The sequence below is a fragment of the Yersinia artesiana genome, from assembly GCF_902726545.1.
Lineage (GTDB): Bacteria > Pseudomonadota > Gammaproteobacteria > Enterobacterales > Enterobacteriaceae > Yersinia > Yersinia artesiana.
On record NZ_CACVAD010000019.1, the window covers coordinates 1 to 57,671 of the forward strand.

Here is a 57,671-nt window from a genome sequence, read left to right on the forward strand (position 1 = left end):
TACATGTATAATATAATTATCTTTAGTGGTTGTGGCCTAATGCGATTCTCATTACAAAAAACCGTTACCGACGTCATGAGGAAAGATATATTTTCGACCAACACTATCAATGTTTTTGTGTGCTCAGAATTTGAGAATTTTATCGACTTATTAATTCAAGAAAATGAAGTTATATGTATTTTTGATGTTGATGGCATCAGCATCAAAAATCAGGAAAAGGTCTTTTCTTTAATTCGCGCGCGCTTTGGAGAATCCTCTTTAATGATATTGTGGAAAGGTTCTGAACTGAAGTTTTATCATGATTTCTTGCAGTCAAATACCGCATTCCTATTAAGTAAAACCGCAACACCCAGTGAGATTGACCACGAATTTTATCAATTAGTTAGGATGAAAAATAAAGTAAAAGAGGGTAAAGCCAACATCAGAGTTGGAAATAAAACTTCAACCCACCGTGGTTTAACGCATCGCCAACAACAAGTATTAAAATTTATTATGCTCGGCATGAATAATAAAGATATTGCCGAACATCTGGGTATTAGCGATAAAACGGTCAGCGCACACAGAAAAAGCATTTACGATAAATATAACGTGAAAAATGCAATCAGTCTTTATTATAAAGTTAATGAGTCAATGCTACATTAATACACTTACTGACTGGCGGGGTGGTCAGCGCCCTGACGATAAGACACAGTTATCTGAAATAATTTGGTTTATTGAATTTAAAGATAAAATGGCCTGAGGTAAAACAGATGGAAATCAAAACAACTGCGTTGCGATAGCATGACCAGATGAATCACGCGTTGGATATGTGAGTAAAACTTATAGCGATATTTCATCTCCCATTGATTTTCACCTTTCTTATTGTGGAAATTGGGATTAGTGGAACTAATCGATAACTTGGCAATATTATCTAATTCATTTTTTGGAAATTCAAGTCTGTTTTGTACAGCAAAAAACCAAAATAAACTGCATTTTTATCTCTTAATTCCAATTGGAATATGGCGATTAATTAACGAACCAACCAACACAAAACTGTTAAATTAAGATATCAATGATGCTGCCTTCCCTGGCAGCAACAATGAAATGTATCTTTAAATATTCAGGCTATCAGCGAGTGACCTGTTCCAGATAATCCATCACATCCTGTACCCGATACCATGTCATCCAGGTTTTATCGTCCAACGGTTGTTCTGTATATTTTTCCACTGCTGACACCAACTCCAGCATCTCCAGAGAATCGAGATGAAGATCGACAATCAGACGCGATTGCATATCCCAATTTTGGTTTGCGCCAGAGTAGGCGCGAATCTGGGTTAGTTCTGACTTAAGCCAGCACTGATGAGGGTTTTCTGTTGTCATCACTTGGCCTCTGACGGATTAATGAGTGAACCACTTTTGGTCAATTTATCTGTGCGATATTGATCTTTCTCAGTGATAGAGCGAGTCTGCGCACCTTCTTGAGTCAGTACCACATTAGCACCCTTATTATTGATCCAGGATTGTGTTGGCGCGGTGCTATTTTTCCCAAAACCAACGAATTGATTACCCTGAGCATTGACCGAAGAGGAACTTTTTTGCTGTGCGTCTCCCAGCTGGTAACGTCTTTTCCCTGCGAGATCATTAACCTGTCCACCAGAAGTCGTTATCACATCAGCACTCGTGTGTAGCTGGGATTGTACCGACCCATTTGTACCAAATGCGGTCCCCTGAGCATTAAGTTGCTTCTCAACGACGACCTGAGCGGGGATTGCACGATAAGTCTCATCTGTTGGTTGCAATGTTCCGTCGGAGTTCACTTGAAGATCTAGTGTAGAAATAAAGTTAGGGGTTTTCCCTGGGATGAGTAAATCCGCTTTATAACTCACTTGCGCCGCATCCTGGCTGGCCTGCTCAGTCTTACCTGCATCACGTAATGCTGTTGGCGCAGAACTTTGTGGCCTCATTCCTTGAAATGCAGTCCCAAATTGATTGACTGCATTGGGTTGTTTGGCCGCAACATTCTCCTGCGCATAACGTTGTTTTTCAGCGAGTTCGAAAACCTGTCCACCAGAAGTCGTTATCACATCAGCACTCGTGTGTAGCCTGGAGGGCGCTGACCCATCCGTACCCAATAAAGTCCCCTGAGCATTAAGAGATTTCCCCGTTACCAGCTTAGCCGGAGGCATCTGTTTAGTCTCATCCGCTGTTTCTGATATATCTTCTGAGTTCAAAGTATTATCCGACACAGGGATTTCTTTTGCTGCGGATAAATCCGGTGTATTGCTCACTGGCGGCGCATCTTGCTGAATCTTACCCGCACCGCGTAATGGTGCTGGCGCTGGGTTCTGCTGCCCAAATCCAACAAATTGATTACCAAAACTATTTAGCGAAGTAGACTTTTTTTGCTCCACGCCATCCTGCGCATAACTCTGTTTTTGGCTAAGATCACGAACCAGCCCATCGTTGGTCAGTGTCACCTTAGAACCCTTGTCTAACCAGGAGGGTACCGGCCCTTTGGTGCCAAATAAAGTCCCGGAAGAATTAAGAGATTTATGGGGCGCGGAAGTGTTAACCGAAGCAGCAGGCTTAAGATTATCTGTTGCGGGCCGCGCTGGCGTGCTATCAACGTCGTCGAATGGTTGAGTAGAGGAATCCACCCCAGTAGCTGTTGTTTTAGAAGCTGTCGCGTTCTGCGGTTGGTTTTTCTCAGGTTTGGTTGTCGCCTCCATAGCTGACAGATTTATGGTTGCAGTCGAAATAAAATTTTGGGTAAATGACGGCGAACCATAATAATTATTATTAGTAGTAATATTAGTAATATGATTAATAACAGGATCAGGCTTAGCCGCGTTATTGCCATTAGCCGGAGAGGGTTGCGCTACATCATGGTCGGTTGAAATGCCATCAGCCAGTGATGCCAGTGATGCTGCCGCTGCAATATCGGGCATCAACCCAGCTATTATTTGCGTTTTATGCTCCAATGCTGCGAGTAGTGAATACATTACCATCACTTTGTCGCCTTTATTGGTATATTGAGCAAATTGCGCCTTCAACGTATCAATCGTATTATTGTTGGTGGTGTTTTGCCCATCATAGAGATATTCGACGACTTCCTCGGGATTCTTCCTTAATCCTTCCAGAGTACCAGGCGACAGCTTGCCCTCCAGCTTGCAAATAATATCTGAATAGACATTTTTCTTCAGATAATCAGAACAAAACTTAGCTAAGTTGTCTGGTTTAGTGTTTTTCCCAGATAACCCCAGCTTTTCCGAAAGAGCAGAAGTCAATGTCTTTAACGCCTGATATGCAGCATCCTTTTTTGCAGTAGCTCCCGGCTGTTGGGACAACTTATCCATCGCTTTATAGAAATCTGTTGCTTTGCCTATTAGGGCCTTATCTTGCATATCCGCAGGAACAGCATTAAATAATGCCAGCGCCACTTTAGTACCCTGCTCTATGGTTGAGTTTTTCAAATCACGGTTGCAGCCATGATTCATCACTTGGGTTAACTTCTCCAAATTACCAATTTTGGCCCCATGTTCTTGCAAACTTGTGAAAAAGACCTCCAAATGTTTGGCCTTATTCACCTCACCCAATGGGTGTCCATTGGCAGAATTGGGGTCGAAACGGAGGATTCCACTATTAACGTCTCCTTCGGTGAAGGAAACCGGACGGGATTGTGAGTTACCAAATGAAACCCCTGAGAGGTTTTCCGCCAAAGAGTTTTCATTGCGGGAAGACGCTCTACCAGAATCAGCCCGTGAGGAAGTTGGACTTACAGCAGTGCGTATTGAAGGCTGCGACGCAATCATAAATAATCTACCTTATATAAACAGCTTATAAATTTTGTAATACAACAGTGCGCACCGGTTGCAAAAAAATATCCAGCACTCTGCGGTATACCGTGCTCTAAATATTTTCAGACGATCATATTATTACTGGTCTGCGTCACGCTGCCTGAATAAGTAGCAGGCCATAAACCCTGCTATTCTTTTTTTATTGCATATAACCTTGGTTATATTGATGCAAATCTTTCGTCATTTGCACCAGTAACTGGATAAAGGTTTCAAAGGTACTATTATCCTGACGAAATCTCTCCAGCAATTGCGACACACTGCTATTGACAGTATTTTTCTGGCTATCAATAGAGGCTTGCAAGCTCTGAAATGCTTGCGCATTGGTATTCCCACCCTGCCAAGATGTCTCACTATTAGCTACACTTCTATAGATATTTCTAATAGGGTCTAAATTAGGTTTAATATTAATAATGTTGTGCTCTTTATCCGTCTTAAGATCCTTCTCATGAGAATACGTTACAATAAAACCATCACCCAGCTTATTTTGCCAGAAATTTTTCGTACTCTCATCACCCTCAAAAGTATAAATAGATAATGTGGTACTATTATCAGGAGACCAGTTTTTATAAGCAGTTTTATAGTCACTACCTGTAGTATAGCTTGTATATTTTCCAAATTTTTTATCCAATGATTCTAAGAAATCCTTGGGTTTGAAATTTATTTTTCCATCACTACCGGCTGAGATAAAGTCACTTATTTGCCCCAATGCAGTATTAACATCTTTCATATACTCCGCGGCTTTCTGGTTAATATCAGCGTAAGTTTTTTGATAATTATTATGTATATTATCAATCATATCTTCCAAGGCCTTAATATGGCCTGGCGTCCCTTGATCATTATTTTTGCTGCTTAGTCCTTTTGCCTCGGCAAGTTCCATTTCTGCGGCAAACTTTTTAAACTTGGCTTGGTAGTCGTCGCTACTGATTTTTTCCATGCGGATGTTCTCCCGCGCCTGCGCTTCCATCTCTGTCGGTAACTGAGGAGACGGATGAGAGACCGGAGACGCAGAGGGTTTAAACGCTTTAGGATTGCTGTCTATCACCTGTTGTGCTTGTGTATAAGGATCGTTCTGAGGTTGATTCAGGGCAGAGAGATCCATCTCTTTCACTGACACCCCCAGAGGGCTAGTTTCAGGGGCAATAGCCCCTGAGTTATTCATAGCAACCCAAGGTTCCGGACTATGTTGAACGAATGAAATAGCTGTTGACATATTGATTCCTCTTTAACCCCGCATAACAACATTTCGGTTGGTATTTGCGGTATCGCTAATTAATCCGCTCAAAATCCCAAGAATCTCTTTCATATCCTGCAATAACTTATCAATCTGTTTGTCTTTATCATTAGCTACACCACGGGCTGCATCTGACGCGGAACTCTCCATCATTTTATCCGCTTCTGCCCGTTTGACTTCCTGCGTATTAGAAGCACTGGCCATCTGCCCCAGGTTATCTGACATACGCGTGCCCTGGTCAGTGATACCTTTTGCAGTATGGAGATCAGCATTTTTCTTATCGTATTGCTGTCGATGTAAATCGCCAGCGCTCTCTGCTTCATTCACCCTTTGCTGCTGCTGCTGCTTAAATCGCGCCTGTTCGGCTTTGCTCGGTGTCGTGGCTTGTGTCAAGGTTTTCCCATCCGCGCCAGTGTGGCTGACGGTACCCTTGGCTGGCGCACCAGTTTGATGCATATCAAGTTTGAGTTTGTTCGCATCTGCATGGTGCTGATTAGCAGGCTTAAGATGCTTATTTATAACCTGATGTTGCTTAACGGTGATCCCCGTTTGCACGGCAGAGCCTGCCAGGGTAACCCCAAAGCTGGTGCAAAAACCGATGACGGCACTACGGTAGATCTCTTTACCTTCACGGATAGTTGAATCCGCTGCCATCTGGGTCATCTCAGCATTCAGCGTGTTGAACATGGTATGAATATTACGCTCAGCGATATTCAGTTCCGCCATCACCTGACGCAGCATGCTCAGTAAAAAGGTCATCATGTCACTGGACTGGATACCGATAAATTTGAGTTGCTTTGCCGAGTCCTGAGATTCAATTTTGCTACTTCCGCCCTCCTGCCCAGTGCCGATTTTTTTGACTTCTTCCTGCAAGAAATCGGCCAGCATCGCCTGAGCAAACACCGCCAGCTGACGCTGTTGCTCAGGATCTGCTACCAGTGCATCAAATCGAATACTGTCACTCGCATTCATCTCGATTTTAGCTTTTTCTTGTTGCAGCACTGTCGTCAGTACTTGTTGCTGCCGCGAGGGTGCGAAAGAATTATCTGAACGGGTCGCTTTGACATCTGTTAGCAGTTCACCAATCTGTGCCGACATTTGGTCAGGATTTATCGCCATAGTAGGAAGCGACAACTGCGGCTTGCCACCAACACTGCCAAATTCTTTGTCTGCCATCTCAACATCGTGGAGGGCCAGCTTGCTGGTGGTATTTTGCTCTGGCCCTTGTAACTGCGGCAGCAGTTCCTGGTTAGAGTCAATTTTGCTGCTAAAATGATTAGGGGTTGCTGTGCTAATTTGCATATTCATTAATAGTTTCTCCTAAAATTAAACAAAACTGCTGCTTTTCATCATATTGGCTTTCGCCGCGCCGGACTCATTCAATGCCGTCATCATGCCCTCAAACATCTCATTGAGCTGGTCATGGCTTTTAGACATTGACTTAATTAGCGCCTTTAATAATTCATCAAGCGCCTGGATAAAAGCAGTGTTCAGCATCATGCCCGCCAGCATCTCTTTCATCTCGCGGATAAAAGAATTGGCATGTAAATTCAGCCCGCCACTGACCGCCGCATTGGTCACTCCAAGCACTATATTTGTACTGTTAAGGCCTATTTCCATTTTGCGCGCGGTCACATCGCTGACTTTAAGCGCCTTGCCGGCTTTGCCAGCCATATTAGTCAATGGCTTACTAAGGTTAGCTACCTTGCTCCCCATTTTTCCTGCGGCACTAATGAAATTACGGGGCAATGCTTTCACCGCGCTTTTCATCAAGCCAGCCACTTGTTTGCCGACATTTTTTGCGACATTGGCGACTGTTTGCCCCATATTTTTGACAAATGAAGACATCGACAATAGAGAAACCGCGAGGAAAACAACGGCTGCCAACACCATTCCTACAATGCCGCCGATCTCTTTAGCCTTTTCTTCCGGTACACCAAAGGTAATCAGCATATTGGTAATCCCTTTGGAGATTTCCGTGGACAGCATCTGCATCAGGCTGCTTTGGCCTGTCTCCTCCAGAATGATATCGGCCACCGTCATAGCAATACCAATCGCTGCGACAGCCAGCATCAGTGGCCCGGCGGTACCAAAGGAAGCAATAGTTGCCACGACAGACACTGCGAGCATGATGTAGCCAAAAATTTTACTGGCACAAGAGGCTGCTTTATTCCCTTCCTCTGCTTTGGCCTGAGCCTTTTCCGCTTCTTTTGCTTTTAGCTCTGAATCTTTACGCGTAGCTTCATTGATGGTTGCCATCACATGCTGCTGCTGACGCATATTTTTAATCGAATCGTCGTTCATCGCCTTCTTCAACTGCGCAGTCAACAGTGTCAGAAGCGCCAGCGTATTCTCCCACCGCTCACCTTCAACCTCTGGCGGCCGGGTAGCATTTTCAATAAAGTTATTGAGTTCTACTCGATAGTTGTTTGCCTTTTGCGTGACAACTTCCGACTGCATCAATGACTGCTCATAGGAATCTTGAAGCTGCGCAGTATCCGATTCGGCTTGGGTTAGCTTGGTTTCCAGTTCCGTAAGGGCATTGGACACCTGCGTGACTGTTGTTTGTAATGTGCGTTGTCCACTGCTTAGTAAGGTTATCTCAGCCGTTAGAGACTCAAACTTCGCCTGCTGGGCCGGGGTTTTCGGCGGTGTGGGAAGGCCCTTCAGTTCTGACGTTGCCTGAGTCAATTCCTGCTGAATTTTGCTTAATTTATCTTCAGCGCTAACAAGCTGTGTTTTCACGCCTTGCTGCTGCTCTTTCAGTCCCTTGACCGTCTCTTTGCTTTGTTGCCAAGCCTGATTGTTTTCTGCAGCCTTATTGGTGGCGGTTTGTAACTCATTGACCCCGTTTTCCAAGGCCAACAACAGCTTTTCTCCCTGTACGCGCAAGGCGGAGGATTCGGCGTTAATCATTTGCAGACGACCGCGCAACTCGGCCAGATTGCCACTGTTTAATATCTGGCACAGTGTTGCTATTGAGCCTATCAGCGCTGATGCAGCATTAAAGCCAGCAGTATTACTGGTCGCCGCTGAGCTAGCCCCTGCCGCACCCGCAGCACCCGCAGCGGCGGAGGCACCGGCCACTTCTTCTGTGGGTTGCTGATGAGCTGAAGCCACAGCTTTGGCCTGCGCCAATGTCATTTTAGGTGCTGCCAGTCGTGGCGCCCCCTCTTTGGCAGAACGCCGCTCCTGCTCCGTTGAAGCCAGCTCCCGGCAAGCATCCTCCAGTGCCAGAAGATTTTTGGTACTATCATCACGTATCGCATTAATATTCACACCTTGCGTAAAGGTACGAATATTATTAATTCGATCACTGCTAATGTTAACCTTGGTTATATCCGCCATATGATATATTGACCTTATTCAATTAGAATTATTCTTCTGCTGGTTCATCTTCTGTCAGATTTTTCTTTAATGCGATTAAATACACGGAGGATTTTTGTTTCAACTCCGCATCATTACTCTTATTAAAGGTACTTTCAAAACAATGCAACGCAGCGCTACTTTTTTTCAGCATTAAATTACACTGTCCGGCATGGAATAATGGGCGGTAATCATCTTTTGCTAAAACAAAAGCCAGAGAATAGAGTTCAGCCGATTTTTCATAACGTTTGGTTAGCTGATAAACTGCCGCCAACCCCATAACATAATCAGTATTATAAAAATCATAAATACTGAGAAAACGGAAAAACGTTTCGGCCTCACTCAATTTACCTTGTTGATAAAACTCATAAGCGTAAGCATAAAGTCCATCCATCGTACTTTGTGGAATACCATGAATATCTTTATAACTGGCACCATCCATTAATGCCTGGCAAAGTTCATCAAAAACAACATCCATATCTTCAGTCTGATTTTGTTCTGCATCATGTTTCTGGTTCATATACTTTTTCCTAATTAATAATATGAGAATTATGATGCAGTGCTGATGTATGCATCATATGTAGTTGGAACAATTAGTTCTTATAAAAAACGATTCAAGCTAGTTTTGCTGGCTATCGTCAATCTCTTGGGTTGACTGATTCATGGCAGCATTGGCCTCCAGTTGCGCCAGTGCAGCATCGACATCAATGCCCATACTTTCCAGCTCCACACGTATCAGCCAGTGAATGATGTGCATCACATCATCCAACCCTTGTTCATCAATAAAGCTGTCTTTACGATAATTGCGCCATATCTGCCGCGCTAAAGGAATATCCCTTATTACCGGCACCCCCTGGCTTTCAGCATAGGCAATAATGGCTTTTGCCTGTGTGCCCTTAGTTTTCATCATAATATACGGTAGTGGTGCTATTTCCGTATTGTAATAAATCGCCATCGCGATATGTGTTGGGTTTGCCATAATAAAGTTTGAGTCACGAACATCCGCTTTAACTTCTTCTGACAATAACTCCTGATGCAACCCTCTACGAGCACTTTTAATATGTGGGTCGCCATCATTATCTTTGTGTTCTTTTTTCACCTCCTGTTTTTCCATTTTCAAATCTTTCATAAACAGGAAAAATTCAGTTAGAGTGTCAATTAACAAAATTATCAATGCCACTGCCAAAAATACGATAATAAAAGTAATACACAAGTGCCCCCACTGACCGATCATTCCATTAATTGTCGTGCGGTAGAGCATAAATATCTCTTGCCGCCAGAGAATAAAGAACAGCGCCGCAGAAGCACCAAATACCAATAAATATAGAAACGCTTTCACCAACTCTTTTAATGAGCGAAGTGAAAATATTTTTTTAAATCCAGAAATCGGATTTAAATTAGAAAAATCAATTTTTATCGCTTCAGTCGCTAAACGAAAACGGCTCTGTAGCAACGAAATAATGGCACCGGGTAAAAAGCAGGCCAATAGAACCGGGACAACCGCCATTAAAAACAAGCTATACAACTTATCCAGTAATGCATCGACACCCATCGCTGAGGGTGAGAGCAAAATCCTTTGCATTAAACTGCCCAGGCCCATCAAACTGGAAAAACCTGACACCGCAAAAGCCCCGGCAACCAAGACCACTGCAGCAACCATATCCTTACTTTTAAAACTTTGCCCTTTCTTCGCCGAGTCACGAATCTTTTTGTCTGTGGGCTTCTCTGTTTTTTCAGCCATGAGATCTCTCCGCTCTTATTACTGCGCTACACCAAATATGTCGCGCAACGGGCTCAGGGAGATCATATTAACCAGCATGGACGGCACCTCATTCTGGAAATAGAGCAGGAAGACCATAAATGCAACCGCAGATTTAATCGTTAATGATAATGAAAAGGCATTGAGCTGCGGGCAAAAACGGGAATATAACCCCAGCGCTACCTCAGTAATAAACAATGTCACCAGAATAGGAGCAGCCAATATAATGCCCTGCACCACCAACTGATTAAGCCAACGCCCCAATGGCAGACTGTCAAAATGAGTGAATCCGCCCGCAAACGGCAACAGCCGGTAACTCTCGGCAAGAGTCTGTGCCAATTGGTGCATCCCCCCCTGCGTCAGAAAAATCATCACCACAATATGGCTGACCAACACCGACATCTCTGACGATTCCACACCATTGGCAGGATCGATGGTATCGCTGATGGTCGCCCCGCGCTGGTTATCGATCAATTCACCGATAATATTCGCAATCAGAAACGGCAAACTCAGAATAAATGCCAGCACCAGGCCGATCGCCAGTTCATATAGAATGATTTCGCCAAGGTTGATTTCTTCCCAGTTAAATTCTCGCGCCGAAAAAAAAGGCCACATCCCCAGAGCCAGAAAGATGGCAACACAGTTTTTAATCATGCCGCTATTAAGTAACTTGCTGCTGAGAAACGGCAGAAAAAAGAATAACGGCGCAATTCGTACCCAAGCCAACGCCAGCTTCATCAGCCCCATCTGAAATGCAGAATAGAGCGACACATAAAAAGCCAGCATATCCTGATTCATCACCCCACTCCTGCTGGCGATAATGCGATAGCCAACATTTCAGTGGCGTAATTCATTATTTTGTCCGACAACCAACCAGAGATCATAAAAAGCGTGCCAAATACTGCGAGTAGTTTGATGCCAAAGGGCAATGTCTGCTCTTGCAACTGGGTCACGGTCTGAATCAAGCCAACGAGCAGACCAACCGCCGTGGCAACCATCACTGGGATCGCCGACAATATGACAATAAGCAACATGGCTTTATTACTGGCGTAAATAATTTGTTCCATAATTTTGTTACCTGGCTAATGCTGCGCCAGCTCCATGTATTGCATAATCAACCCCTTGGAAATCAGCGTCCAACCGTCGATTGCCACGAACAAGATCAGTTTTACCGGAACAGAAATAGTCACCGGACTCATCATCATCATCCCCAATGCGAGCAAAATGCTGGAGATAATCAGATCTATCACCACAAAGGGCAGATAGATGTAAAAACCAATTTCAAACGCCGATTTAATTTCACTTAATGCATAAGCGGGCAGTAGAGAAAATAGCGTAGGTTCGCGTGTATCAGCCTCGGCCGTCGCCTCCTCTTCACTACGCCCTTGTTGCAACGACTCGAAGAAGTTGAGCAATTCCGGGTCGGAGTATTTCTTGAGGTAGGATTTGTAACTGCCAAGTCCCCCTTCAACAAAGTTATCTACCGAATCAACATTGCTAAAATCCACCTTTTCGGTGCGCATATATTGATTAACATCCTGAATCACCGGCATCATCACAAACAGTGACAACAATAGTGCGATCCCGTTAAGCGTCAGGCTGGAGGGCACCTGTTGCACCCCCATGGCGTTGCGCACCATGATCAGCACGATTGATATTTTCAGGTAACAAGTTCCCGCCGCGATGACAAAGGGCAGTAACGTCGAAAATGCGACAATCGCCAGTAAGGGGATATCCCCCGGTATCGTTGGCATAACTTATGACCCCAGGTTGCCCTGGCTCGCCAACTTTGTGACCTCCAGACCCAGTTCTTCACCATCGCCGATATAAATAAGCTCCCCTTCTGCCACCAATTGTTTATTAGCGTAAACTTTTACTTCCCGGTCTTTATCTGAGCCAAGCGAGTACACCGCTCCTGGCTGGATATGCGCCAATTCTTCGAACGGAATTTCGCTGTGGCCCAGAACAAAAGTTAGCTTCACGGTCAGCTTGGCGACATCAAAGCGGCCAGGTAAACTCTCTGGCAGCACTTCATCCAATGTGAGTTCCATCTCTTGCTCTTGCGCTTCCTGCTCATTATCAATATTTTCTTCTATCACGAACTCGCCCTCTTGCTGTTTCTGAAAGCGGGCCACCGGGCGGCCCGTTACGTTTAAGCACAATTGCAACTGCTGAATACAGAGCACATCACGCAACGCCAATGATTGTAATAATCCGGCGCTGATGTGGCTGTATCCCAACACCCAGTCAACTTGCTGAGTCACATGTTTCCATGTCTGTTGCCCTGCGGGCTGGCTCTCAAGCTGATGGAAAGGTGAGGCTAGCAGCACCGCGCCCAACACCGGCTCTTCCACGGTTAGCCAAGGCTGGTTGACTTCTTCTCCGTCGACAATCTCAAGGCTTTCCACACCAAACGCGCCGCTAAAAAAGGTGCGATTGTGGTTTTCTTGAGTAAAAATTTCGCGCAGATTTTGGTTATCCAGTACCTGCCAGGCGCAACTGTTCAATTCGGGCCAGCAAAAACGACACCAACTTTCAACTGACACCAGCGCCGAAATTTTTTCAGTGACACTGCTCAGCTCCAGCCGGAAATAACGCTCGCCTGCGCGTGGCGTGATGGCGTTTCTATTCGGTTGATAGCGCTGCTGCCAGCGCGTAACCTGAATATGGCGCGTACTGAGTCGACGGATATTGAGCATAATTATTCTTCATCCTCCTGCTCTGATTGTTGCTGCTCACGACGTTGTTCATCTTGACGTTCATCGCGGAAATGCAGCGGATTCTCTGATTCCAATAAATGGTGGTTATTCTGCAAAGCCTGTTGAACTTCCACACTGTCAGTCATGGCAGTCAGTTCGCCAGCTTGAGACAATTCAAACTTCACCATCGGGCTGTTATTCCACTGAGTAAAGGTGTAACTCAAGGTACGACGCCCTGCTGTCACGTCACTTTCGGCCTTCTCCGGCACTGCGGTCATTACTGCTTGAGGCGTGGTTTTCACCTCTTCAGGCTGAGTAACCGTAGGTGCCTGTGTCGCCAATGGCTGTGCGGCCAACTGTTGGCTGGTCAGCACCGGCGTTCGATCATTGCTTAACGAACTGTCCTTTTTTTCCGTTAGCGGCAAAGAAGGTGTTAATTCAGACTCAGGCTCAGATGAAACCACTATCGGCTGTTCAACTGCTGAACGAGACATGTCTGGCATATCCTGCGAAACCGAGGAGTAAGACTTCTCTTCGTTATGTTCCGTCCTGATAGCACCAAGGGAAGCGACGGATACCATCGGCTTCTCTGGGTTATCTTTGGTTGTTGCAACCAAACGAGGCTGCGGCTGTTCAGCGTTACTCGCCGCAAAGACATTCGGCTGAGTCAATACTTCCGTCGTTACGACGTTACCCGGCTTGCCCGCAATCGGCTTAGCCTGCAGTTGCTCTGTTGACTTATGTTCCTGTACTGAAGTCTCCGGTTTTTGTACCGATACCCGCCCAGGCTGTTGTGCAATATTCGGCAACGCTATCTGTTTACTTAATAGCAAGCTGTTTAGCGCCATCATTGGAGCTGAACCGGAGGGAGATAATTGCTCCTCGGCCTGTTTTTTGCGCTGCTTTGCCCGAGCCAACAACTCCGCCATTTTCTTTTGCACTTCCTGCTGAACTGATTTCACTGCTTGCCCATTATCACTGCGCAATTTTTCTGGCCGAGATACGGCGGCAGGTTCATCTGTTCGAATATCAGTTGAAGCGCTATGAGTTACCTGTTTTATCGCCACCATATGTGGATAGTTCCTCAATTTCGTATTGCTGTTGAAGTTCTCTATTTAAACGTCTTCTGCTACTTTCGCGCTTTAGATAAGTTCGGAATTTCTCACACCGAGCGTCGGTTTCCCGTAACTGGCGCTGCATCTGCTTTTGCTTCTTCTCAAGTGCTACCTGTTCCGACTGGATATTTTCCAGGTCATATAACTGACGAGCAATTTCCGCCAATAAAGCGGCCTTATGGCGTTGGCGTTCAAAAAAGGCCTCGCGGGTCAACTCAGCAGCCTGGTCATACAGGCTACTTTGAGCTTCCATAACCTGTATCCGGGTGCGGATATCATGCTGCTGCTGTTGCAGCGCCTGTAACGAACGCCGCAACAACTGCTGCTGTTGTTTGACTCGCTCCAGCCGCCGTTCCGTTAGGCTCAGCAGATTCTTGACCATCAGCTCGCCAACTCACTGAGCTGATTGAGTGTGGCGGAGAACTCACCGGATTCTTCCATTGCTTGTTGCAGGAAACCCTCGATAACGTCTCTGTTATCCAACGCATGATCGTTGTCGGTATTTTCACCGCGCTGGTACTCACCGAGATCGAGATAGAGCTGAATTTGCGCCAGTCGTCCGAGCATATCGCGGGTTTTTGCTGCATCCTGACGATGCTGGGCGGTAGTGACTTTGGAAAACACACGGCTGATGCTGTGCAGAATATCAATCGCTGGGTAGTGACCGCGCCCGGCGAGTTTTGCACTAAGGTAGATGTGACCGTCGATTATCGAGCGAATCTCATCGCCAATTGGATCCGATTCTTCTTCGCTCTCCAACAGCACGGTATAAAAAGCCGTAATAGAACCATGCTGCAATGCACCGGGACGTTCCAATAACAGTGGCAACTGCTCGAAAACCGATGCCGGATAACCACGCCGGGCGGGAAGTTCCCCCGCAGCCAATGCCACATCGCGCAGGGCGCGGGCATAACGCGTCATGGAATCGACAAACAGCAGCACATCTTTGCCCTGATCACGAAAATACTCCGCCATTGCCGTTGCCAGTAAGGCAGCATTGCAGCGCTCAACTGCCGGGCTGTCTGAAGTGGCATACACCAGAATGGTTTGCGCAGCACGCGGGGAGGCCTGTAATTCATGAATGAACTCGGTCACCTCGCGGCCTCGCTCACCAATGAGCGCAATGACACAAATATCCGCCACCGCATGGTTCATAATCATGCTCATTAGAGAGGTTTTGCCGCTACCTGCTGCGGCAAAAATCCCCATCCGCTGGCCCTGCCCACAGGTGAGCAGGCCGTCAATCGCCCTGACCCCGGTCACCAACGGTGTGGTAACCGGACGGCGCAAATTAACACTAACTGGCGGGCTATCAACCCGACACTGCGTGGTGAATAGCGGCTCTGACGATGCTGCTGTATTGTTGAGCACGCCCACTTCTTCTCCGGCAGCGTTGTAAATTTTACCCGCCAAATGTTCGCCCATCTCAAAGACAAAAGGCTGGCCTGTGGGGCGGATCACCACTTCACGCGTCAGCCCCTGTGCTCGCCCAATCAAACTCAGAATGGTTTGCCCTTCCCTAAACCCCACCACCTGAGCTTTAGCGATCACTTCCGGCTGACACAAATCACGTTCAATAAGACAGATTTCGCCAATAAAGACCCCATGTAACGGGGCCTCGAGCAGACAGCCATGTATACGTGACGGGTGCGCACAACTATCAAAGAGATTCATAAATCAGCCAGCTAACATAGTGGTTAATCGATGACTGCGCTCATAAAACTCATTCAGGCTGTCAGCAAATAACTCGGCATCATTCATCGCTTCTTCACGCATCACCGCAGAAAGCACCAGGCTGTTATCCATAAAACTTAATGCAGGTTGCCCGACCTGGAAATTACGCGGGGTATATTCCAGTAGTTCGCTCAACAATGTTTGCCCCAGTGCTTCAAGATGCCCCATTTGGCATTCAGACAAATTGCTCCACAAAATAATATCATCGGTTAATAGATCAACATTAATAGGTGGAGCCTCATTCAGTTCCAACTGAATAGTCGAATGACAGTCAAGCTGCGAGTTAATTAAATCTTGGCGCCCTTCGGTGGATAAAAAAGAATTCAATGCCTCAACAAAACGATATTTCATGGTAGATCTCCTTATACGGTTTTAATTACATTCACTTTCACTGTCTCAGAGATCTCATTAAATGAGAGCACCTCCAGTTCAGGAAAACGACTTTCAAGAATTTTTTTCACAAAACGACGAATATCCACAGGCACCAGCACATTCATATCTCGAATGGAGAGATAACTGTTTTCCACTGCCTGGGCAAAAGCCTGAATAATGTCATCGGTTTTTTCCGGGGCAAGACTTAGGAAGCCACCACCAGAAGCCTGACGAATCCCCTGACGAATCATGTCTTCAAATTGATCGTTAATCATCAGAACATTCAAACGGCCATCGGTCGCAAAACGGGATGAGATATAACGAGCCATGGCGCCACGCACATATTCCACCAACATCATGCTGTCTTTCTCTTTTGGTACCCACTGCACCAAGGTTTCCAAAATCAGTTTCATATTACGGATGGAAATTTTTTCCATCAGCAGACGCTGAAATACTTCGGTAATCTTTTGTACTGTCGCGTGGCGATAGCACTCTTTTAATAACTCAGGATATTTCCTTTCCAGATCGTCGAGCAGGTTTTTAGTTTCCTGAATCCCGAAGAACTCATTAATATGATGTAGTAATAAAGTACCGATACAATCGATGATTTCACTGATATCATCGCGCGCCATTAGCCCCAGTTGTTTAATCTCATTAGCATGTTTACTGGCAACCCAGGTACTAACGGCACCATGTTCATCACTAAAGCGGGTCAATTCCAGTCCCAGATATTCCAGTTCGTCGTTAACAGACAGAAGACGTAAACCACCAAAGCAAATATTATAATCACCGGCACGAACTTCATTAATCAGCACAATAATTTTGTCTTTTGGCACCACTGGCGAATAGTTAATGGCAATATCAGGAATGCGGTAACCATAGCGCACAAAAATATCTTTCTTGATGCGCGAGAGAAAACTGTTTTCTTCCAGCAATGACTTATGTGTCTGGCTCACCGAAATAATAATCGGCAGTGTTTCTGGCACATATTCATCATCCGAAACCTGACTTTCCCGTCGAGTTTCACCTTCCGCTACATCAGAACTGACTTCAGTTTCACTTTGATCGTCACCAGAGAGGCGTTTTTTCTCTTTGCGCTTCTGAAGCTTGCGATACCACAGTAGCGCGACCATTAACCCGGATAAGAACAGGAAAATGAACGTTGGAAATCCTGGTAGGAAACCGATACTAAAAACAATAAGAGCGGTGATTAAAATGGTGAAATCTTTGGCAAATAGCTCAGAGACAATATTTTCACCGAGGTTTTTATCATTACCGCCCACGCGAGTCACAATAAAGCCCGCACTGATGGAAATAAGCAGTGCTGGAATTTGCGCTACCAAACCATCACCAATGGTCAGTAGGGTGAAAGTATTCAGTGCGGTAGGCATATCCATGCCCAATTGCGCCATCCCAACGGAAATACCACCAATCAGGTTGACAAAAATAATGATGATCCCGGCAATAGCATCGCCTTTGATAAATTTCATCGCACCATCAAAAGAGCCGTACAGCTGGCTCTCATTTTCCATATCACTGCGTTTTTCTTTTACTGTTGCCTCATCAATCACCCCGGCACGCAGATCAGCATCAATGCTCATCTGTTTACCTGGCATCGCATCAAGTGAAAAACGCGCCGCAACTTCGGCAATACGTTCAGAGCCTTTGGTAATAACAATAAACTGCACGATGGTTACGATGGCAAATACCACCATACCGACCACTAAGTTGTCCTGAATAACAAATGCACCGAAGGTGGCAATAATGTCACCAGCATCCGCTTCCAGCAAAATAAGACGGCTGGTACTGATTGACAATGCCAGGCGGAATAAGGTCGTAATCAATAAAATTGATGGAAAAGACCGAAAATCCAGTGCACGGGTAATATAAAAAGATCCCATAAAAATCAGCACCGAAATCATAATATTCAGGCCAATTAACAGATCTACTAAAATCGTCGGTAACGGTATAATCAACATGGCAATGACCATCACCATGATGAGTAACACCAATAGTTCAGGACGATTGCGAATGTTTAATAATAATTCGCTAATTTTATTCATGGAATATTCTCTTCTTCGTCATGTAATACCCGTCGATCCATAGCAAACTCTTGCTTCATAAGATGGCTCATGCTTTCCCTCAAACCGTCAATAAGGTGCTCACGCTCTGCCAATGAGAGGAAAATAGTTGTCGGCAATATGGAAAAGGCAATAATTAAAATTTGCAAAAACCGCGCTCGCATATCCGTACTGAGTGAACTGAGTTGCTTCGCAAAAAAGGCAATTAAGTTGTCATTAAAATTATCTTGACCACGAATACCACTGATAAATAATTTGCTGAGCATTTTCTCACCGCTCAGACCCATAAAAGCAAAATCTGTCTGTGCAAAGCGCTGGCAAAATATGCAGTCCAAAGACTGCATCTCTCTTAATCGACTAATACGATTAAACAGAGCACCAAACTCGCTGACATTAATATTCCCCAGCGGTAATACTTGTAAATCACAGGCCAAGGCTCGTGCCAGGTAACAGATGATGCTTTCACGCTCCTGAGCCGCCATTTCGTCGACCCATTGCTCATAGAGATAAATCGCCGGACCGTCATAACTGAGAAACTCGCGATACAACATTCTCAAGTTGCCCGCCGACTGCTGCATTTTTTGTGCAAAGGCTTTGGCTACCAGAGCAATATTGATGCCCGCTTGCGCACTGCGATCGAGATCTTCCGCCTCTAACTGCTCGCGTAATGCTTCCAATTGTTCGAGCTGCTTGCGCTTTAACCGGCTGCGGTGAATCAATGCCGCTAACGCCATCAACAAATCGCTGGTATCGGTAAAGAATTGCAGCAAAAACGCACGTAACTGCTGCGGCGTCATAAACTTGGTGTTCAGCGCACTTTCAACCCGCAGAATTTTTTCATCTGCCTGTGTATCCAGAATACGCTCCGAAAAAAGCGTCCACTCTTCCTTGCTGTCGGTGGTTGGCCCGCGGCGGCGCACATGGCTGGCCGCCGACATAGACATCGAGGCATATTCGCTATTATTATCAATGACTCCCTGACCACGCGCTGCTTCGTCAGCATCATCACTGGCTTTGGCCGCTGAGCTACTTTTGTCACGCTGCCCCACTAAAAAGCGTGCGTTGCCCCCTACCGGACCTATTGCCACGGCTGGCTCGCATACTTTTTCAGGAACTCAACGGTGCCGCGCAACTTGCTATCATGTTGGGTCAAACGCTCACTATCAGAGAACTGACGACCATCCCAGGCTTCATTTTCATCCAGTAAACGAGGCTGAATCAAAAAGATACGGATCATTTTCTGCTGGTTGTGCGAACGGTACTTAAACAAATTACCCAGCAGTGGGATATCACTTAACAACGGAATTCGAGTTTCGCCTTCTTCAACCTGATCACGGGTATATCCACCAATCAGCAGGCTTTTATCGCGGCCGATACGGGCGACAGTATTGATATTGGTGCGGTTAACTTCCGGCAACCCGGCGATATCGGCAACTTTGCCCGAGTTGTCACGGTTCAACCCACCATCTTCAATATTGACTTCCATTTCGACACCGCTCCCCCCTGAGAGGCGCGGCAATACACTGATCATGGTGCCATAGGTCACCTGTTCCAGTGTCGCGACCCGATCCCCTTCCACCCGGGCATAAAAGCTGGTGTTGTTATCAAATAGCGCCGGAACATTCTCTTGCGTCAGGATGACCGGACGAGAAACGATGCGAGCGTTGCCGGTTTTACTGATAGCATCAATTTGTGCCAGAAACGTCTTACTATCGCTCAACGTACTGCGGTTAAAGGTAACTGAACCGCCAGCCACACCGATATTCCCCGCTTCCCAGCGCACCCCCAGATCGTCCACTTTGCTTTGCGTTACATCGATAATCCACAGTGATAGTTCCACCTGGCTACGGCTATTATCCAGGGTATGAACTAACTGACGGACATAACGAATTTGTTCCGCGCTACCTTTTACCACTAGACTATTGCTGTCGGGATAGGCGACTAATGAAAACGGGCTGCTGGTTTTAGCCGCTGTGGCCAGCTTGACTGCACTATTGCCACCATCAAGGGATGGCGGTACCGGAAAACCGGCCTCTACCTTTGGTTCGCCCTCTTTCGGCTGTATTTTCAGAGTGCTTTCCGCCGTACCATTGTTGTCTTTAAACAGCGCATTAAGTGCCGTTAACATCCCTGGAATGGTAATGTTCTGCCCGCGTTGGCTATAGGTACGATCGGTGACCGATGAGTGTTTTAACGGGATCACCGCCACTTCACCGCCACTGGCCAAATCTTCCTGCTTAACGCGCTCATCAAGATACGCAGCAGCGGCGCTGATCAATTCCACATACAGCGGCGGCCCTGAGACAAACAGTAAACGGTTATCGCCTTGGGTACGCACCGGAAAACGTTTATCGTAAATCCCGGTTTGCTGAATATAGTTAAGCACCTGTCCACTGCCAGCAGCCTGAGTGTGAACAATGACACTGCGCATTTCGCTGTTGTCATAAACATAGATCCCCACACCATCGTCATACCACACCAGCGCCATACGTCGGGACAGTGATTTAAACATCTCATCCGCATTCGCCAGATTAAAGTTCCCGGTCACACGCTTTTGTGCCGCCAACTTACTGAGAATAATCGGCTTCTCCAGTCGCTCAGCGACGGCATCAAACAGCTTGCCGACCATGACATTATTCGCGACAAAGGAGTCATTCACTTTTTCTTGCCCAACGGGCAAGGCGGTAACTACCTCAGCGTTGACATGGCTCATATTGCCCGCCAACAACAAGAGTGAAAAATAGATCACTCCTTTGTATTTAACTTTCATATAAAATAGACTCCAAACGTCTTATTTCTGAGGGTGTTAGCCCCAACTCTTTTTTGAGATCATTGGTAAAATGCGAGGCCGAGCAATATCCGGCATCGAGGCCCACATCCAGGATTGAACCTTCACTTTCTATAAGCTGTAATACGGCGGAGGCCATACGCACACTCATCATTTTCTTCTTGGCCGTCGCCTTAAAGCTCTCTCGATATAATTGCCTGAAGTAGGCAGCAGAGACGCCATAGCGCTGGCTTAAATAATTAATACTGACATTATCTTTCTGTTCCGAAGCTGATAATAAGAAGCTCATCATTCCGTAGGCTTCATATTTCCTTAATAGATCGCACCAAGTATTGAATTCCATTTGGTTACGCATTATTAAATCAATCACGGTGTTATTGACTGACATTGGGGTCGTACCATTAGTCGTATCGATGGCAATCACTTCTGACCACGGTTGTGCCGCGACAGATGATTTTTCTCCAGAATCCAAAAATGATTTACCCAATGCAGAATCAATCGTTGCGAGGATCTCGGTAAAACTGGCTAACGTGATACTGTGCAAAAACCAGTGAGTCTTATCTCCCTCAATCTCGTCGAGGTTATTGCAAATAAACAGTGAGGGCTGAGTAATTAAGACGCCGTTACCCGAATATACAGAGCGAAACGTCAATGTCAGCGCCTGCTCATCAGGTACAGCCAACACCAGGCTATCCTCCAGGGATAAACAATGGGCCGATGGTGTTACCGGCTTAATGTCATTATTTATTGCTGTCATCGTTCTTCGTCTCCAGCTCGTTATTTGAGTTGCAACACAATGAACGATGACGTCGATTTATTAAACGGAATCACTCGGAATAGCCATTACTCGCATTAGAAATCCCCCCAGTAAGAAATAGTCCGGTCAATTCCGCTGACAAAAAATTCGTACTCGGCTTTACTTAGCGCCAATTTGGTTCAACGAGAAAATATTATGGGAGACACAGACAACCGCGTCTTGATAATGAGGATTGCCAGTGGGCCTCTAAGCGGTAATGAATTAATGCTCAAAGCGGGCAACCACCGGATAGTTATTGGCCCTGAGCAAAGTTATGCAACAGAAACAGATAACGATGGTTTCACCACCTATTATGTACCTGGTGAGCAAGGCAATTATGAATTAGCCCTTGTCTGTGACGATGACGCAATTTCAGCGCCTGAAGCAGAGAACATGGGGCAGTGGTATCTCACCCTAAGTGGTGATTGCCCTGATATTAAACAGCCGGTGGTATTTCAGGAAGTGATGCTGGCCGAACAGTTTCCGGTAGTGATCAAAATGCTGAACACTCCGTGGAATAGTGAAGAGAGTTCGGCTCTTAACCTGCAAACAGCCGATGTGGAAAGTGCAGTCAGTGATGTCCGCCTCAGTTCATCAGTAGAGCGTAAGTTTAATCCGGTTTATGTGGCCGGAATTATGCTGGCCGTACTCGCTACTGTCATTGGTTGGAAGTTGGTTAACTACAACAGTGAAGCACGCCAGGTCAAGACACTGGAGACGTTGTTGCAGGGCAGCAGCTCACCGTTGACAGTCACCACCACTGGCAATGGTCAGAGCCTGGTGCTGGTCAGAACACAGCGTGATTTGGACTGGAGCACCCAGCGTTTACTGCGGGAACATTATCAAGAACCGGTGATATTGAAAAAAATCACCGAGCTGGAAGAAGAGATAGAAACTGAGCTGGGCAAGAAATTACCGGGTCTGTTGAAAGTGGATTTAACCCTTCCTTGTCAGCCGGTAATTCGCTGGTTGAAGGGCGATTATCCCGCACCCGATAATAAGCTGGTTAAGCAGACATTGACTGGTTTTCTCGGTTGCCCAGTAAAAAGTCAGTTAGAGAGTTACACCGCAACCGAATTGATGCACAAAGCGGAACAAGGTCTGACAGAAAGTAATGTGCCCTGGCGGATAAATAATAAAAGCGGAACCTCTGTTTTTATTATTAATGCCAGCCTTAACGATAAGCAGGCGCTGTCGGCAATAGATTTTTCCAAACATTTCACAAAGAGATATGGAGTCCGTCATATACAGTTCTCTATCTCTTTGAGTACGAATCATCTGGCAGGAAAGTCGCTCGTTAATAATCCGAACGGCTATGTTCTGCTGGATAATAACCACTGGTACTTTAATCCAGTGACATTTTAAAACCAACACTAAATAACGAGGATATATATTATGCCCGCAATTGAAGGGATTTTGTCTACCGGTAGCTGGGAAGCCAGTGCATATGAAATACCTGGTACCAATTCAAAATGGGGAATGGCATACCGGGTCGGTGGTTTAATGAATGGTACAATTAAGTCAATAGCTGACGAACTGAAAACAACTCTTGAGACTACTGCGGAACTGGATAACCCTCTGACATTGGCGAAAGTCGCTGCTCTTAATGGAAATTACAACGCTTCGCGCCAACTACAATCTAACCTAGGAAAATCGACTAGAGATACTGCTATGGCGATTATTCGTAACGTGTAATATTATTATTCCGTAATACCACTCACAGTGATATTACGGAATTATTAAGGATAGTTTATGTCAATGTTTATTAATATCTCTCCGGCTGTTCAGCCGATGGTAGAACAAAATATTCCGGCAATAGCGCCGAGTGGTTCGGTAGAAGATCGAGTTAGAAATATGTTTGCCAACTACAGCGTTAATGCCAGCCAGGAGAAAGCCGCTATTACCAATAAAGCAAACACTGTTGATGTAAGTAACCCCGATGAGTTATTACAATTACAACATCGGATAGGTAATTATAGTCTTAGCATCAATTTGATCAGTACGCTAACCCATAAGGGTGCCTCTGCCATCGACTCTGTCTTAAAAGCGCAGTAAATCATGAATAAGCTGACAAAACTTCTGCTGATAAGTACTTTCTGTCTGCTGTCTGGTTGTGATAATCAGGTGCTGCTCACCGAACTTAGCCAGCGCCAGAGCAATGAAGTTCTGGCTGTTCTACAGGAAAATGGCGTGGAAGGTACACGCAGGGAAAATGGCAAACTGGGTAATTCCATTAAGGTCGCGCGCAGTGATTTTGTTACCGCAGTGGATTTGCTACGTCTGTACAACCTGCCTTCTAAAGAGTCAGTGGAAATTATTCAGGCGTTCCCAGGAGATTCATTGGTGGCATCACCGCAGGCGGAACGCTCTCGTCTACTCTCCTTAATTGAACAACGGCTGGAACAATCGCTACTGACCATTCCTGGCGTAGTAAATGCCAGAGTCCATGTCAGTTATCCTTTAAATGGTAATAATCGAGTCAAAGAGCCACAGCAGGTTTCGAGCCTGGTAACTTATTCCGGCAATGAAGACCCTAAGCTGATGATGAGCAAAATTAAGTTATTTCTCACCAACAGTTTTGCCGAGGCCAGCTTTGACAATGTTTCGGTAGTGGTAGTTGAGCGCCCACCATTACAGCGTCAGGTCAAAAATGAGCCAGAGTTCCCAGTCCCACCGGTGTTATTGATTGGCATTGCTGCCGCTCTGATGACCGCTGCCGGTGCCATGTTATTACTTTGGCGTCGCAGGCAACAAAGCAGTAAGAAAGAAACACCGTCGGACAGCACGGAGCTGAAACCATGACAGCCCATCCCGGTAGGTTGAGTTTCGCTTGCCAGCATCAAATCTTGCTGGCACCGGGTGGTTACTTTCACGCGGAGCACAGCGGTATTGATTATCCCGCCCTACCTCAGGTGTTGCAGCAAGCCCATAATCAGCGCTTGCTGACGCAATATCAACTGCCGATGCCTGATCGAAATACGCTGCCGTTGCCCGATTTTATTGTTGAGCATTGGTCGCAATTACCCAAGGTTGCCTGGGCGCTGGGGGTGCTGTTGCACCCAGCGCCACTGCCGTGGTGGGTGGAAACATCTCAATATGCGCAGCTGCATCAACGCGTGAATGTTAATTTCCGCCAACCGCAGGAAATCCCCTTATCGCCGCAAACTTTGCTGGCGACAGGTGCGGCCCAATTACTGACAGGTCTGGCCCCCTTTGGTCGCGTCTATACCATCCGCGCCAGTTATATGTTCAGTGCCATAACCCGACAATTAATGGAAGCGCCAGTGAAAAATGCCCTTCCGTGGAATGTGATAGAAGGAGCCTGCCGCTATGTCACAACAATCTGAGCCGGATATCCGGCAAACCGCAGTTGAAAAGGTGCTGATTAAGCATCAAGCCATGAAAGCGAGCCGCTATCAAAAAATAGTGACAGCACAGGCCAGAAAACAGGCCACGGAATACTGTCAGCAGGCTCAACAAGAAGCAGAGGAAATACAGCGTATTGCTTACCAGCAAGGTTATCAGGATGGGCTGCAAAAACTGCTAGCCGACCTCTTACTTGGGTTGGAATCTAGCCAGCGCCAATATCAACAGGCAGTAGCGAGCAGTGAAGCCCGCTTGCAGACTCAGTTGGAGGAGATGTTTGGTGACCCACGGATGTATGAAATTATCAGTGAACACTTTATTCGGCAACATTCTGAATCCACACAAATTCAGATGCACCTGCCCCCTTCACTGTTGAAAAAGTTAAAACCTGCGCTGGCGAAAATTCAGCATATCAGTGTGGTTGGTGGCACGGAGGAGAGTATTGCGCTGGAGGTCAATAATGAAATCCTCCATTTCTCGCCACAGAGTGCGGCACAACGAACGTTGCCGCATATCTTCTCCCTGCCAGCGCGCTGCTCTATTTTGCAGTCCAAAAAGGCGTTGTATCAAAAATTTTCCGAACAATTCAGTCAATCAGGAGAAACACATGACAATTTCGATGATTCAATCTGCGCTGAAAATGACAGCAGCAATCACGGACACTAAATCAGTTCCTAACACTGTACAGCAGCGAGTGGCACAAGCATGGCAGGCCAGCCCAGGTGGAACCTCCCCCGCTACAGAGAAAAAGGAACCAGGGCTACAACTTTCAACCAAGGAGCAAGCGGCAATTGATGAATTTATCGAAAAGATGCGCACCACGGACATGCAAAATAAGGAAGAAAAGAAGGCGCTGTTCGGCATGCTCAATAGAAAGCTAATCAGTTTGTCGTCAACAGAACGTGAAAGATTCCTTATTGGACTGAACGAAACCATCAAGCAATCCGAAGTACCGGGAGATGAAACTTTACTGAAAGAAAAGTTTAATCCGACTTATGCGATGTATATTGGCAATGGCATGCTCTTAAACCAAATGAAAGAAGAAGTCTTCTCCAAAATGGGCAAAGCCCCTGATGAAGATGACGCAGAGTCAGACGAAATTTAAAAGTATATCCCTATGAAAACTGTTATTTATTATTTATCAATTATGCTGCTTCTCACTCCTGTTGCAGCCCAAGCCTCGTGTTTATCGAATGCGGCGATACGCTGGGATGTGCCAGAAATTATTCTCGAAGCGATTATTCTTCATGAATCGGGTGGCCAACCGGACGCCCGTAATACGAACAAAAATGGCAGCCATGATTATGGCCTGATGCAGATTAATACCGTTAATATTGATCCGCTAAAATCCCAAGGGATCATCAAAGATAAACAGGCGTTAATGCACCCCTGCACCAATATTGAGGCAGGGGCCTATTTGCTGAGCCAGAAGTTTAAGAAACATGGCTATAGCTGGCGTGCTGTAGGTGCGTATCATTCAGAAACTGCCCATTATAGGGATAAGTACGCCAGTAAAATTATGAAAATCGTCAGTTCCGGCCCTGATTTTGCCCAAAGGAACGCGTCACTATTAAGATCTTCCTCCACATTTTAATATTTATCGCCAAAAAGAAGCAAAATCCCCAAACACACAGAGAGCACTCTCCAAACGCATGGAGAGTATTCTTTAATATACCCATATTAGCCTTTCCGCCGTTGAGAACCGTTTAAGGAGAAGGTATAAAACACGCCTTGAACTTAGTTAATCTTTTACGAAGGCGAAAATATTATGACCAATACCAATAATGACCTGACCCCAGCCAACATTATTTTAAGTGAAGGTGTTATTTTTAATTCCTGGAAGAGAACCTTGACCCAACAAGAAACTGTCGTGGTACTTTCAGAAAGTGAGTCATGTCTGTTGAAAATGCTGCTGGATAAAACCTGTAGCAAAAGAGAAGTCATGTACGCAATTTGGGAAAAGCGCGGCGTTATTGTGACTGAGAGCAGTTATTATAAGCTGGTGAGACAATTACGCTGTTCATTTAAGAAAGCTAATCTGGATGAAACCCTGATAGCCACCTTACCAAGAATTGGTATTTCATATACAGGAACTATACAAGCGGTTGCCGCAGAGCCTGCATCGGTAGCCCCGGTGCAGAATAAAGTTGTGCACCAGAAGGGCATCATTGATGCCGTCATTACAACCTGTACGCTGGCTGTTGCCGCGACCTGTTCTTATTTTTATATTTTTGCCGCAGGATAATACGATGAAATCTATTTTTAATACTTGCATAAAAAGTTATTCTTATTGTTTAATTTTACTTCTGTCGCTGGTTTTATCCGGCTGTACTCTCCCAGCCGATAATAGTCGTAATTATAATGGGGACTACATTCTAGGAAATATTCGTAGTACTAATAAGATTATACCTGAAAATGTTAAAATTACGCTCTCATTTTCCCAGAATAAGGCCTCTGGAGAGAAGGAGTTTACGCTTCATGAGTATAGTTTTGTGACTCAAACAAAAAGTCTTACAATTCCATTTCGCTTGCAACTGCCGAATGAGTTATCATTCTCTTCGCAGCCTCTTAATATCAGTGTAAGGGTAGAGAAAGAGGGTGAATTGATTATGATGAGTGATAAACTCACGCCGCTCCTACGTCAATCAGGTGAAAAGTTATTACTGACAGTGAATGACAGTTAGCACTTGCCTCACTTGACCGAGGCCTTTATGACGCAAACGAAAACGCTAAATATAGCAATGATCGAAGACGAACCCTTCAGCCGCCTTGCATTGATGGAGATCTTAAAGAAATATCCTTATCATCACAAAGAACCAGAACTCCAGCTTATTTACAGTGACTTTTCCCTACAGGTCGTCGGTTGTGTCAGCAATACAACCGAGCTCATTACGCTACTAGAAAGCAACCCAGAGATTGAAGTACTGTTACTGGATTATTCACTCGCAACGGGTGATATAGACGAGAACGAGGATGCATCACTATCCCAGGATGGCGCAGGGCTCATCAAGCGCCTTCTTCAGTTGCGCCCCGCATTAAAAATCATTGTGCATACCGCCCATAAAAGTCTGGCGGTAGCACGTCTCGCCTGGAAAGCAGGAGCGTGGGGATTTGTGCAAAAGAGCAGCGATATTCAGGAGCTGTTTTTTGCTATCTCGTATGTCGCCCGAGGTAAAAAATTCTTTCCGATTGAGCTGGCAGCACTGTCTCAACCCACAGAGCAAAATACACACCATACTTTAACCGGGCGTGAAACCGAAGTGCTGCGGATGCTACTCAATGGTCTGAAGCAGAAAGAAATCAGTGTGCGCCTTAATATCAGTTTTAAAACGGTATCCAACACGAAAACGCGTGCTTTCAAAAAACTGGGGCTGACTTCAAACACTGATTTCTTTAAATATGCTCATGAAATTTCTCTCTAAATTATATCTGGCATTGGTCGTTACCCTGCTGTCGTCAATTGCAGTTTATGCCGCCGATACCATCAATTTTTCACCACAAGAGTTGGATTATATTAAAACTCACCCAGTGGTGAACTACGGTATTTTTCCAAACTCTTATCCAATTGAAACCTTTAATAGTAACGGTGAGCATATTGGATTAACGCGGGATTATATTGACTTAATTGCCGCAGCCACCGGTATACACTTTAAGCCGGTGCTAACTAGCGACGACGATGAATCTATTGCAAATCTGGAACGCGGTAAGATCTCATTACTCACCAGCACTTCCAGCGCCTTTGCCAAGGCCAATAACCTGACCAGTAGCGTGCCTATTTTTTCCACCTGGCCGGTGACTGTCACCCGCAAAGCCACGCGTCATATCGTTACCCCGGACGACGTTACGGAAGGGTATGTTGCCATCATCGATTACTTATCGCTGATTGAGTGGTTTACCAAGCAATTTCCTGGTGTCCATTACAAAATCGTTTATTCTCCCGAAGAGACAATTGGTGAGGTGATAAACCGGCAGGCTGAAGCCGCAGTCGTCCTTTCGCCCACTGCTCTCTACTATATGAATGTCAAATATCCAGGGCAGTTAAAAGTATCACGCCCTCACTCTAACAAAATCTCCCTGGTAATGAGTGCGCGGCCCGAAGATCAGATCCTGATAGACATTATTAACAAAGTCATCGCGTCCATTCCCGCTAAACAGCAAACGGAACTCACAACAAAATGGATTATTAGCGACAACAATATTCCGCTGCCGAGCGATAACACGCTGGCTTTCTATGTCGGGGGATTGGCTACCGCCTTATTGGGCTTGTTGTTATTCGTTTTTTATCGTTATCGGCGATTAAAAATGGAACTTGTCCAACTGGGTTCGAAAAACAATCTGGAATTGTCAGTCATTGCGCACGAATTACGCACACCGCTAATTGGTATTCTGACCGCCTGCGAAGGACTGGTAGGTAAAATAGCCTCGACCAGCCAGCGGGAAAGGCTTGCTAACGTTATTCATGTCACGCGGGAATTACTGGATAATCTTGACCTGTCACTGGATAACGCCAAAATCAATGCTGGTTCAGTAACACAAAACCCACAACCACATTTACTGGCTGAATTGTGCGATACCACAGTCAAACTGTTTACCAGTTTTGCCGAAACACACGGCACTACACTTCAGGTTCGCTACCTGTCAAAGCAGTTTTTTTTACCCCATCTAATTGATGGCACCCTGCTCTCTCAGGCACTAAATAATATTGTCAGCAATGCTATCAAACACACCCATGGCGGTATGGTATTGATCGAGTGTTCGTTGCCGCAAATGGACGGCAAGAATATGTTCAGCATTGAGGTGATCGATACCGGCACCGGGATCCCCAGCAAGGTACTGGCACGCCTTTCAGAACCCTTTTATCAAGGTAAGCTCTCTCGCACGGATAGCGACACTCCTCAACCCAAGGGCACCGGGCTGGGATTATTTGTCGCCAAGAAAAATATGCATCTTATTGGTGGGCATCTGGCCATTGCCAGTCAACCGGGAATTGGCTCGCGGGTGACTATTGCCCTACCTGCTATTGCTGCTCATTATGCGATTGAAAATCCGCTGCCCGAAGGGCTGCATATCATTATTCCCACAGAGATAACGTCCTCACTCAGCGGTGAAATTACTCAGATCCTGGATGGCTACGAGCTGCCCTATTACTCTGCCGTTGATTCGCTGTCCGCCACCGCCCGTGGGCCAGAGATTGAACTGCATCTGGATTTGGCGCAAAACCACTGGCAACTGTTCAATAAGCAAGGGGATTCAGTGATTGTCCCACGCCCGGTGTACGCCTCAGCACTCTATCTTGCCATTACCGACTTATGTAATGAGGATCAAGCGCTGGATAATAGTCGTGAAAATCCCGAGGTACACTCACCCGCCACCATTACAGAATCACAGCGTCTGTTAGTCGTGGAGGATGAGCCACTGCTGCTGGAAGTTCAGTATGAACTGTTTAGCAGCATGGGATTTCAAGTAGATGCGGTAGCAAACACGCAGCAAGCGTATCAGAGCTGGTTACAACACCACCATACCATTATTGTCACAGATTGCCGGCTCGATGAGAGCGATGGCTTTGAACTGGTTCGTCATCTGCGAAAACTGATGCAGAAGACACCGGAGCCGGTATTAGTTATCGGTCAGTCAGCTTCACTGAAAGCTGAGGATGCACAGCGCGCCCGCGAAGTCGGCATGGATTACCTGCTACAAAAACCGGTTGCACGCGAACAATGGCTGCAATTGATACATGACTATTTTGCTTCTAAGGAAAATGAGCATGACTGATGCCACTTTCAGCGCACGATTTTACGCCAGTATTCGTGATTATCTTAGCCGTATTGAAGAGTTGATCAAAGAGGGTGATCTGGAGGCCGCGCAGCAGGTCGGCCATAAAATGCTAGGATTGTGTCAGATGTTTGGCACCCCTGAGCAGGTAGCCTTATGCGAGGCACTGGAATATGCCGAGAGCTTGCCCCATCTGCAACAAACGCTCTCTCAGTTTTATGCATTGCTAGATAACAGCTAAATAAGTACCCCCTGCGACTAGCCGGGGGGATAAAAATGAAAGTGCTGTTTATGAATAAATGCCACACTCAGGGTATGTAGCATCTTCAAAACAAACATTTGTATTGAAAATTAGCCAAGAATTCACAAGTTTTCCAAACTAGTCGCAAGCCTAATCAACGCAAATCAGTTTGACAAAATACGATATTAGTATTTTATCACCTCCTAGCGAATCAATATCAATCTAGTCATTTATTGAACGATTTTAATTATAGGATAACTCCCACAAGCATTAGAGAGTTCACCTAATTCAATTTTAAAACAAACTTGTTTAAACTGTGTTTGAAATACGGCAGAGCCAATAAGAATTGAATAACACCCTCTAACATTATTCATTTATAGCCTGCACAACTAAATATAATTTAGTTAATTCGTATATCTGTAGTTAACGCCTTGTTTGCCGCTTGTATAGCGGCATTTTTTAAATCGGAAATGACAATGAAAAAAAAGTATTCTTGGCAGCAAGTGATTTTACACTGGGTTTCTGCATTGGTTATCATTTGGGCCACAATTTCCGGTTTTTATGTCGGGTTATTTGATGTGTCCCCTGAGTTGAAGACACTAACTGGATTTATTAATGTTTCGCTGACAACCTTGTTGATCCCTGTGTTCATCATTAGGATTTATTTCTACCTGGTATCAGAAAAACCTGAGGATATTAACCCCAATGGATTTACCCGATTTATTGCTCATGCCGTGCATTTCATTCTTTATCTAAATATTTCCGTGGTGCTGGTAACGGGAGTTCTGATGATGGAAAGAGATATCAACGTTTTTAATCTCTTTATCATTCCACAGCCTATTCATGACCTTGCTGTGACCAAACTATTCAACACTATTCACATTCTTTCCTGCGCCACACTCGCTACATTAGTGCTACTGCACATAGCTGCTGTCATTAAACATGAGCTGAGTGGTAAAAAAGTGCTTAAGAGAATGTCACTCTAGTGAAAACAGAAAAATATTAAATTGAATACACGGGTCAAGGATATAACAGCATGTTAGATAGGGAAGAATGCATCCAATTACTTAGCGATGAAACTCTCACTTATAAAGATATATTTACATTACAGTGTTCAATCAATAAGTTGGTCATCCATGCCAGCCAACAGACTATCGCCTTAAGTGAGGGACAAAAAAGGCTGCTGGTTGCCTTACTTAAAGAGATTAATTGTAAGCGAAAGATCATTAATTTGGTTTGGTATGAAAATCATCAACGAATCAGTGATAACAACTATCATCAACTGATATTCCAGTTACGTGCATTATTACAGCGCTATAACATCACTGGAGATCTGATTGTCACGGTACCGCATTATGGCCTTAAATTAAATGAGGGATTAGTGAGTGTAAAAAATCCACAATCTGAAACCACAGTGGAACAATACGAACAAAAGACAAGTGATATCGAACCCAAACGCAATGTCAATTTGGCCATTACGCGGATTGTCAATTTTGGGCGTTCATTATTTATATTTTCATAACTGGTCATAACTTGATTATACGAAATTATTTACTCTCATTTGGCCTGGAAAAATATTGCAATGCTGCGACAAGAAATATTGTTGCGGCATTACTGCTGGTCATTTTGATTTTACTGCGTATTGAGCATCATCCGCTGCCACTTTGGTTATCTACCGCAGCCGATAATTCAGAAACATATGTACCAGAAAAAAATAAAAATAACATTAAAGGGCATCAGACTGCTGAACTCAAAAGGCTACATTTGTTTTCAGCGGAAACAACAGATGCTGCAGATAACCCCTATCGAGTGGGTTATTTAGCGGCAGATGACCCGTTATTGTTTCATGCTCCACGCAGCAGCCTGACTGCCCGTGTGGTGGGTGTACTGACCAGTAGCATACATGAGAAGAGCATTGCCATTATTGAGCAAAACAAGCGTCAAAGCTCATATAGCCAGGGTGAAAAACTGCCAGAGAATCATGCTGTGGTGATAAAAATATTTGACGATCGCGTCATCCTTAATCACCAAGGTTATTACGAATCCCTGTTGTTAGATTAAGCGTTAATTAATTGAAATAACCTTAACTAACTGCAGAACTTACCTCATTATTAGATTAAAGATGAAAAAATGATATTTAATCGCGATGTAACATTAAATTATTATCAGAATATCAACACATTAAGTCAGCGGATTGTATCCTTTGGCGTCATTATGCTATTGCTGATGACTGCGCTATATCAACCACGGGCCAGTGCTGAAACTTTTTCTGTTAACTTCAAAAATACTGATATTAATGAGTTTATCAATACCGTCAGTAAAAACCTGAATAAAACTGCCATTATCGACCCGGCAGTAAAAGGCAATATCAGCGTGCGCAGCTATCAGGAGCTGGAACCTGAACGCTACTATCCTTTCTTCCTGAGTGTCCTGGAAGTTTATGGCTTTACCGTGGTCAATATGCCCGGTGATGTGATCAAAATTATTCCAGCCAAAAATGCCAAAGGTTCTGCCATCCCTTTAATTGAAGGCGAAAACCCGGCAGAGGGCGACGAAGTAGTCATGCGTGTAGTTTCATTACATAACGTTGCCGCCAAAGAGCTGGCTCCCCTGCTACGCCAACTGAATGATGCCGCCTTTGGTACTGTTGTTCATTATGACCCGTCAAATGTCCTGTTGTTAACCGGGCGCGCGGCAGTAGTCAATCAGTTAGTCGCCATTATCAAAAATGTCGATAAAGCAGGCGACCAAACGGTTGAAACCATCAAATTACAGTTTGCCTCGGCCACCGAGGTGGCCCGTATTGCGGAATCACTGCATAAAAGTAGTGGAAAGAATACCAGTGGCAGAATGTCTGCCACCATTGTAGCCGACGAACGCACCAACTCAGTATTGATCGGTGGTGAAGAACAAGTACGCAAGCGCATGATCGACACCGTGCAAGAATTGGATAGACAAGGTGATATCCACGGCAATACCAAAGTTATTTATCTCAAATTTGCCAAGGCAGAAAGCCTGTTAGACGTACTGAATGGTGTCAGTACCAACCAGCAAGGCGGTAAAGGCCAGGCTACCCCCGCCGTTGCGATGATGAAAAACGTAGTTATTAAGGCTGATGCACAAACCAATTCCCTGATTATCAATGCTGCACCTGATCTGCTACGAGATCTCGAACAAGTGATTAATCAATTAGATATTCGCCGGGCGCAAGTTCTGGTCGAAGCCATCATTGTTGAAGTTCAGGACAGTGATGCGCTGAATCTGGGAGTGCAATGGTTTAATCGCAATGGCGGCGGCAGCAATTTCCCGGAAAACGGCGCATCTGCCAGCTCCATCACCTCTAATGATATGGGCAGTTCACTTAAAGGCATCACCGGTCTGGCCACTGGTTTTTACCGTGGTAACTGGAGCGGCCTGTTTACTGCGCTACGTACCAATAGCCAGAACGATATTTTGGCGACCCCTAGTATTGTGACGCTCGATAATATGGAAGCGGAATTCAGTGTCGGTCAGGAAGTTCCTGTTTTGAGCGGTTCGCAAACCACCACCGGAGATAATATTTTCCGCACGGTAGACCGTAAAAGTGTCGGTATCAAGCTGAAAGTTAAACCACAAATCAATAAAGGCGACTCGGTGTTGCTTGAGATTGAACAGGAAGTTTCCAGTGTGGCTGAGAAAGCGCCAGGAGGAACCGGTGATCTGGGTGCCACCTTCAATACACGCATGGTCAAAAATGCGGTGATGGTTGGCAGCAACAACATTGTGGTGGTTGGCGGGTTGCTGGATAGCACCAACCATGATGTCACCAGTAAAGTTCCCCTGCTGGGCGATATTCCGGGCATTGGTTTTCTGTTCCGTTCAACATCTCAGAAAATGGTGAAACGTAACCTGATGCTGTTTATCCGTCCGACAATTATTCGTGAACAAGGCGACTATGTTGATGCCAGTAAACAAAAACTCGATAAATTTCAACAAGAGCAAGACATTGAACGCACCACCAACGGGCAACGTATCAATGAAAATCTGAACAAAACACTGTCTGCCGGCCATTCCCTAAACGCATTACAAAATGATATCAGTGCCTTTTATACCATGGGGGCACGATGAGCCAGACAGCAACACTACAGCCACAGTTGCCTTTTGCCTGGGTACAACAATACGGGGTGCTGCATCAGCACCACCCTGTGTACGGTGAACAACTGTTATTTCGACAGTCTGCCAGTCCGGAAGCTTTGCTGGAAGCCAGGCGTATGCTGCCGTTGGGTCAGCTGCAATTTGTCAGTGACGAGGTTTTCGAGTCCAGCATGGTTGAGCATTACCAGCAAGACTCAGATCAAGCACGCCAAATGATGGAGAATCTGGGTAACGAAATCGATTTTTGCCAATTGGCTGATGCACTACCACAAAGCGACGACTTGCTCGACAGCGATGACGGTGCGCCTATTATTCGCCTGATTAACGCCATCCTGGGTGAGGCTATCAAAGAAGGCGCATCAGATATTCACGTCGAACCTTTTGAGCGCCAATTAGCGATTCGTTTTCGTATTGATGGCGAATTACGTCAAATCCTCTCGCCGCCACGTCAATTAGCTGCATTGTTGGTATCGCGTATCAAAGTGATGGCCAAGCTGGATATTGCCGAAAAACGCTTGCCTCAGGATGGGCGTATTTCTCTGCGTATTGCTGGTCGGGCGATTGATATCCGTGTTTCCACCCTGCCCTCCAACCACGGTGAACGTGTAGTTATGCGTTTGTTGGATAAAAACAATATGCGCCTCGACCTGTCTCATTCAGGCATGGCCGCTGATAAACAGGAACTATTCAGTGAGATTCTGAAACAGCCTCACGGGATTATTCTGGTCACTGGCCCCACCGGGTCAGGCAAAAGTACCACGCTGTACGCTGCACTTCAGCAAATCAACAGCCAGTCGCTCAACATTATGACGGTCGAAGATCCGATCGAGTACGATCTCGATGATATTGGTCAGACTCAGGTCAATGCCAAAGTGGACATGACCTTCGCCCGAGGTCTGCGTGCGATCCTGCGCCAAGATCCTGATGTGGTGATGATAGGTGAGATACGCGATACCGAAACGGCACAAATTGCTGTGCAAGCTTCACTCACCGGACATCTGGTGCTCTCGACTCTGCACACCAATAGTGCCAGCGGCGCTGTCGGGCGCTTGCGCGATATGGGCGTAGAACCCTTTTTGCTCGGCAGCTCCCTTATCGGTGTGCTGGCTCAACGGCTGGTGCGCACACTCTGCCAGCACTGTAAAAAGCAGGAACAGGTCAGCGCCGACGTATTACAACGCTTTGGCTTTACCCCAGTTGATAACGGAATACACAGCCTTTACCACCCTGGCAGCTGCGAACAGTGTAATTTCACCGGCTATCGCGGCCGTACCGGCATACACGAGCTGATGCATGTCACGGATTCGTTGCGCGAAGCCATTTCTCAGGGATGTAGCGAAGTCGAATTGGAAAAAAAACTCCATCAGCAAACCCAAAGCATTCGCCATGACGGTTTCGAGAAAGTCCTCGCCGGGGTCACCAGCCTTGAAGAGGTTTTACGTGTCACCAGAGCCAGTGAACCATGATCCAGTACCAATATTTGGCCGTTAACGATAAAGGCAAAAAATGTCGTGGCACACTGAGCGCCGAATCCCCTCGAGCGGCACGGGCGCAATTGCTTGGGCAACAACTGACACCGATCAGCCTAACGCCAGAAAGCAACTCATCGCGTGGATTTTCACTCTCGCTTGGGCGCTCTCAGGACAATATTGGTGGCAATGATCTGGTGTTACTGACGCGCCAATTGTCGACGCTGGTTGCCGCCGCGTTACCACTGGAAGAAGCTTTGCTGGCTCTGGCGCAACAGAGTGAAAAACCACGCCATCGCGCAGTGTTGGAGCAAGTGCGTAATAAAATATTGGAAGGTCTGCCGCTGGCTGATGCGCTCGCCAGCTTCCCTAAAACCTTTACCTCGCTATTTCGCACCATGGTCGCTGCCGGTGAAGCGTCGGGCCACCTTGATAAAGTGCTGTTGCGGCTGGCAGATAATGCCGAACAGAGCCAAAAGCTAAAAAGCAAAATGCTGCAGGCCATGATCTACCCGCTGGTGCTCACGGTGGTAGCTATTGCAGTAGTGGCAATTCTACTCACCGCAGTGGTACCTAAAGTGATCGAGCAATTTATCCATATGCAACAGGCTCTCCCGCTTTCCACTCGCCTGCTTATTTCGCTCAGTGATGCATTGCGCGACTTTGGCCTGTGGGCATTGTTGGCGTTGCTGCTGATGGCATTAGGGGTACGGCAATGGCTAAAACCTGCTGACAACCTGATGTGGTGGCATAAAAAAATGCTGCATTTGCCGTCGATCGGCCGGGTGGTGCTGGATCTCAATCTCGCCCGTTATGCCCGCACCCTGAGCATTCTCAACGCCAGTGCTGTGCCGCTCCTGGAAGCCATGCATATCAGTGCCTCAGTTCTGGCTAACAACTATGCACGCCAACAATTAGTTGAAGCCAGCGAAAAAGTCCGCGAGGGCGGCCGTCTGGCATCAGCGCTGGAACATACCGGCCTCTTGTCGCCAATGATGCGCCACATGATCACCTCAGGAGAAAACAGTGGCGAGTTGGACAGCATGCTGGAACGGGCCGCCGACATTCAGGAAAACGCCTTCGTCAGCCGGATGACCATCGCACTGGCACTGTTTGAGCCACTACTGGTGGTCACCATGGCCACCGTGGTGCTGTTTATTATTCTCGCCATTCTACAACCCATCTTGCAGCTCAACAGCATGATGGGATAACCCCGAATTATCGACGATTTAAGGAATATTGACTGATGAAAACTCAACCAACCCAATTAACGCGCAAACACCGTCAAGGCGGCTTTACCTTACTGGAAATTATGGTGGTCATTGTCATTCTTGGCGTCCTCGCCAGCCTCACCATTCCCAGCCTGATGGGTAACAAAGACCGGGCAGATAACCAAAAAGCGGTCAGCGATCTGGTTACGCTGGAAAACGCCCTGGATATGTACAAGCTAGATAATAGCCGCTACCCCACCACCGCTCAGGGTCTGAGTGCACTGGTGACGAAACCGACTCTGGCTCCCGTACCGAGAAGCTACCGGGCCGAAGGCTATATTCGCCGCCTGCCAGCAGATCCGTGGGGCAGCCCTTATCAACTGACCAGCCCTGGTGAGCATGGTGCAGTTGATATCTATTCCGTCGGTCCCGACGGGTTGCCACAGACTGAAGATGACATAAACAACTGGGATATCGGCGCTAACGGTGAGGAGACCCCCTAATGCAGTCGCTGAAAGCTACAACTGCCAGCCGTGGCTTTACCTTAATGGAAATCATGCTGGTACTGGTGCTATTGGGCTGCATGGCCAAGCTGGTGCTGGGCACTTTTCCGTCATCTGACAAGATAAATCAGGAAAGCGACCGGTTGGCCGTGGCACTGCAATGGGCGGCACATCAAGCTGAACTGGATGGCAAAGTGTACGGGCTGTCTGTTTCCCATGATAAATGGCAGTTGATGACACTCAATAACCAATCCCATAACAAAGGGGAAAGTTACCTGTGGCCACACCATTACTGGCACCCAATCAATGATGCGAAATTAAAACAGCAGCGCCAGCTACCTGACGGTCTGACTCTTGAACTGACCTTACAAGATCAACCGATCCCACTGAGCGGTATGCGTGATGACGGCTTGATTAATGAGCCAAAAGTTATTTTTTTCCCCGGCGGAGAGAGTTCGCTCTTCGAGCTAACGTTAAGCGGGAAAGAGGGCCAGACGCGGCGCATCACTGCACAAGGCGTGCAGTCTGATACCGAGTCATCACGCCCCATGACATTTTCGTATAACAAAACGCAGGGGAATTAATCCTGATGAATTGCCGTGGCATGACGTTATTGGAAGTGTTGGTCGCCCTCGCGGTGCTGGCGCTGGCGGGTTTGGCCATCATTAAAAGTACCGGTGAACAGGTCAGAAATCTCAGCCATCTTGAAAAGAAGCAATTTGCCGCCTGGGTCGCTGAAAACCAATTGGTCAGCCTGCGACTGCAAAATGTCTGGCCGACAGAGCGTTGGCATGAGGGTAAAAGTACCATGGCTGATAGCACCTGGCACTGGCGTTGGCGCGGTGTCGCGACATCGGATGCCAAAGTCCGTGCACTGGAAATTGAAGTCAGTCAAGACGAGCGCTATAGCGCCTCGTTAGCCGAGCTACGCAGTTATCAGGTAAAACCATGAGTCAGGTTAAATTATGTCAGGCCAAACAGCAGGGGTTCACCCTGATAGAAATGATGCTGGCCATCGCTCTGTTTTCCATCCTTAGCATGGCCGGTTATCAATTGCTGCAAGCGGTGCTGCGTAACAGCGAATTAACGCAGCAACATGCCACCAGACTGGCTGACATTCAACGTGCCTTTACCTTAATGGAACGCGATATTTCCCATGCCCGGATTCGACCAATAGCACCTTCCTCATTATCCACCGCTAATGATTTCCATCTGTCGCGATCCGGCAAAAATCACAACCTGACGTTAGTCCATGATAACTGGCGTAATCCTGCCGCCTTACTACAGCGATCCAGCCTGGAGAAAGTGACCTGGCATATTCAGCAGGGAAAGCTAGAGCGGTTGAGTCATCACCAACCTGATAGCCAGCAAGCGCGGCCTAAACTGAGTGTCACACTGGACGATATTAAGGCTTTCAAATTGCGTTTTTGGTCACAGGGCCGTTGGCAAGATAGCTGGAGTAATAGCCGAACCTTGCCTGAAGGGGTTGAAGTTACGCTAGAAACTGGCGACTTCGGTAACTTACAGCGAGTTTTCTTTCTAACGGTGAACCATGAAAAATAATCACCAGCGCGGAATGGCCCTGCTAGTGGTTCTGATGATCACCGCCATGATGACCATTACCGCCGTCAGTATGAATGACCACTGGTTACGTGCGTTTAATCGCGCCGCCAGCAGCCAATTTTATCAGCAAAGTAAATGGTTGCTGCTCAGCATGGAATCCGTGGTTCAGCACCAGCAATTATCACCCTTACCCGCAGATAAAATTCACCTGGGCCAGCCTTGGGCGCGCGCGACTCAACAAATCTCGCTGGATGGAAATCAGGTCAGTTTCAGCCTGCGGGATCGCCAAACCTGTTTTAATCTCAATGGCATCGGCCAGGGCGGTGTTACTGGCAAAAAAACAGAACCAGAAACAGAAGAAAAGAAAAAAGAAAGGGAGAAGGCAGCGGAAGCCGAAGAACCATTAGCACCCTATTCCCAACAGGTCTTTCAACATCTGTTGCTGGCACAGGGGTTAAATGCAACTGAGGCACAAAAAATCACTTTTGCACTGGCTGACTGGTTAGATAAGGACGATATATCCCGTATCACGGCCGGAAGTGAGGCTACTCTGTATCAGCAACATCGCCCAATATTGGTTCCGACTAACCGCCCGATGCTCAATATTAGCGAGTTCAGAGTGCTGCCCGGTGTCAGTCAGGCCCTATTCCAGCGCTTAAAACCGCTGATCTGCACGCTACCCAATCAAAATTTACGTATTAATATTAATACGTTAACTACCGATCAGGCACCGCTTCTGGCCGCACTTTTTCTGGGAGAAATGTCGCTAGAGGAAGCGCAGCAACTAATAGAGCGCCGCCCAACCAACGGTTGGAACAACGTCAACGATATTAAATCCTTTATTGCAGACAACGATGCCTCGTTTGCCAAGGCAAAAACTGCCATTACGCTAACCAGCAACTACTTTGAGTTGTTGTTATGGCTGGATGACAATCAGCAAAACAACAGCATGCGCAGCCTATTCCAGCGAGATGGAAAGGTTATTAAGGTTCTTTCCCGTCAATACGGTCTTAGTGATTGAAATGAAATCTATGTTATTAAAGAAAAATAAAACATCTGGCGACAAATTATTTATCTCGCTTGCTGAAAGTACGGGGCAGCCTGTTCATTGGTATCACCAGCCCAGCCATGGGGATGTGCAGCAAGGGGAATTGGCGGATGAAACCGTATTGCATGAACTGCTACCTCTGGCGGCCACCAGCCAGATTACGTTATTGATTCCTGCAAGAAATATGCTGTTCAAACCGGTGACATTCAACGGTAAATATCGCCAACAACACCTGGCGGCACTGGCCTGGCAACTGGAGTCATTTTGCCCAGGTGATGTGGAACAATTACATCTCACCGTGCTGCAACGCCACGGAACGCAGTTCTCTGTCGCGGCAATAGATAAAAGCCAATTACAACAGTGGCTAGGCTGGTTACGTAGCGCGGGCCTGACAGCCTCAAGAGCATTACCTGATGTACTGGCACTACCGGTGCCAACCGCTGGCTGGACTGCCGCTCGTTTTAAAAATAGCTGGCTAATACGCCAATCGGCTGATCAAGGGTTCAGTGCTGCTGATGATGAAGAACTGGGTTTTATTCTCGGCCGTTATCCCACTATTCCCGCTATTTTAAGTTATAGCCAACGTCCAGAAACTGAGCCGACATGGTTGCAAAAAAGCGATCAACCTATCTGGCCACTGTTGGTTCAAGGTGCGCAGAAAAATAACATCAACTTGCTGCATGGTGATTTCACCCCACACCGCACAACCAAAACGCGAGGGAATAAATTGCTGGCCATTTTAGCAGCATGTTATCTGCTGACCTTTATCACTGAGCCAGCGTTAAATGGCTATCTCACCCAGCAACATGCCGAGCAAATACAACAAAAAACACATCAGTTATATCAGCAAAATTTCCCTGGTAGCACGCCCCCCAAACAGTGGGTGCAGGGGATCGCCCAGCAAATCCATCAATTGGAAAACGGTATCACGCCCCCCGGCCTGTTGAGTCAACTGAAAATGGCAATGCCCACGTTACAGCCGTTGAAAGGGGTCAAAACGCAAGCCATGGAATGGCAGAGTGAAACGCTAGCCTTAACATTTAATCTCGCTGAACCAGAACTTCTGGCACGTATTCAGCGTCAAAACTCGAACAAACTCAACTTAACGACCCAACCAATGGATCAGCAGCACAGTCTGCTAACCGTCAAAGGAACTAACAATAATGACAAAGATTAAACAGCGCTGGCAGAACTACAGTAAACGTGAGCAATTGATTTTTTCCCTCGGCGGCCTGGTATTGCTCGGGCTAATAGTTAGCCAAGGTATTGTTGCTCCACTCGAAAATTATCAGCGCCAAAGCACACAAAACCTACACAACGCCCAGCGTGATTTCGCCACATTGCTGCAACAACAGGATCGAATCAGCAGTTTGCAGGCGCAGCAGCCACCGCAATACACACTATCGGCAGATCGGGCGCTACATGAAAGTGCACATCAAAAAAATATCACGATAACTTTGCTGGAAGCCAATGCGAACCGGGTCGTTGTGGCTCCTCTGACTCTCCCTTTTTCTCAGTTATTGAGTTGGTTGGAACAGTTGGAGGCGCAATATGGTTTACAGGCTAGCCAGCTAAAATTGGTTGCTGATGCCGACAATCCCAAGCGGGTTCATATCATTACCCTAGTATTGCAACGCGTCGAGACCACAACAATATGATGGACATATTCTATGCTCTCCAAACGACCGGGCCGCTGTGGTGGTGTAGTCTGGCCTTGCTTGGCCTGTGTGTTGGCAGTTTTCTCAATGTGGTCATCTATCGACTACCGCTGATGTTAACCGATACGCAACCGGACGGCTTCAACCTCTGCTTACCTCACTCCCACTGTCCTCAGTGCCAAACCCCATTGAAATGGCGAGATAACATTCCGCTATTCAGTTGGTTATGGTTACAGGGGCTATGCCGCTACTGCCGGATTTCAATCCCGATGCGCTACCCATTGGTCGAAGTGATAACCATGTTGGTGACATTATTCATTGCCGCCGTCATTCCATTTGGTAGCCCATTACTGGCTGCATTGTTACTCAGTTGGACGTTGATAGCACTTACCCTGATCGATATTGATCACTTTTTGCTGCCGGATAACCTGACATTGCCGCTGCTATGGAGCGGATTGTTATTCCATCTGTTCGATGACACATTACTTTTAAGTGATGCCGTGATTGGTGCCGTAAGTGGATATTTGATTTTATGGTGTCTTTACTGGGCATTTTGGTGGGTCACCCGACGGGAAGTTCTCGGTTATGGGGATTTTAAACTATTGGCTGCATTAGGGGCATGGTTGGGATGGATGGCACTGCCTTCTTTATTGCTCACAGCTTCGCTGACCGGTATCGCTTTCGCGCTGGTTTTCCGCTTGCTTAGGCAGCGGCCACTAAGTACGGCACTCCCATTCGGGCCGTTTCTCGCATTTAGTGGCTGGCTTTTATTCTTACAACAGTACACCCAATAAATTTCACAATACTATGAGGCGCTAACGTGGCGCACCAGTGTTTAGGTTGCGCTGCGCCTCATCCACAAAATCAACCATCAATAAATCAAGCTCAGTACACAACGACTTTTCAGCACTATTTTCTTTCACCAACGCCAGATAACGCTCTTGGCTATGCTCACCAAGTAATTTATACGCCGGAGCACGGGTATCCCAGTGACGAGCAGTCGCCAGTTTTAGCGCCGTTTTTACCAACACCGCCTTATCGGGAACATCGGTGCGCTGACAATCCTTCTGTAGATAATGCGCGCCAGCCACCAAAGCCGACAATTGTTTAATTTGCTGCTGGGCCGTCGGTTGAGCCACTTTACTGATCGGCTGTTGACAACCCGTCAGCAGGACTAACGGTAACAACCAAGATAATTTACGAATAGCGAATAACATTTTTTAACTCGTCAATAATAAGGAATTAATAATTTTAAACTAGCCGATAAATCCAGAACACCATTACTTCCTTATTACCCAGAAATAAGCCTTTTCTAATTTTGGAATAGGTTAATTCCATATTAGTAAGATAAAAGAAAACATCTGACCATATCGCACAACCATCGCACCACCATCATGATTTTACTGGAAAAATTCATTAAAATTCATTCCAAAAAATTCAATTATTATTATTTACTTTTTATAATGACAAAAAGTTTCAATATCCTCTGTAATTCATCTATGTTTTGTTCTGTCGACAACATCATTTGATAACAACGTATCTGTTAGCAGAAAGAATTGTCTTCAACCCCAAAAGAATACGACTCCGATGAAATCATTCAATGGAAGTTATTTATATAATAGGAAAGGAATAAAACATGAAATTGAATAAAATTATGTTAGCGATGGTAGTTATGTCGATTAGCGGTGGCGCAATGGCACATGGCTTCATTGAGAACCCACCATCACGTAACTTCCTGTGCCACGTAGATGGCAAAAACATGAATAAAGATTGTGGTGGGGTACAGTATGAACCACAAAGCTCCGGCGAAACTGCCGATGGTTTCCCAGAGAAAGGTCCTGAAGACGGTAAACTGGCCAGTGGAGACAACTGGGTGAGTGTCAATTTGAACCAGCAAACTGCAACTCGTTGGCATAAAGTCAAAATGCAAGCTGGCCCTCAGGAATTTAAGTGGAAGTTCACTGCCGCACACCCTATTAGTGACTTCAAGTATTACATGACCAAACAGGATTGGAATCCTAACCAACCACTGACACGTGACTCATTCGATCTGACTCCATTCTGCGTGATCCCAGGTGGCCCGGCGTCAACAACCGGTTCCACCACTCATGAATGTGATATCCCTGAGCGAACTGGTTACCAGGTTATTTACGGCGCATGGGATGTTTCCGATACCCCTGGTACCTTCTATCAAATGATCGATGCAGAATTCGATAATGCATCCGGCGAAGTGGTCATTTCCGAATGGGCTACTAAAGTCGGCAGCATCGAACCGCATAACGATTTGAGCGTCGGTGACAGCGTGAAATTGCGTATGTTCGACAAGCAAGGTGAGCGTAACGATCTGGCTGTGGCAGTCACCATTGCCGATGAGAAAGAAGGCAAGAAAAACAACTGGGCTTACGCACTGGCCACCAAAGTCAACAATACTCACAAGGATCTGCGTGCGGGTAATAAAGATGCTTCCGGTAAGGTCGCGGCTACCCATGGCACCAATGCGGTTTATATCAATAGCAACAGCGAAGTGGTGCGGGTTGAAACCCAGATCGAAAAAGCTCAGGTTGATGCCGGTACACAAGTGCAGGCCAGCTTCTCTGCCAGCGGTATGAAAAAAGAGTATCAAATGGCCGCAGGTGCTTTGACCATTCATTTCGATCTGAAAGCCACCGGCAAGATGGATCTGACCGCTGAAGTTATCGCACCTGATAACGAACGTAAAGGTTATGAAGATATCACTCTGGAAGATAGCGCCAAGCATATGTCTATGGCGATGACTGATCTGAAAGCAGGCAAACATACACTGGTTATCATTGGTACCGATGCACAGGGTAAAGCTCAGCAGCAAAGTATCGACTTTATGGTTAAAGGCGCAATTGAAACCGCCAAACCAGAAGTTAAACCTGAAGCTAAACCAGAAGTAGACGGCGCTAACAAGCAATGTTCCGCACCAGCCTGGAGCAATAAATCAACTTACAATGCCAAAGATACCGTCACGCATAATGGCCGCATCTATATGAGCAAATGGTGGGCTGATAAGAGTTCCGTACCTGGCGATGCAGCAGTAACAGATGCCACAGGTAATGGTTCTGGCTGGGGTAAAGTTTGGGAAGATAAAGGCGCGTGCTAATTAAGAAAATTAATACTGCATGATGACAAGAGGCAGGGGAAACCCTGCCTCACCCGTTTTAAGGATAAATAAAAGACGGGTTATTAACATTATTAACGCTACCGGAAACTTTATGAGTTTAATTGCCACCTCAAGCCGCGCCGCATGGCTAGCTCTGGTCACACGTTTACACTTTTATATTGGCCTTTTTATTGCGCCATTTATCTTTTTTGCCGCATTAAGTGGTACCTGGTATGTCATTGCCCCCAACATCGAAAAAAACCTGTATGCAGAACAGCTTTACCCTGGCAGTGAAGGTAAGGCTTATCCCTTGATGCAGCAAATTACTGCTGCACAAGATACCGTGGGGAAAAGTGCGCAGATTATTGCTGTTCGCCCAGCGCCGGCCAGTGGTGAAAGTACTCGCGTCATGTTCGCAGCATCAGGGCTTAATACCGGTGAAAGCCGGGCGATATTTATCGATCCTGTCACCCTGAGTGTATTGGGTGATATGCCGGTTTATGGTTCCAGCGGCTCCTTGCCTTTGCGAACCTGGCTGGATAAGTTACACAGTGGCGCATTGTTTGGCAGTCTGGGAAGAAATTACAGTGAATTGGCCGCATCATGGATGTGGGTAGCGGCATTAGGTGGTGTAATGATGTGGGCGGCGCAACGACGCAAGAAAAAGTCTACCGCCACAACAAAAAAAACCAATCGTCACCGCCATATGATCATCGGCCTGACGTTATTACCTCTGCTACTGTTTATTTCAGTGACGGGTCTTACCTGGTCAAAATGGGCAGGGGATAATATCTCGGTATTGCGCACCACACTGGCGTGGAAAACGCCATCATTGAACACCGCATTAACGTCAAAAATGCCTGGCGCCGATGACACTCACGCCCCGCACTGTGCTGCCCACGCCCCCGGTATGGCAATGCCATCCTACCAACTTTGGCGTTATGACGCCGTATTAGAACAGGCTCGATTGGCAGGCATTGACGCCGCCAAGGTCGAGATTCGGCCAGGTAGCAGCGATAATCATGCCTGGACGGTGACAGAAGTCGATCGTAGCTGGCCAACTCAGGTTGACGCGCGAGCCTTTAATATCAAAACCATGCAGGTAGTGGATCAGTTGAATTTTGACCAATTCCCGCTAGTTGCAAAATTAATTCGCTGGGGTATTGATGCTCATATGGGCATCCTGTTTGGTGCTGCCAACCAACTTGTACTGATATTTTTTGGTATTGGATTGTGCAGCACTATTATCATGGGCTATTGCATGTGGTGGCGACGTCGGCCCAAACACCAGCGTTTCCCAATACAAGGTTCGCTGATGTCCTCACTGGGGCGCTTATCACTGATCAGTAAAATCCTCTGCCTTATTCTCACCTTATTGCTGGCATTTAGCCTGCCACTAATGGGAATCAGCTTGACTGCATTCTTGATCCTCGATGGTTTGTGTTGGCTTAAAGCCCGCAAGGTAAAGATGCTGACTTGAAAACGGGCGAACAGGGAACCTGACTGAAAATAATGCTCTGAAGCAATTTCAGAGCGTTTTAATGACAATGGAAATAAGCAAATTAAGAACATTGGAGAAAAAATAATAACTTTTTAATAAAAATAGTATTCAGACCTAAGCAGATATCCGCATAATTCCGTTTGCTGGTAGCCACACCGTGGATATCATTATTCCCATCACTCCTCAATGCTACTGTCGGAATTATGATAGAAACGAAAACGCTAAATATAGCAATGATCGAAGACGAACCCTTCAGCCGCCTTGCGCTAATGGAGATCTTAAAAAAGTATCCTTATCATTATAAAAATCCGGAACGTCAACTAATTTCCAGCACCTTTTCGCTTCAGGTTACCGGTTGCGTCAGCAATGTACCCGAGCTAATTCAATTACTCAGAAATAATCCTGAGATAGAAGTGCTGTTGCTGGATTATTCACTCGCAAGCTACGAAACAGGGGTAAACATATCACTGTCTCAAGATGGTGCAGGGCTTATCAGGCGCCTTCTTCAGTTTCGTCCCGCATTGAAAATTATTGTCCATACCGCCCATAAAAGTCTGATGGTGGCGCGTCTTGCCTGGCAAGCAGGAGCGTGGGGATTTGTACGCAAGAGTGATGATATTCAGGAGCTATTTTTTGCGATTTCGTATATCGCCCGCGGTAAGAAATTCTTCCCTATTGAACTGGCCGCGCTACCTTTCTCGACGACGCAAAATACGCAGCATGCTTTAACTGAGCGTCAAACTGAAGTCCTGAGAATGTTGCTCAATGGCGTGAAGCAGAAAGAGATCAGTACACGTCTGAATATCAGTTTTAAAACAGTATCCAACACAAAAACACGCGCTTTCAAAAAACTGGGGCTGACTTCAAACACCGACTTTTTCCAATATGCCCATGAAATCTCTTTATAAAACTTATCTGATATCGGCGTTTACTCTACTTTCATCGACGAGTGGTTATACCGCCACCATCAATTTTTCACCGGAGGAACTGCGTTATATAGAGGAACACCCGGTGGTAAAATATGGTATTTCCCCACATTTTTATCCTATTGAAAACTTTAATAGCACCGGGGAGCATATTGGGTTGACTCGGGATTATATCGATATAATTGCAACCGCTACCGGGATAAAATTTCAACCCGTATTCAGTAACAATAGCATTAGACCTTTTGTAAATCTGCAAAGCGGTCATGTTTCACTACTCACCAGTACATCCAGCGCATTTGCACAGGCTAAAGGGCTGGCAAGCAGCATTCCAATGTTTTCGACCTGGCCGGTCACCGTCACGCGTAAGGCCACACGCCATATCGAGACACCAGATGACCTTCAAGAGGGTTATGTTTCCATCACCGACTATCTATCGCTGATTGAATGGTTTACTGAACAATTTCCCAGTATTAATTACAAAATATCGCGTTCGCCCGAAGAGGCAATAAGTGAAGTGATACACGGGCGGGCGAAAGCTGCTGTCGTCCTCTCACCCACCGCCCTTTATTATATGAACGTCGTTCACCCTGGGCAGTTAAAAATGTCACATCCTCATAAAGTCAAAATCCCCAGAGTCATGAGCGCACGTCCCGAAGATAAAATTCTGATCGATATTATTAATAAAGTCATCGCGTCCATTTCCGCCAAACAGCAATCCGACCTCATGACAAAATGGATGCTCAGCGATACTTTTCCTCAACCGGATAATACCCAACCAAGTTGGTACTGCTATAGTCTGGCCACTACTTTGTTATGCCTGCTGTTATTTGTTTTTTATCGTAACCAGCAGTTAAAAATAGCGTTCATCCAATTGGGATCCAAAAACAATCTGGAACTGTCAGTTATTGCACACGAATTACGCACACCACTGATTGGTATTTTGACCGCCTGCGAGGGACTGATAGACAGAGTAGCCTCAACCAGCCAGCGGGAAAGACTTGCTAACGTTATTCATGTCACGCGGGAATTACTGGATAATCTTGACCTGTCACTAGATAACGCCAAAATTGATGCCGGTTCGGTCACTCAAAATCCGCAACCACAGTTACTGGCTGAATTATGTGATACCACAGTAAAACTGTTTCTCAGTTTTGCCGAAACACACGGCACTACACTCCAGGTTCGCTATCTGTCAAAACAGTTTTTTTTACCTCACCTGATCGATTGCACCTTGCTTTCTCAGGCACTGAATAACATTGTCAGCAATGCCATTAAACACACTCATCGCGGTATGGTATTGATTGAATGTTCATTACCGCAAGTGAACGGCAAAAATATGTTCAGTATTGAGGTGATTGATACCGGCACTGGGATCCCTCACAAGGTATTGGCACGACTTTCAGAACCCTTTTATCAAGGAAAACTTTCTCGCTCGGACAGCGGAGCCCCTCACCCTAAAGGTACCGGACTGGGATTATTCGTTGCCAAGAAAAACATGCATCTCAGCGGAGGGCACCTGGCCATTGCCAGTCAGCCGGGAGTTGGTTCGCGGGTGACTATAGCCCTACCCGCTATTGCTGCCCATTATGCTATTGAAAAACCGCTACCTGAAGGGCTGCATATCATCATACCCACACAACTCCCCTCCTCGTTCGGCGGTGAGATCACCCAGATTCTGGATAGCTACGAGCTACCCTATTACTTTGCCGCTGAACCACTCCCCACAACGACATGCGGATTGGCAATTGAACTGCATCTGGATCTGGTGCAAAACCACTGGCAACTGCGTAATCAGCAGGGAACATCGATATTCGTTCCCCGTCCGCTGTACGCCTCAGCACTCTATCTTGCCATCACTGACTTATGTAATGAGGAGCAAACTCTGGAAAGTCGTCGTGAAAAACCCGAGATCCTCTCGCCCTGCGCTATTACAGAATCACGGCGTCTATTGGTAGTAGAAGATGAGCCACTGTTGCTGGAGGTTCAGTATGACCTGTTTAGCAGTATGGGGTTTCAGGTAGATGCAGTAGCAAACGCACAGCAGGCGTATCAGAGTTGGCTACAACACCGCCATGCTATTATTGTGACAGACTGCCGACTCGATGAAAGCGATGGCTTTGAACTAGTTCGTCATCTGCGAAAACTGATGCAGAAAACACCAAAACCGGTATTAGTTATCGGTCAGTCAGCTTCGCTGAAAGCAGAAGATGCACAACGCGCCCGTGAAGTTGGCATGGATTATCTGCTACAAAAGCCGGTTGCACGCGAGCAATGGCAACAATTAATAAGTGATTATTTTTCCTCGGAAAAATAACCAACAACCAGCCAAACATAGTAATGCTGGCCTCGGAAAATGAAAGAATCCATTGTGATTGAATGACAGAGTATTGCTTTATATAATTCAATGAGACCACACCATGTCAATTAATTTTTTTACATCAGCAAAAAGTGTTAGTAAATACTTAAACCAGAAAAACCCCACTTTAGATAACGTAACTAAAGCAGAAGTTCTACTTAAAAGCAAAATTGCCAGTGTACTCAGTGATATTAAACATTATGAGCAAGCATATAAAGACACGCCATTATTTATCGGTTCCAAAAAATCAAACGATACTAATTATGAGCATGAGCAATTACTTGTAAATAAGCTAATTCAGGTTGTCAGTAATGATACTACAGCCAAGAACCCTGTTTCAGAAAAAAACATCTCTAAGTTGTCCAAACAATTGGCTAAATATAGATCTCAAGATCTACAACTTAAAAACTGCAAAGATATTATCGAGAATCAAAAACCAGGAAGTGCAGAAAATATATTAATCGCCCAACAGCAGTGCGCCCTTAATGGTATGACTCTGCTTAGTAATTACATTAAGACTAACCCCGACCATTATAAGGCAGTAGGCGTATTTAGAAAAGCGGGCACCTTATCTGAGGTAAGAGAAATCATCAAGAAGATAAATCAAAACACTACACAAGAAGAAATAAACACAATTACTGAAGAAAGAACCCCACACACTTTATTCAGTGCAATTAAAAAACTATACCATGCAGCATGTAGTGATTCAGACAGCGCGAAATTGATTGAGTTGTCAAAACAATATAATATAACAAAACAACTCCCATCAACAACTGAATTACCATCACCATTACAGCAATTGCTTCCTCTATTAGCCACTGTTAATCAATATGAAGATGATAACAGCATGAATGCACAGGCCCTGGCTACTTGTTTTAATTTTGATTATTTTTCTGCTGATAATCAAAGCCTAACGTTAGAAAATATTAACGTAAAGTTACATCTACCTTCAGAAAATAGTATTACTTCTCTTGTAATAGCGTTGATTCAGGATGAGAAGCTGAAACTATTTCCCTCTGAGATTAATCCGGTTGAAAATGTACCGAATTCCCAGCCAATATATATAAATGCGGGATTTGTAGAAACGCCAGAACCTATATACGCGGAAATTGGTGAAAGTACAGTGACTACGAATGAGAACGTTAAAAGCAATACAGGGTATACATATGCGAAAATTGAAAAAAATATAAACCCTGTATATGATACGATTAGCGGAACCCCAAGACCTGTTGAAGGAAATAAGAATAACGAGTCTAAGCCTAGCTTTCCGCCTAAGCCTCAATATAATACCACTCCCCTGGGCCAAAACGTAGAGCGCAAAAAAAGCGTGAAGGAAATGGCAAAAGAATACGATAACAAAACACGACCTAACTCTGTGTAATACTCTGAGATCTAATGTTCGCCTTCTTCGTGGCAGACCACTGGGCCACGAATAAGGCGAACATCGCCACTCAGCATATCAACGGTAATAAACCGCGATATGCTGATCTTGCACTTTTTCTATTCTGATTTTTATATCAAAAATTTCTTCGAGGATATCCGGCTGCATTATTTCTTCGGGTGCGCCGCGATAGATAACCGCACCGTCTTTCATGGCAATAATATGGTCTGAATAGGCAGAAGCAAAATTGATATCATGAATAACCAAAATGATTGTTTTCTTCAATTCATCCGCCGCACGCCGCAATTGTTTCATCATCGCGACACAATGCTTCATGTCCAGATTATTTAATGGTTCATCCAGCAGGATATATTTCGTATCCTGACACAGCACCATCGCCACATAAGCACGTTGCCGTTGCCCGCCCGACAACTCATCAAGATAGCGCTCTTTCAGTGGCATCAGATTGAGGAATTCCATCGCCGCATCAATATATTGGCGATCATTTTCATTGAGCCGCCCTTTCGAATAAGGGTAACGGCCAAATCCCACCAAATCTGAAACTGTCAGCCGGCTGGTAAAGTGGTTCTCTTGCCGCAGGACTGAAAGGATAGTCGCCAATTTATCCCCGGAGGTTTTGGCAACATCCAGCCCATTAAACTGAACACGCCCGAGATCTGGCGTCAGTAAACGGCTCATAATCGACAATAATGTCGACTTACCCGCACCATTTGGCCCGATGATTGACGTTATTCCGCCAGAAGGAATGCTCTCATTTATATTACTGAGTACCGTTGTATTCTGGTATTTTTTATTAATATCCGTTATTTCAATCACACCGGAGCCTTTTTTATTAAAAGATAAATAAACAGCGCGCCACCTACAAACTCAATGACCACGGAGAGCGTTCCCGACATGTTCAGCAAACGTTCGAGGATCAATTGCCCACCGACCAGCGTAATGATCCCTAGCAGAAAGACCCCTGGCAACAAATATTGATGCCGGAATGACCCTACCAGCGGATAAGCCAGATTAGCGATAAGCAGACCTAAAAAGGTTAACGGCCCGACCAGTGCCGTCGAGATAGCGACCAGCAATGAGACCAACAGTAAGATAGTGGTGATTTTTTTCTGGTAGGCAACGCCCAGATTAATCGCAGTATTTCTGCCCAACGCGATAATATCGAGGCAATGGCGCATACGCCAAATAGTTATCGCCACGATAATAATTATCCCAGTAGAAAGCGCAATAATCTCCGGTGCGGCGCGGGTAAAGGTGGCAAAGACCCTACCCTGCAAAACAGCAAACTCTCCGGGGGAGAGCAGGCGCTGCATCAAGCTGGATAAACTACGGAACAAAGTGCCACACACCAACCCGACCAATAACACCTTGTGCAGATTAATTCCTACTCCGGTCAGTAACCAACGATAAAGAAATACCGAGAACAGCAGCAGCAAAGCCGATTCACAAAGAAACTTTCCTGTTATTCCGAGCACCCTGAACCCATTGGCATCGACAAAAAAGATCAACATGGTTTGGATCAGGATAAACAGTGCCTCAAGCCCCATCACTGATGGCGTCAAAATCCGGTTATTAGTGACAGTTTGGAATAATACGGTGGCAATACCGGCGGCAAAAGCAACCAATACCATGGTGGCTAAAATAAGACCGCGATGCACCAGAACATATTGGATATTGCCTTTAAGATTAATTGTCATGAAAATACCCATTGCGACAAGGGCAATAATACTCAATAACAATAATCGTTTTGCCGGTGAGCTTAAGCTTTTATTTTTCTCTTGGGATAGAGAGCTTGGGGAAGAATACTCATTAGCCTGCATGACGTTTTGTCCTAACAATTAATAATAGGAAAACGAGTGCGCCAATCGCGCCCAGAATAACGCTGGCAGGTATTTCAAACGGATAACTGACTAACCGACCAATAATGTCGCATAACACCACCAGACCACCGCCACACAACACCACCCAGGGGATGGTTCGGCGTAGGTTATCCCCCATCGCCATGCTGACAATATTGGGTACAATTAATCCGAGGAAGGGCAGCACACCGATTACCACCACCACCACACCACTGATGATGGCAATAATAGACATCCCCATGAGCATAACCCGCTGATAATTCAGGCCGACATTAACCGAGAAATCCCGCCCCATGCCCGCGACAGTAAAGCGGTCAGCGATCAAACAAGCAATCAATGTCAATGCACCCACTATCCACAACAATTCATAGCGGCCTTGCAATACACCTGAAAAATCACCCGATTCCCAACTGCCCAATGATTGCAGCAGATCAAACTCCATTGCCAGGAAAGTGGTGACTGCGCTAAATACCGCACCCAGCATAATGCCGGTCAGCGGCACCATTAGCGCCGATTTCATTCTCATTCGTGCCAGTAGCAGCATAAAAAGTGCGGTACCGCCCATAGCAAATAGGGTCGCTACTAACATCTTAACCATTACCGGTGCGGCGGGGCTAAATACCATAACCAGCAATAAACCGAGGCTGGCCGACTGGGTGGTGCCAGCAATCGAGGGTTCGACAAACCGGTTCTGAGTGAGCATCTGCATAATAAGGCCAGCAACACTCATGGCACTGCCAGCCAGAACCAAGGCTAATGTTCGCGGCACACGGCTTATTAAAAAGATGTCGCGCATGTCGGGATCTGACCAGACCTCGGACCATGTGACATTCCCGGCACCAATAAATAGGCTACATGCCATAAGGCCCAGTAAAATAACCAGGCCAGCTATAAAGCTAAGGTTTTTCATTAGTGAGAACTACTGCGCAGCAGCTTGTTTATCCAGCACTGAGCTGATTTTATCCATCAGTTGCATATAACTCTGCACACCACCGGCAATATAGAGCGAGGCAGAATCGAGATAAATCACATGACCGTTTTGCCATGCCTTGGTCTTACGAATCAGTGGGTTATCCAGAATCTGTTGTGCAGACTGATTTTCAGTGCGGCCGATGGCATTATCGCGGTCAAGGACGAACAGCCATTCAGGGTTGGCATTAAGGATAAACTCGGAAGTCACCACGTTGCCATGATTACCGGCTTCAGTGAAACTGGCCGCAGGAGTGAAGCCTAACTCGTCAAAAATAAAGCCAAAACGCGAACCCGGTGTGTAGGCCGACATTTTTCCGCCACTGACCATCACCACCATGGCAGAGCCAGCATTAGCTGATTTCTGCTTGATAGCATCTATCTGAGCAGTAAATTTACCCAGCAGGGTTTTCGCCTCTTCTTCTTTACCGAAGATAGATGCCAATTGCTCTGTGCGCTGAGCCAGGCTTTGGGTAAAGTGCTTGGGATCGATATCCAGTGCGATAGTCGGGGCAATGGCGCTCAGTTTGTCATAGGCATCTTGGGCACGGCCCCCGGCGATAATCAGGTCTGGTTTAGCCTGACTCAGTGTTTCATAGTCCGGCTCAAATAAGGTGCCCGCATTCAGATATTCTGCACCAGCGTATTTGGATAGAAATTCCGGAAGATGCGTACTGGTTTGGGGAACACCGGCCACTTTGATATTCAGGGCGTCGGCCGTATCCAATACAGAGGGGTTCAGTATGATAACTTTTTGCGGATTAAGTGGAACCTGAGTGGTGCCTTGCGCATGTTCGATACTGATTTTCGATGTTTCTTCAGGGGTTGCCGATGAATTATCACACCCGGTAAGCACAGCAGTCAGTGCCAATAATGATGAAAATAAAGCTAAACGTAATCGCATTTTCTCTCCTGAAAGTGGGGATGTAGATATCCTTGACTGGGAACGACAATGATTTGCATTACTAATATCAGGATAATACCGATATATGCCTGTTATTAATAGTTTAGGTCGCCGGATCTGCAGATAAATCTTCACTTGAGCGAGAATCAAACCCGCCATTCAGGTTTCTCAGATGAGAAAATTAACTATAATTAATTGTTTTTATTAAATATAAAATCCAGCATTATGCTTACTGCGCCATGATTTCGCATCGCGCAGGGTTAGTGATTGGCCACTCTGATGATTGGGATAGTTCTGGCGCGAAAGTTCTAGCGCGAAACCGCCTCCACTATCGACAGAAAACCATCCGTTTCTATAATTCGGTTTATTCGCAAGCCCGCATCAGCGAGCAATTCTTGCAATTCAGCTTCGGTGCGTTCTCTCCCACCATCGAGGCATGCCAACATCATGATATCCATGCTCTTGCCATAATGGGGCTGGTTATCTTCCTGAATAAGGGCATCAATAATCAGCACTTTGCCATTGGGCCGCATCGCCTTACGACAATTTTGCAGTATGACGACTGCCTTTTCATCGGGCCAGTCGTGAATAATATTTTTCAGTAAATAGATATCGGCCACTGGACATGACATGAAGAAATTGCCGGATTGGAGTCTCCAACGGGAATCATCACCCAGCTCACTCAGGCAATTGTTGACCAGCACCGGCTCTTGATCGAATAAAATACCGTGCAGGCTGGGGTTTGCCTGTAATACTCGCAGTAGTAATCCCCCTATTCCTCCTGCTATATCTGCCACGGTAATATCTTTTGGGAAGTTATAACTACGCACCAACCCAGGATTCTCCACAGCAGATAAAGAAGACATACCGCTGTGGAAATCATAGTCGGAGGCCTGATTCTCTGGCTTTGACCAATACTCAAAAAAAGAAGTACCAAAAACCTGATTAAAAGCACAATGACCACGCACACTGTCAGCCACTAAACTCAGCGGGAGCCAGAAGGTTTCATCGGTGATCATCAGTACCGCTTCGCGCAATGAGTGAGGAGAAGATTGACATAAAAATTCCGCCGCTGGCGTCAGTTCAAATCGCTGCCCGGCAATTTCTTTAAAAATATTCCTAGTCGCCAATAATCGCAGTACACGATGTAAAGGTAACGCTTCAACACCTATTTTATCTGCCAATTCCTTCGCTGTTTTTGGCCCGTTTAAAAGATGATCAGCAATACCTAACGCGGCAACGGCTCGCAATGACGCCTGATAGGAAAACCCCGCCACTTGTTCCAAAAGATAAAATGCATTTTTTTCATTTTCAGGTGTAAGTGTTTTATTCATTTCCATGATTGTCATACCCCTTAATAAAGCGTGGACAAACAACATAAATAAACAAGTCACGAGCAAGCGCTCAACAAATTAACCAGAAGTGAAAAGCCCGCAAATAATATGCGGGCAGAAAGAAAATTGAGTCTGATACAGGAGAATTTATACCCTAAATAATTCGAGTTGCAGGAAAGCAACCAACGCACAGGCAGCTGGAACGAGAAGGGGTATAAGAATCTCAATATTTAACGAGCAACGGCCTCGACTATCGAGATATAACTACCCGTGTCTATAATGCGATTTAATTTAAGATCGGCTTTGGCAAGCAACTCTTTTAACTCGCTTTCCGTACGTTCTCTACCGCCGTCAAAACTCCCCATCAAGAGAATATCCATATATTTGCCGAAATGTGGGGCATTGCTTTCAGGAATAACGGTCTCCATGATCAGCACTTTCCCATTAGGAAGCATTGCTTTGCGGCAATTGTGGAGAATCTCCGCGGTTTTTTCATCGGGCCAGTCGTGCGTGATGTATTTCAGTAAATAAATATCTGCCGCAGGACAGGA

At 46.0% G+C, this 57,671-nt stretch carries 59 protein-coding genes (1 of these 59 running past the window's edge); 33 read left to right on the top strand and 26 right to left on the bottom strand.

Features of this window, described 5'->3' with window-relative positions; genetic code table 11:
- Positions 1-642 (top strand): helix-turn-helix transcriptional regulator (locus HU019_RS08045; RefSeq protein ID WP_328824032.1); only part of this gene is annotated, 642 nt, incomplete at its 5' end.
- 465 nt (positions 643-1,107) lie between these two features.
- Here the strand turns inward: HU019_RS08045 and HU019_RS08050 are convergent.
- The 19 genes from HU019_RS08050 to HU019_RS08140 all read right to left on the bottom strand — a co-directional run bounded on the left by HU019_RS08050 (position 1,108) and on the right by HU019_RS08140 (position 21,738).
- Positions 1,108-1,359, bottom strand: a complete 252-nt coding sequence (locus HU019_RS08050; protein ID WP_174847848.1) for an acyl carrier protein — start codon at positions 1,357-1,359, stop codon at positions 1,108-1,110.
- Complete coding sequence (locus HU019_RS08055) at positions 1,359-3,791, bottom strand: hypothetical protein (RefSeq protein ID WP_174847849.1); 2,433 nt, start codon at positions 3,789-3,791, stop codon at positions 1,359-1,361. The genes HU019_RS08050 and HU019_RS08055 overlap by 1 nt, the downstream gene beginning before the upstream one ends.
- A 184-nt stretch (positions 3,792-3,975) precedes the next feature.
- Positions 3,976-5,046 (bottom strand): hypothetical protein, encoded by a 1,071-nt coding sequence (locus HU019_RS08060; protein WP_174847850.1) that lies wholly within the window; start codon positions 5,044-5,046, stop codon positions 3,976-3,978.
- 12 nt (positions 5,047-5,058) lie between these two features.
- Positions 5,059-6,375: an IpaC/SipC family type III secretion system effector gene (locus HU019_RS08065; protein ID WP_174847851.1), complete on the bottom strand. Its 1,317-nt coding sequence runs from the start codon at positions 6,373-6,375 to the stop codon at positions 5,059-5,061.
- 18 nt (positions 6,376-6,393) lie between these two features.
- Positions 6,394-8,415, bottom strand: a complete 2,022-nt coding sequence (gene sctE, locus HU019_RS08070; RefSeq protein WP_174847852.1) for a type III secretion system translocon subunit SctE — start codon at positions 8,413-8,415, stop codon at positions 6,394-6,396.
- A 28-nt stretch (positions 8,416-8,443) separates the two neighbouring features.
- Positions 8,444-8,953 carry a type III secretion system translocator chaperone SicA gene (gene sicA / locus HU019_RS08075; RefSeq protein WP_407083978.1) on the bottom strand — a complete coding sequence of 170 codons (510 nt, stop codon included), beginning with the start codon at positions 8,951-8,953 and terminating at the stop codon, positions 8,444-8,446.
- Between the two features lie 99 nt (positions 8,954-9,052).
- Positions 9,053-10,174, bottom strand: coding sequence for an EscU/YscU/HrcU family type III secretion system export apparatus switch protein (locus tag HU019_RS08080; RefSeq protein ID WP_174847853.1), 1,122 nt, complete (start codon positions 10,172-10,174; stop codon positions 9,053-9,055).
- 18 nt (positions 10,175-10,192) lie between these two features.
- On the bottom strand, positions 10,193-10,990 hold the full coding sequence (gene sctT, locus HU019_RS08085; RefSeq protein WP_174847854.1) for a type III secretion system export apparatus subunit SctT: 798 nt from the start codon (positions 10,988-10,990) through the stop codon (positions 10,193-10,195).
- The gene (sctS, locus tag HU019_RS08090) at positions 10,990-11,259 is read right to left on the bottom strand and encodes a type III secretion system export apparatus subunit SctS (RefSeq protein ID WP_174847855.1); all 270 of its coding nucleotides are present in this window, start codon (positions 11,257-11,259) and stop codon (positions 10,990-10,992) included. Before sctS ends, sctT begins: the two co-directional genes overlap by 1 nt.
- 15 nt (positions 11,260-11,274) lie before the next feature.
- On the bottom strand, positions 11,275-11,937 hold the full coding sequence (locus HU019_RS08095) for an EscR/YscR/HrcR family type III secretion system export apparatus protein (protein ID WP_174847903.1): 663 nt from the start codon (positions 11,935-11,937) through the stop codon (positions 11,275-11,277).
- Between the two features lie 12 nt (positions 11,938-11,949).
- Positions 11,950-12,891: a FliM/FliN family flagellar motor switch protein gene (locus HU019_RS08100; protein ID WP_174847856.1), complete on the bottom strand. Its 942-nt coding sequence runs from the start codon at positions 12,889-12,891 to the stop codon at positions 11,950-11,952.
- Positions 12,892-12,893: 2 nt separating this feature from the next.
- The gene (locus HU019_RS08105) at positions 12,894-13,961 is read right to left on the bottom strand and encodes a SpaN/EivJ family type III secretion system needle length determinant (protein WP_174847857.1); all 1,068 of its coding nucleotides are present in this window, start codon (positions 13,959-13,961) and stop codon (positions 12,894-12,896) included.
- Positions 13,933-14,388: a hypothetical protein gene (locus HU019_RS08110; protein ID WP_174847858.1), complete on the bottom strand. Its 456-nt coding sequence runs from the start codon at positions 14,386-14,388 to the stop codon at positions 13,933-13,935. The genes HU019_RS08105 and HU019_RS08110 overlap by 29 nt, the downstream gene beginning before the upstream one ends.
- A complete protein-coding gene (gene sctN / locus HU019_RS08115; protein WP_174847859.1) occupies positions 14,388-15,680 on the bottom strand; it encodes a type III secretion system ATPase SctN in 1,293 nt (430 codons plus the stop codon). The genes HU019_RS08110 and sctN overlap by 1 nt, the downstream gene beginning before the upstream one ends.
- A gap of 3 nt (positions 15,681-15,683) precedes the next feature.
- Positions 15,684-16,091: an InvB/SpaK family type III secretion system chaperone gene (locus HU019_RS08120; RefSeq protein WP_174847860.1), complete on the bottom strand. Its 408-nt coding sequence runs from the start codon at positions 16,089-16,091 to the stop codon at positions 15,684-15,686.
- An 11-nt stretch (positions 16,092-16,102) separates the two neighbouring features.
- Positions 16,103-18,175, bottom strand: a complete 2,073-nt coding sequence (locus HU019_RS08125; protein ID WP_174847861.1) for an EscV/YscV/HrcV family type III secretion system export apparatus protein — start codon at positions 18,173-18,175, stop codon at positions 16,103-16,105.
- Positions 18,172-19,281, bottom strand: coding sequence for a type III secretion system gatekeeper subunit SctW (gene sctW, locus HU019_RS08130; RefSeq protein ID WP_174847862.1), 1,110 nt, complete (start codon positions 19,279-19,281; stop codon positions 18,172-18,174). The genes HU019_RS08125 and sctW overlap by 4 nt, the downstream gene beginning before the upstream one ends.
- Positions 19,272-20,963 (bottom strand): type III secretion system outer membrane ring subunit SctC, encoded by a 1,692-nt coding sequence (sctC, locus tag HU019_RS08135; protein ID WP_174847863.1) that lies wholly within the window; start codon positions 20,961-20,963, stop codon positions 19,272-19,274. Before sctC ends, sctW begins: the two co-directional genes overlap by 10 nt.
- Positions 20,953-21,738 carry a helix-turn-helix domain-containing protein gene (locus tag HU019_RS08140; protein WP_174847864.1) on the bottom strand — a complete coding sequence of 262 codons (786 nt, stop codon included), beginning with the start codon at positions 21,736-21,738 and terminating at the stop codon, positions 20,953-20,955. The genes sctC and HU019_RS08140 overlap by 11 nt, the downstream gene beginning before the upstream one ends.
- A 195-nt stretch (positions 21,739-21,933) precedes the next feature.
- Between HU019_RS08140 and HU019_RS08145 the strand changes: the two genes are divergently transcribed.
- The 27 genes from HU019_RS08145 to HU019_RS08275 all read left to right on the top strand — a co-directional run bounded on the left by HU019_RS08145 (position 21,934) and on the right by HU019_RS08275 (position 43,536).
- A complete protein-coding gene (locus tag HU019_RS08145) occupies positions 21,934-23,142 on the top strand; it encodes a PrgH/EprH family type III secretion apparatus protein (RefSeq protein WP_227739363.1) in 1,209 nt (402 codons plus the stop codon).
- A gap of 30 nt (positions 23,143-23,172) precedes the next feature.
- Positions 23,173-23,472, top strand: a complete 300-nt coding sequence (locus tag HU019_RS08150; RefSeq protein ID WP_174847865.1) for a type III secretion apparatus needle protein — start codon at positions 23,173-23,175, stop codon at positions 23,470-23,472.
- Positions 23,473-23,529: 57 nt separating this feature from the next.
- Positions 23,530-23,832, top strand: coding sequence for a type III secretion system inner rod subunit SctI (gene sctI, locus HU019_RS08155; protein ID WP_227739361.1), 303 nt, complete (start codon positions 23,530-23,532; stop codon positions 23,830-23,832).
- 3 nt (positions 23,833-23,835) lie between these two features.
- Positions 23,836-24,579, top strand: coding sequence for a type III secretion system inner membrane ring lipoprotein SctJ (sctJ, locus tag HU019_RS08160; protein WP_174847866.1), 744 nt, complete (start codon positions 23,836-23,838; stop codon positions 24,577-24,579).
- Positions 24,576-25,124, top strand: coding sequence for a hypothetical protein (locus HU019_RS08165; RefSeq protein ID WP_174847867.1), 549 nt, complete (start codon positions 24,576-24,578; stop codon positions 25,122-25,124). Before sctJ ends, HU019_RS08165 begins: the two co-directional genes overlap by 4 nt.
- Positions 25,108-25,809 carry an HrpE/YscL family type III secretion apparatus protein gene (locus HU019_RS08170; RefSeq protein WP_174847868.1) on the top strand — a complete coding sequence of 234 codons (702 nt, stop codon included), beginning with the start codon at positions 25,108-25,110 and terminating at the stop codon, positions 25,807-25,809. The genes HU019_RS08165 and HU019_RS08170 overlap by 17 nt, the downstream gene beginning before the upstream one ends.
- Complete coding sequence (locus HU019_RS08175) at positions 25,751-26,248, top strand: hypothetical protein (RefSeq protein ID WP_227739359.1); 498 nt, start codon at positions 25,751-25,753, stop codon at positions 26,246-26,248. The genes HU019_RS08170 and HU019_RS08175 overlap by 59 nt, the downstream gene beginning before the upstream one ends.
- A gap of 12 nt (positions 26,249-26,260) precedes the next feature.
- Positions 26,261-26,737 carry a lytic transglycosylase domain-containing protein gene (locus HU019_RS08180; protein ID WP_174847869.1) on the top strand — a complete coding sequence of 159 codons (477 nt, stop codon included), beginning with the start codon at positions 26,261-26,263 and terminating at the stop codon, positions 26,735-26,737.
- A gap of 174 nt (positions 26,738-26,911) precedes the next feature.
- Positions 26,912-27,388, top strand: a complete 477-nt coding sequence (locus HU019_RS08185) for a winged helix-turn-helix domain-containing protein (protein ID WP_174847870.1) — start codon at positions 26,912-26,914, stop codon at positions 27,386-27,388.
- Positions 27,389-27,392: 4 nt separating this feature from the next.
- Positions 27,393-27,827, top strand: coding sequence for a hypothetical protein (locus HU019_RS08190; RefSeq protein WP_174847871.1), 435 nt, complete (start codon positions 27,393-27,395; stop codon positions 27,825-27,827).
- A gap of 27 nt (positions 27,828-27,854) precedes the next feature.
- Complete coding sequence (locus HU019_RS08195) at positions 27,855-28,565, top strand: response regulator transcription factor (protein WP_174847872.1); 711 nt, start codon at positions 27,855-27,857, stop codon at positions 28,563-28,565.
- Positions 28,549-30,915: an ATP-binding protein gene (locus tag HU019_RS08200; protein ID WP_174847907.1), complete on the top strand. Its 2,367-nt coding sequence runs from the start codon at positions 28,549-28,551 to the stop codon at positions 30,913-30,915. The genes HU019_RS08195 and HU019_RS08200 overlap by 17 nt, the downstream gene beginning before the upstream one ends.
- Positions 30,908-31,156 carry an Hpt domain-containing protein gene (locus HU019_RS08205; protein WP_174847873.1) on the top strand — a complete coding sequence of 83 codons (249 nt, stop codon included), beginning with the start codon at positions 30,908-30,910 and terminating at the stop codon, positions 31,154-31,156. The genes HU019_RS08200 and HU019_RS08205 overlap by 8 nt, the downstream gene beginning before the upstream one ends.
- A 476-nt stretch (positions 31,157-31,632) precedes the next feature.
- The gene (locus HU019_RS08210) at positions 31,633-32,142 is read left to right on the top strand and encodes a cytochrome b (RefSeq protein ID WP_174847874.1); all 510 of its coding nucleotides are present in this window, start codon (positions 31,633-31,635) and stop codon (positions 32,140-32,142) included.
- Between the two features lie 50 nt (positions 32,143-32,192).
- Positions 32,193-32,678, top strand: a complete 486-nt coding sequence (locus tag HU019_RS08215; protein WP_174847875.1) for a winged helix-turn-helix domain-containing protein — start codon at positions 32,193-32,195, stop codon at positions 32,676-32,678.
- An 11-nt stretch (positions 32,679-32,689) separates the two neighbouring features.
- Complete coding sequence (locus HU019_RS08220; RefSeq protein WP_227739358.1) at positions 32,690-33,217, top strand: type II secretion system protein N; 528 nt, start codon at positions 32,690-32,692, stop codon at positions 33,215-33,217.
- A 153-nt stretch (positions 33,218-33,370) separates the two neighbouring features.
- On the top strand, positions 33,371-35,263 hold the full coding sequence (gspD, locus tag HU019_RS08225; RefSeq protein ID WP_227739365.1) for a type II secretion system secretin GspD: 1,893 nt from the start codon (positions 33,371-33,373) through the stop codon (positions 35,261-35,263).
- Complete coding sequence (gspE, locus tag HU019_RS08230; protein WP_174847877.1) at positions 35,260-36,756, top strand: type II secretion system ATPase GspE; 1,497 nt, start codon at positions 35,260-35,262, stop codon at positions 36,754-36,756. The genes gspD and gspE overlap by 4 nt, the downstream gene beginning before the upstream one ends.
- Complete coding sequence (gene gspF, locus HU019_RS08235) at positions 36,753-37,970, top strand: type II secretion system inner membrane protein GspF (RefSeq protein ID WP_174847878.1); 1,218 nt, start codon at positions 36,753-36,755, stop codon at positions 37,968-37,970. Before gspE ends, gspF begins: the two co-directional genes overlap by 4 nt.
- Before the next feature lie 35 nt (positions 37,971-38,005).
- Positions 38,006-38,473, top strand: coding sequence for a type II secretion system major pseudopilin GspG (gspG, locus tag HU019_RS08240; RefSeq protein WP_174847879.1), 468 nt, complete (start codon positions 38,006-38,008; stop codon positions 38,471-38,473).
- Positions 38,473-39,057 carry a type II secretion system minor pseudopilin GspH gene (gene gspH / locus HU019_RS08245; RefSeq protein WP_174847880.1) on the top strand — a complete coding sequence of 195 codons (585 nt, stop codon included), beginning with the start codon at positions 38,473-38,475 and terminating at the stop codon, positions 39,055-39,057. The genes gspG and gspH overlap by 1 nt, the downstream gene beginning before the upstream one ends.
- Before the next feature lie 5 nt (positions 39,058-39,062).
- Entirely contained in the window at positions 39,063-39,425 is a 363-nt protein-coding gene (gspI, locus tag HU019_RS08250) for a type II secretion system minor pseudopilin GspI (protein ID WP_174847881.1), read from the top strand.
- Complete coding sequence (gspJ, locus tag HU019_RS08255; protein WP_174847882.1) at positions 39,422-40,036, top strand: type II secretion system minor pseudopilin GspJ; 615 nt, start codon at positions 39,422-39,424, stop codon at positions 40,034-40,036. The genes gspI and gspJ overlap by 4 nt, the downstream gene beginning before the upstream one ends.
- Positions 40,026-41,057: a type II secretion system minor pseudopilin GspK gene (gene gspK / locus HU019_RS08260; RefSeq protein ID WP_174847883.1), complete on the top strand. Its 1,032-nt coding sequence runs from the start codon at positions 40,026-40,028 to the stop codon at positions 41,055-41,057. The genes gspJ and gspK overlap by 11 nt, the downstream gene beginning before the upstream one ends.
- A 10-nt stretch (positions 41,058-41,067) precedes the next feature.
- Complete coding sequence (gene gspL, locus HU019_RS08265; protein ID WP_227739356.1) at positions 41,068-42,261, top strand: type II secretion system protein GspL; 1,194 nt, start codon at positions 41,068-41,070, stop codon at positions 42,259-42,261.
- Entirely contained in the window at positions 42,248-42,742 is a 495-nt protein-coding gene (gene gspM / locus HU019_RS08270) for a type II secretion system protein GspM (RefSeq protein WP_174847885.1), read from the top strand. The genes gspL and gspM overlap by 14 nt, the downstream gene beginning before the upstream one ends.
- Positions 42,739-43,536 carry a prepilin peptidase gene (locus HU019_RS08275; RefSeq protein ID WP_174847886.1) on the top strand — a complete coding sequence of 266 codons (798 nt, stop codon included), beginning with the start codon at positions 42,739-42,741 and terminating at the stop codon, positions 43,534-43,536. Before gspM ends, HU019_RS08275 begins: the two co-directional genes overlap by 4 nt.
- Before the next feature lie 21 nt (positions 43,537-43,557).
- Here the strand turns inward: HU019_RS08275 and gspS are convergent, their stop codons facing one another.
- Complete coding sequence (gspS, locus tag HU019_RS08280) at positions 43,558-43,959, bottom strand: type II secretion system pilot lipoprotein GspS (RefSeq protein ID WP_174847887.1); 402 nt, start codon at positions 43,957-43,959, stop codon at positions 43,558-43,560.
- Positions 43,960-44,378: 419 nt separating this feature from the next.
- Here gspS and gbpA point away from each other — a divergent pair, with 419 nt between their 5' ends.
- The 5 genes from gbpA (at position 44,379) to HU019_RS08305 (ending at position 52,033) form a co-directional block, all read left to right on the top strand.
- A complete protein-coding gene (gene gbpA / locus HU019_RS08285) occupies positions 44,379-45,869 on the top strand; it encodes an N-acetylglucosamine-binding protein GbpA (protein ID WP_174847888.1) in 1,491 nt (496 codons plus the stop codon).
- A gap of 112 nt (positions 45,870-45,981) precedes the next feature.
- Complete coding sequence (locus HU019_RS08290; protein ID WP_174847889.1) at positions 45,982-47,349, top strand: PepSY-associated TM helix domain-containing protein; 1,368 nt, start codon at positions 45,982-45,984, stop codon at positions 47,347-47,349.
- A gap of 224 nt (positions 47,350-47,573) precedes the next feature.
- Positions 47,574-48,278, top strand: a complete 705-nt coding sequence (locus tag HU019_RS08295) for a response regulator transcription factor (RefSeq protein ID WP_174850481.1) — start codon at positions 47,574-47,576, stop codon at positions 48,276-48,278.
- A complete protein-coding gene (locus tag HU019_RS08300; RefSeq protein WP_174847891.1) occupies positions 48,262-50,610 on the top strand; it encodes an ATP-binding protein in 2,349 nt (782 codons plus the stop codon). The genes HU019_RS08295 and HU019_RS08300 overlap by 17 nt, the downstream gene beginning before the upstream one ends.
- A 103-nt stretch (positions 50,611-50,713) precedes the next feature.
- A complete protein-coding gene (locus HU019_RS08305) occupies positions 50,714-52,033 on the top strand; it encodes a RhoGAP domain-containing protein (RefSeq protein WP_174847892.1) in 1,320 nt (439 codons plus the stop codon).
- Positions 52,034-52,111: 78 nt separating this feature from the next.
- Here HU019_RS08305 and HU019_RS08310 read toward each other — a convergent pair whose 3' ends face one another.
- From HU019_RS08310 to HU019_RS08335, 6 genes are all read right to left on the bottom strand, one after another.
- Positions 52,112-52,870: an iron ABC transporter ATP-binding protein gene (locus tag HU019_RS08310; RefSeq protein ID WP_174847893.1), complete on the bottom strand. Its 759-nt coding sequence runs from the start codon at positions 52,868-52,870 to the stop codon at positions 52,112-52,114.
- The gene (locus HU019_RS08315) at positions 52,867-53,874 is read right to left on the bottom strand and encodes an iron chelate uptake ABC transporter family permease subunit (protein WP_174847894.1); all 1,008 of its coding nucleotides are present in this window, start codon (positions 53,872-53,874) and stop codon (positions 52,867-52,869) included. Before HU019_RS08315 ends, HU019_RS08310 begins: the two co-directional genes overlap by 4 nt.
- Positions 53,864-54,823 (bottom strand): ABC transporter permease, encoded by a 960-nt coding sequence (locus tag HU019_RS08320; protein WP_174847895.1) that lies wholly within the window; start codon positions 54,821-54,823, stop codon positions 53,864-53,866. Before HU019_RS08320 ends, HU019_RS08315 begins: the two co-directional genes overlap by 11 nt.
- A gap of 9 nt (positions 54,824-54,832) precedes the next feature.
- Positions 54,833-55,786 carry a siderophore ABC transporter substrate-binding protein gene (locus HU019_RS08325; protein ID WP_174847896.1) on the bottom strand — a complete coding sequence of 318 codons (954 nt, stop codon included), beginning with the start codon at positions 55,784-55,786 and terminating at the stop codon, positions 54,833-54,835.
- 308 nt (positions 55,787-56,094) lie between these two features.
- On the bottom strand, positions 56,095-57,126 hold the full coding sequence (locus tag HU019_RS08330) for a methyltransferase (RefSeq protein ID WP_174847897.1): 1,032 nt from the start codon (positions 57,124-57,126) through the stop codon (positions 56,095-56,097).
- A gap of 224 nt (positions 57,127-57,350) precedes the next feature.
- A protein-coding gene (locus HU019_RS08335; RefSeq protein ID WP_174847898.1) for a methyltransferase crosses the window boundary here: on the bottom strand, positions 57,351-57,671 show its final stretch. 711 nt of this gene lie beyond the right edge of the window; only the last 321 of its 1,032 coding nucleotides appear in the window; the start codon falls outside the window, past its right edge; its stop codon occupies positions 57,351-57,353.

Coding starts and splice junctions, on each gene's coding strand:
- HU019_RS08305 (WP_174847892.1), top strand. CDS start 50,714: ATGTCAATTAATTTTTTTACATCAGCAAAAAGTGTTAGTAAATACTTA.
- HU019_RS08180 (WP_174847869.1), top strand. CDS start 26,261: ATGAAAACTGTTATTTATTATTTATCAATTATGCTGCTTCTCACTCCT.
- gspH (WP_174847880.1), top strand. CDS start 38,473: ATGCAGTCGCTGAAAGCTACAACTGCCAGCCGTGGCTTTACCTTAATG.
- HU019_RS08330 (WP_174847897.1), bottom strand. CDS start 57,126: ATGGAAATGAATAAAACACTTACACCTGAAAATGAAAAAAATGCATTT.
- HU019_RS08290 (WP_174847889.1), top strand. CDS start 45,982: ATGAGTTTAATTGCCACCTCAAGCCGCGCCGCATGGCTAGCTCTGGTC.
- sctC (WP_174847863.1), bottom strand. CDS start 20,963: ATGAAAGTTAAATACAAAGGAGTGATCTATTTTTCACTCTTGTTGTTG.
- HU019_RS08215 (WP_174847875.1), top strand. CDS start 32,193: ATGTTAGATAGGGAAGAATGCATCCAATTACTTAGCGATGAAACTCTC.
- HU019_RS08110 (WP_174847858.1), bottom strand. CDS start 14,388: ATGGTCAAGAATCTGCTGAGCCTAACGGAACGGCGGCTGGAGCGAGTC.
- gspG (WP_174847879.1), top strand. CDS start 38,006: ATGAAAACTCAACCAACCCAATTAACGCGCAAACACCGTCAAGGCGGC.
- sctT (WP_174847854.1), bottom strand. CDS start 10,990: ATGAATCAGGATATGCTGGCTTTTTATGTGTCGCTCTATTCTGCATTT.
- sctI (WP_227739361.1), top strand. CDS start 23,530: ATGTCAATGTTTATTAATATCTCTCCGGCTGTTCAGCCGATGGTAGAA.
- sicA (WP_407083978.1), bottom strand. CDS start 8,953: ATGAACCAGAAACATGATGCAGAACAAAATCAGACTGAAGATATGGAT.
- HU019_RS08125 (WP_174847861.1), bottom strand. CDS start 18,175: ATGAATAAAATTAGCGAATTATTATTAAACATTCGCAATCGTCCTGAA.
- gspE (WP_174847877.1), top strand. CDS start 35,260: ATGAGCCAGACAGCAACACTACAGCCACAGTTGCCTTTTGCCTGGGTA.
- gspK (WP_174847883.1), top strand. CDS start 40,026: ATGAAAAATAATCACCAGCGCGGAATGGCCCTGCTAGTGGTTCTGATG.
- HU019_RS08210 (WP_174847874.1), top strand. CDS start 31,633: ATGAAAAAAAAGTATTCTTGGCAGCAAGTGATTTTACACTGGGTTTCT.
- HU019_RS08055 (WP_174847849.1), bottom strand. CDS start 3,791: ATGATTGCGTCGCAGCCTTCAATACGCACTGCTGTAAGTCCAACTTCC.
- HU019_RS08295 (WP_174850481.1), top strand. CDS start 47,574: ATGATAGAAACGAAAACGCTAAATATAGCAATGATCGAAGACGAACCC.
- HU019_RS08185 (WP_174847870.1), top strand. CDS start 26,912: ATGACCAATACCAATAATGACCTGACCCCAGCCAACATTATTTTAAGT.
- gbpA (WP_174847888.1), top strand. CDS start 44,379: ATGAAATTGAATAAAATTATGTTAGCGATGGTAGTTATGTCGATTAGC.
- HU019_RS08165 (WP_174847867.1), top strand. CDS start 24,576: ATGACAGCCCATCCCGGTAGGTTGAGTTTCGCTTGCCAGCATCAAATC.
- HU019_RS08315 (WP_174847894.1), bottom strand. CDS start 53,874: ATGCAGGCTAATGAGTATTCTTCCCCAAGCTCTCTATCCCAAGAGAAA.
- HU019_RS08195 (WP_174847872.1), top strand. CDS start 27,855: ATGACGCAAACGAAAACGCTAAATATAGCAATGATCGAAGACGAACCC.
- HU019_RS08120 (WP_174847860.1), bottom strand. CDS start 16,091: ATGAAATATCGTTTTGTTGAGGCATTGAATTCTTTTTTATCCACCGAA.
- HU019_RS08190 (WP_174847871.1), top strand. CDS start 27,393: ATGAAATCTATTTTTAATACTTGCATAAAAAGTTATTCTTATTGTTTA.
- gspJ (WP_174847882.1), top strand. CDS start 39,422: ATGAGTCAGGTTAAATTATGTCAGGCCAAACAGCAGGGGTTCACCCTG.
- HU019_RS08065 (WP_174847851.1), bottom strand. CDS start 6,375: ATGAATATGCAAATTAGCACAGCAACCCCTAATCATTTTAGCAGCAAA.
- HU019_RS08170 (WP_174847868.1), top strand. CDS start 25,108: ATGTCACAACAATCTGAGCCGGATATCCGGCAAACCGCAGTTGAAAAG.
- HU019_RS08325 (WP_174847896.1), bottom strand. CDS start 55,786: ATGCGATTACGTTTAGCTTTATTTTCATCATTATTGGCACTGACTGCT.
- gspI (WP_174847881.1), top strand. CDS start 39,063: ATGAATTGCCGTGGCATGACGTTATTGGAAGTGTTGGTCGCCCTCGCG.
- HU019_RS08150 (WP_174847865.1), top strand. CDS start 23,173: ATGCCCGCAATTGAAGGGATTTTGTCTACCGGTAGCTGGGAAGCCAGT.
- HU019_RS08100 (WP_174847856.1), bottom strand. CDS start 12,891: ATGCTCAATATCCGTCGACTCAGTACGCGCCATATTCAGGTTACGCGC.
- HU019_RS08050 (WP_174847848.1), bottom strand. CDS start 1,359: ATGACAACAGAAAACCCTCATCAGTGCTGGCTTAAGTCAGAACTAACC.
- sctN (WP_174847859.1), bottom strand. CDS start 15,680: ATGAATCTCTTTGATAGTTGTGCGCACCCGTCACGTATACATGGCTGT.
- HU019_RS08140 (WP_174847864.1), bottom strand. CDS start 21,738: ATGACAGCAATAAATAATGACATTAAGCCGGTAACACCATCGGCCCAT.
- gspS (WP_174847887.1), bottom strand. CDS start 43,959: ATGTTATTCGCTATTCGTAAATTATCTTGGTTGTTACCGTTAGTCCTG.
- HU019_RS08175 (WP_227739359.1), top strand. CDS start 25,751: ATGACAATTTCGATGATTCAATCTGCGCTGAAAATGACAGCAGCAATC.
- sctE (WP_174847852.1), bottom strand. CDS start 8,415: ATGGCGGATATAACCAAGGTTAACATTAGCAGTGATCGAATTAATAAT.
- sctJ (WP_174847866.1), top strand. CDS start 23,836: ATGAATAAGCTGACAAAACTTCTGCTGATAAGTACTTTCTGTCTGCTG.
- gspL (WP_227739356.1), top strand. CDS start 41,068: ATGTTATTAAAGAAAAATAAAACATCTGGCGACAAATTATTTATCTCG.
- HU019_RS08205 (WP_174847873.1), top strand. CDS start 30,908: ATGACTGATGCCACTTTCAGCGCACGATTTTACGCCAGTATTCGTGAT.
- HU019_RS08080 (WP_174847853.1), bottom strand. CDS start 10,174: ATGGCTGAAAAAACAGAGAAGCCCACAGACAAAAAGATTCGTGACTCG.
- gspD (WP_227739365.1), top strand. CDS start 33,371: ATGCTATTGCTGATGACTGCGCTATATCAACCACGGGCCAGTGCTGAA.
- HU019_RS08200 (WP_174847907.1), top strand. CDS start 28,549: ATGAAATTTCTCTCTAAATTATATCTGGCATTGGTCGTTACCCTGCTG.
- HU019_RS08320 (WP_174847895.1), bottom strand. CDS start 54,823: ATGAAAAACCTTAGCTTTATAGCTGGCCTGGTTATTTTACTGGGCCTT.
- HU019_RS08300 (WP_174847891.1), top strand. CDS start 48,262: ATGAAATCTCTTTATAAAACTTATCTGATATCGGCGTTTACTCTACTT.
- HU019_RS08105 (WP_174847857.1), bottom strand. CDS start 13,961: ATGGTGGCGATAAAACAGGTAACTCATAGCGCTTCAACTGATATTCGA.
- gspM (WP_174847885.1), top strand. CDS start 42,248: ATGACAAAGATTAAACAGCGCTGGCAGAACTACAGTAAACGTGAGCAA.
- sctS (WP_174847855.1), bottom strand. CDS start 11,259: ATGGAACAAATTATTTACGCCAGTAATAAAGCCATGTTGCTTATTGTC.
- HU019_RS08060 (WP_174847850.1), bottom strand. CDS start 5,046: ATGTCAACAGCTATTTCATTCGTTCAACATAGTCCGGAACCTTGGGTT.
- HU019_RS08145 (WP_227739363.1), top strand. CDS start 21,934: ATGGGAGACACAGACAACCGCGTCTTGATAATGAGGATTGCCAGTGGG.
- gspF (WP_174847878.1), top strand. CDS start 36,753: ATGATCCAGTACCAATATTTGGCCGTTAACGATAAAGGCAAAAAATGT.
- HU019_RS08275 (WP_174847886.1), top strand. CDS start 42,739: ATGATGGACATATTCTATGCTCTCCAAACGACCGGGCCGCTGTGGTGG.